The organism is Rudanella paleaurantiibacter, from assembly GCF_009184635.1.
GTDB lineage: Bacteria > Bacteroidota > Bacteroidia > Cytophagales > Spirosomataceae > Rudanella > Rudanella paleaurantiibacter.
Map to the genome: position 1 here is coordinate 576,714 of NZ_WELI01000005.1, position 57,671 is coordinate 634,384.

At 53.9% G+C, this 57,671-nt stretch carries 50 protein-coding genes (1 of these 50 only partly in view); 22 read left to right on the forward strand and 28 right to left on the reverse strand.

Going from position 1 to position 57,671, the window contains the following annotated elements:
• The first annotated feature begins 88 nt into the window (after positions 1 to 88).
• A complete protein-coding gene (locus F5984_RS14535) occupies positions 89 to 1,207 on the forward strand; it encodes a fasciclin domain-containing protein (RefSeq protein WP_152124956.1) in 1,119 nt (372 codons plus the stop codon).
• A gap of 61 nt (positions 1,208 to 1,268) precedes the next feature.
• Here F5984_RS14535 and scpA read toward each other — a convergent pair whose 3' ends face one another.
• Complete coding sequence (scpA, locus tag F5984_RS14540; protein WP_152124957.1) at positions 1,269 to 3,443, reverse strand: methylmalonyl-CoA mutase; 2,175 nt, start codon at positions 3,441 to 3,443, stop codon at positions 1,269 to 1,271.
• A 34-nt stretch (positions 3,444 to 3,477) separates the two neighbouring features.
• Entirely contained in the window at positions 3,478 to 4,629 is a 1,152-nt protein-coding gene (locus F5984_RS14545; protein ID WP_152124958.1) for a serine hydrolase domain-containing protein, read from the reverse strand.
• A 207-nt stretch (positions 4,630 to 4,836) separates the two neighbouring features.
• On the opposite strand from F5984_RS14545, the gene F5984_RS14550 reads away from it, so the two are divergent.
• Entirely contained in the window at positions 4,837 to 7,353 is a 2,517-nt protein-coding gene (locus F5984_RS14550; protein WP_152124959.1) for a TonB-dependent receptor, read from the forward strand.
• 128 nt (positions 7,354 to 7,481) lie between these two features.
• Here F5984_RS14550 and F5984_RS14555 read toward each other — a convergent pair whose 3' ends face one another.
• Positions 7,482 to 8,819: a methylmalonyl-CoA mutase family protein gene (locus tag F5984_RS14555; protein ID WP_152124960.1), complete on the reverse strand. Its 1,338-nt coding sequence runs from the start codon at positions 8,817 to 8,819 to the stop codon at positions 7,482 to 7,484.
• 271 nt (positions 8,820 to 9,090) lie between these two features.
• Here F5984_RS14555 and dnaA point away from each other — a divergent pair, with 271 nt between their 5' ends.
• Together dnaA and F5984_RS14565 are read left to right on the forward strand one after the other, a co-directional pair.
• Complete coding sequence (gene dnaA / locus F5984_RS14560; RefSeq protein ID WP_152125106.1) at positions 9,091 to 10,500, forward strand: chromosomal replication initiator protein DnaA; 1,410 nt, start codon at positions 9,091 to 9,093, stop codon at positions 10,498 to 10,500.
• Positions 10,501 to 10,586: 86 nt separating this feature from the next.
• Positions 10,587 to 11,576: a GNAT family N-acetyltransferase gene (locus F5984_RS14565; RefSeq protein WP_246169012.1), complete on the forward strand. Its 990-nt coding sequence runs from the start codon at positions 10,587 to 10,589 to the stop codon at positions 11,574 to 11,576.
• A 200-nt stretch (positions 11,577 to 11,776) separates the two neighbouring features.
• Here F5984_RS14565 and F5984_RS14570 read toward each other — a convergent pair whose 3' ends face one another.
• From F5984_RS14570 to F5984_RS14615, 10 genes are all read right to left on the reverse strand, one after another.
• On the reverse strand, positions 11,777 to 12,580 hold the full coding sequence (locus F5984_RS14570; RefSeq protein ID WP_152124961.1) for a DUF3108 domain-containing protein: 804 nt from the start codon (positions 12,578 to 12,580) through the stop codon (positions 11,777 to 11,779).
• 79 nt (positions 12,581 to 12,659) lie between these two features.
• Positions 12,660 to 13,688, reverse strand: a complete 1,029-nt coding sequence (locus F5984_RS14575) for an aminopeptidase (RefSeq protein WP_152124962.1) — start codon at positions 13,686 to 13,688, stop codon at positions 12,660 to 12,662.
• 106 nt (positions 13,689 to 13,794) lie between these two features.
• Positions 13,795 to 14,085, reverse strand: coding sequence for a rhodanese-like domain-containing protein (locus F5984_RS14580; RefSeq protein WP_152124963.1), 291 nt, complete (start codon positions 14,083 to 14,085; stop codon positions 13,795 to 13,797).
• Between the two features lie 63 nt (positions 14,086 to 14,148).
• Positions 14,149 to 15,942, reverse strand: coding sequence for a T9SS type A sorting domain-containing protein (locus F5984_RS14585; RefSeq protein ID WP_246169013.1), 1,794 nt, complete (start codon positions 15,940 to 15,942; stop codon positions 14,149 to 14,151).
• Between the two features lie 92 nt (positions 15,943 to 16,034).
• A complete protein-coding gene (locus tag F5984_RS14590) occupies positions 16,035 to 16,817 on the reverse strand; it encodes a PASTA domain-containing protein (RefSeq protein WP_152124964.1) in 783 nt (260 codons plus the stop codon).
• 118 nt (positions 16,818 to 16,935) lie between these two features.
• On the reverse strand, positions 16,936 to 17,529 hold the full coding sequence (locus F5984_RS14595; protein WP_152124965.1) for a riboflavin synthase: 594 nt from the start codon (positions 17,527 to 17,529) through the stop codon (positions 16,936 to 16,938).
• Between the two features lie 20 nt (positions 17,530 to 17,549).
• Complete coding sequence (locus F5984_RS14600; protein ID WP_152124966.1) at positions 17,550 to 18,347, reverse strand: class I SAM-dependent DNA methyltransferase; 798 nt, start codon at positions 18,345 to 18,347, stop codon at positions 17,550 to 17,552.
• An 8-nt stretch (positions 18,348 to 18,355) separates the two neighbouring features.
• Positions 18,356 to 19,285 (reverse strand): glycosyltransferase family 2 protein, encoded by a 930-nt coding sequence (locus F5984_RS14605; RefSeq protein WP_152124967.1) that lies wholly within the window; start codon positions 19,283 to 19,285, stop codon positions 18,356 to 18,358.
• Positions 19,286 to 19,288: 3 nt separating this feature from the next.
• Positions 19,289 to 20,386, reverse strand: a complete 1,098-nt coding sequence (locus F5984_RS14610) for a DegT/DnrJ/EryC1/StrS family aminotransferase (protein ID WP_152124968.1) — start codon at positions 20,384 to 20,386, stop codon at positions 19,289 to 19,291.
• Positions 20,383 to 20,775 carry a sugar 3,4-ketoisomerase gene (locus F5984_RS14615; RefSeq protein WP_152124969.1) on the reverse strand — a complete coding sequence of 131 codons (393 nt, stop codon included), beginning with the start codon at positions 20,773 to 20,775 and terminating at the stop codon, positions 20,383 to 20,385. Before F5984_RS14615 ends, F5984_RS14610 begins: the two co-directional genes overlap by 4 nt.
• A 96-nt stretch (positions 20,776 to 20,871) precedes the next feature.
• Here F5984_RS14615 and F5984_RS14620 point away from each other — a divergent pair, with 96 nt between their 5' ends.
• The gene (locus tag F5984_RS14620) at positions 20,872 to 21,513 is read left to right on the forward strand and encodes a DUF1684 domain-containing protein (protein ID WP_246169015.1); all 642 of its coding nucleotides are present in this window, start codon (positions 20,872 to 20,874) and stop codon (positions 21,511 to 21,513) included.
• Positions 21,514 to 21,595: 82 nt separating this feature from the next.
• On the opposite strand, the gene F5984_RS14625 is transcribed toward F5984_RS14620, so the two are convergent.
• Positions 21,596 to 24,208 carry an Ig-like domain-containing protein gene (locus tag F5984_RS14625; RefSeq protein WP_152124970.1) on the reverse strand — a complete coding sequence of 871 codons (2,613 nt, stop codon included), beginning with the start codon at positions 24,206 to 24,208 and terminating at the stop codon, positions 21,596 to 21,598.
• Positions 24,209 to 24,374: 166 nt separating this feature from the next.
• Here F5984_RS14625 and pheT point away from each other — a divergent pair, with 166 nt between their 5' ends.
• The 6 genes from pheT (at position 24,375) to F5984_RS14655 (ending at position 32,226) form a co-directional block, all read left to right on the forward strand.
• Complete coding sequence (pheT, locus tag F5984_RS14630) at positions 24,375 to 26,864, forward strand: phenylalanine--tRNA ligase subunit beta (RefSeq protein WP_152124971.1); 2,490 nt, start codon at positions 24,375 to 24,377, stop codon at positions 26,862 to 26,864.
• A 60-nt stretch (positions 26,865 to 26,924) separates the two neighbouring features.
• On the forward strand, positions 26,925 to 27,263 hold the full coding sequence (locus tag F5984_RS14635) for a hypothetical protein (RefSeq protein WP_152124972.1): 339 nt from the start codon (positions 26,925 to 26,927) through the stop codon (positions 27,261 to 27,263).
• 72 nt (positions 27,264 to 27,335) lie between these two features.
• Positions 27,336 to 27,626, forward strand: a complete 291-nt coding sequence (locus tag F5984_RS14640) for a cell division protein ZapA (RefSeq protein ID WP_019990767.1) — start codon at positions 27,336 to 27,338, stop codon at positions 27,624 to 27,626.
• 231 nt (positions 27,627 to 27,857) lie between these two features.
• Positions 27,858 to 29,468 carry a ribonuclease Y gene (rny, locus tag F5984_RS14645; protein WP_152124973.1) on the forward strand — a complete coding sequence of 537 codons (1,611 nt, stop codon included), beginning with the start codon at positions 27,858 to 27,860 and terminating at the stop codon, positions 29,466 to 29,468.
• Positions 29,469 to 29,548: 80 nt separating this feature from the next.
• Positions 29,549 to 30,202 (forward strand): DUF4230 domain-containing protein, encoded by a 654-nt coding sequence (locus F5984_RS14650; protein ID WP_152124974.1) that lies wholly within the window; start codon positions 29,549 to 29,551, stop codon positions 30,200 to 30,202.
• Between the two features lie 23 nt (positions 30,203 to 30,225).
• A complete protein-coding gene (locus tag F5984_RS14655; protein WP_152124975.1) occupies positions 30,226 to 32,226 on the forward strand; it encodes a M1 family aminopeptidase in 2,001 nt (666 codons plus the stop codon).
• A 44-nt stretch (positions 32,227 to 32,270) separates the two neighbouring features.
• Here F5984_RS14655 and F5984_RS14660 read toward each other — a convergent pair whose 3' ends face one another.
• The 8 genes from F5984_RS14660 to F5984_RS14695 form a co-directional block, all read right to left on the reverse strand.
• Positions 32,271 to 32,684, reverse strand: a complete 414-nt coding sequence (locus F5984_RS14660) for a DUF2267 domain-containing protein (protein WP_152124976.1) — start codon at positions 32,682 to 32,684, stop codon at positions 32,271 to 32,273.
• Positions 32,685 to 32,807: 123 nt separating this feature from the next.
• The gene (locus F5984_RS14665) at positions 32,808 to 35,723 is read right to left on the reverse strand and encodes a hypothetical protein (RefSeq protein WP_152124977.1); all 2,916 of its coding nucleotides are present in this window, start codon (positions 35,721 to 35,723) and stop codon (positions 32,808 to 32,810) included.
• 25 nt (positions 35,724 to 35,748) lie between these two features.
• Complete coding sequence (locus F5984_RS14670; RefSeq protein WP_152124978.1) at positions 35,749 to 36,891, reverse strand: ABC transporter substrate-binding protein; 1,143 nt, start codon at positions 36,889 to 36,891, stop codon at positions 35,749 to 35,751.
• A 9-nt stretch (positions 36,892 to 36,900) separates the two neighbouring features.
• Positions 36,901 to 37,392 (reverse strand): phage tail protein, encoded by a 492-nt coding sequence (locus F5984_RS14675; RefSeq protein ID WP_246169016.1) that lies wholly within the window; start codon positions 37,390 to 37,392, stop codon positions 36,901 to 36,903.
• Between the two features lie 45 nt (positions 37,393 to 37,437).
• Entirely contained in the window at positions 37,438 to 37,989 is a 552-nt protein-coding gene (locus F5984_RS14680; protein ID WP_152124980.1) for a phage tail protein, read from the reverse strand.
• A gap of 10 nt (positions 37,990 to 37,999) precedes the next feature.
• Positions 38,000 to 38,548, reverse strand: a complete 549-nt coding sequence (locus tag F5984_RS14685) for a phage tail protein (RefSeq protein WP_152124981.1) — start codon at positions 38,546 to 38,548, stop codon at positions 38,000 to 38,002.
• An 87-nt stretch (positions 38,549 to 38,635) separates the two neighbouring features.
• Complete coding sequence (locus F5984_RS14690) at positions 38,636 to 39,187, reverse strand: hypothetical protein (protein WP_152124982.1); 552 nt, start codon at positions 39,185 to 39,187, stop codon at positions 38,636 to 38,638.
• A gap of 200 nt (positions 39,188 to 39,387) precedes the next feature.
• Positions 39,388 to 40,311: an ROK family protein gene (locus tag F5984_RS14695; protein WP_152124983.1), complete on the reverse strand. Its 924-nt coding sequence runs from the start codon at positions 40,309 to 40,311 to the stop codon at positions 39,388 to 39,390.
• Positions 40,312 to 40,403: 92 nt separating this feature from the next.
• Between F5984_RS14695 and F5984_RS14700 the strand changes: the two genes are divergently transcribed.
• From F5984_RS14700 to F5984_RS14715, 4 genes are all read left to right on the forward strand, one after another.
• Positions 40,404 to 40,865: a redoxin domain-containing protein gene (locus F5984_RS14700; protein WP_152124984.1), complete on the forward strand. Its 462-nt coding sequence runs from the start codon at positions 40,404 to 40,406 to the stop codon at positions 40,863 to 40,865.
• A gap of 73 nt (positions 40,866 to 40,938) precedes the next feature.
• Positions 40,939 to 41,706, forward strand: coding sequence for a class I SAM-dependent methyltransferase (locus F5984_RS14705; protein ID WP_152124985.1), 768 nt, complete (start codon positions 40,939 to 40,941; stop codon positions 41,704 to 41,706).
• Between the two features lie 239 nt (positions 41,707 to 41,945).
• The gene (locus F5984_RS14710) at positions 41,946 to 42,539 is read left to right on the forward strand and encodes a TetR/AcrR family transcriptional regulator (protein ID WP_019990753.1); all 594 of its coding nucleotides are present in this window, start codon (positions 41,946 to 41,948) and stop codon (positions 42,537 to 42,539) included.
• Positions 42,540 to 43,175, forward strand: a complete 636-nt coding sequence (locus F5984_RS14715) for a DsbA family protein (protein ID WP_152124986.1) — start codon at positions 42,540 to 42,542, stop codon at positions 43,173 to 43,175.
• Between the two features lie 22 nt (positions 43,176 to 43,197).
• Here F5984_RS14715 and epsC read toward each other — a convergent pair whose 3' ends face one another.
• Positions 43,198 to 44,022: a serine O-acetyltransferase EpsC gene (gene epsC, locus F5984_RS14720; RefSeq protein ID WP_152124987.1), complete on the reverse strand. Its 825-nt coding sequence runs from the start codon at positions 44,020 to 44,022 to the stop codon at positions 43,198 to 43,200.
• A 207-nt stretch (positions 44,023 to 44,229) separates the two neighbouring features.
• On the opposite strand from epsC, the gene F5984_RS14725 reads away from it, so the two are divergent.
• The 4 genes from F5984_RS14725 to F5984_RS14740 all read left to right on the forward strand — a co-directional run bounded on the left by F5984_RS14725 (position 44,230) and on the right by F5984_RS14740 (position 47,719).
• Positions 44,230 to 45,474: a PQQ-dependent sugar dehydrogenase gene (locus F5984_RS14725; RefSeq protein ID WP_152124988.1), complete on the forward strand. Its 1,245-nt coding sequence runs from the start codon at positions 44,230 to 44,232 to the stop codon at positions 45,472 to 45,474.
• Positions 45,475 to 45,764: 290 nt separating this feature from the next.
• Positions 45,765 to 46,175 carry a response regulator gene (locus tag F5984_RS14730; RefSeq protein WP_152124989.1) on the forward strand — a complete coding sequence of 137 codons (411 nt, stop codon included), beginning with the start codon at positions 45,765 to 45,767 and terminating at the stop codon, positions 46,173 to 46,175.
• 42 nt (positions 46,176 to 46,217) lie between these two features.
• Positions 46,218 to 46,694 (forward strand): methylated-DNA--[protein]-cysteine S-methyltransferase, encoded by a 477-nt coding sequence (locus F5984_RS14735; RefSeq protein ID WP_152125110.1) that lies wholly within the window; start codon positions 46,218 to 46,220, stop codon positions 46,692 to 46,694.
• 122 nt (positions 46,695 to 46,816) lie between these two features.
• The gene (locus F5984_RS14740) at positions 46,817 to 47,719 is read left to right on the forward strand and encodes an alpha/beta fold hydrolase (protein WP_246169017.1); all 903 of its coding nucleotides are present in this window, start codon (positions 46,817 to 46,819) and stop codon (positions 47,717 to 47,719) included.
• Positions 47,720 to 47,726: 7 nt separating this feature from the next.
• Here F5984_RS14740 and F5984_RS14745 read toward each other — a convergent pair whose 3' ends face one another.
• The 4 genes from F5984_RS14745 to F5984_RS14760 form a co-directional block, all read right to left on the reverse strand.
• Positions 47,727 to 49,688, reverse strand: coding sequence for a sialate O-acetylesterase (locus tag F5984_RS14745; RefSeq protein ID WP_152124990.1), 1,962 nt, complete (start codon positions 49,686 to 49,688; stop codon positions 47,727 to 47,729).
• A gap of 40 nt (positions 49,689 to 49,728) precedes the next feature.
• Positions 49,729 to 51,141 carry a hypothetical protein gene (locus F5984_RS14750; RefSeq protein WP_246169018.1) on the reverse strand — a complete coding sequence of 471 codons (1,413 nt, stop codon included), beginning with the start codon at positions 51,139 to 51,141 and terminating at the stop codon, positions 49,729 to 49,731.
• Between the two features lie 93 nt (positions 51,142 to 51,234).
• Entirely contained in the window at positions 51,235 to 53,259 is a 2,025-nt protein-coding gene (gene glgB, locus F5984_RS14755; RefSeq protein ID WP_152124991.1) for a 1,4-alpha-glucan branching protein GlgB, read from the reverse strand.
• A gap of 208 nt (positions 53,260 to 53,467) precedes the next feature.
• Entirely contained in the window at positions 53,468 to 54,967 is a 1,500-nt protein-coding gene (locus tag F5984_RS14760; RefSeq protein ID WP_152124992.1) for a Gfo/Idh/MocA family protein, read from the reverse strand.
• Positions 54,968 to 55,093: 126 nt separating this feature from the next.
• Between F5984_RS14760 and F5984_RS14765 the strand changes: the two genes are divergently transcribed.
• The 3 genes from F5984_RS14765 (at position 55,094) to F5984_RS26755 (ending at position 57,226) form a co-directional block, all read left to right on the forward strand.
• On the forward strand, positions 55,094 to 56,206 hold the full coding sequence (locus F5984_RS14765) for a glycoside hydrolase family 88/105 protein (protein WP_152124993.1): 1,113 nt from the start codon (positions 55,094 to 55,096) through the stop codon (positions 56,204 to 56,206).
• A gap of 88 nt (positions 56,207 to 56,294) precedes the next feature.
• Positions 56,295 to 56,921 carry a TIM barrel protein gene (locus F5984_RS14770; RefSeq protein WP_246169019.1) on the forward strand — a complete coding sequence of 209 codons (627 nt, stop codon included), beginning with the start codon at positions 56,295 to 56,297 and terminating at the stop codon, positions 56,919 to 56,921.
• A gap of 68 nt (positions 56,922 to 56,989) precedes the next feature.
• Positions 56,990 to 57,226 (forward strand): hypothetical protein, encoded by a 237-nt coding sequence (locus F5984_RS26755; RefSeq protein ID WP_246169020.1) that lies wholly within the window; start codon positions 56,990 to 56,992, stop codon positions 57,224 to 57,226.
• Positions 57,227 to 57,231: 5 nt separating this feature from the next.
• Here F5984_RS26755 and F5984_RS14775 read toward each other — a convergent pair whose 3' ends face one another.
• A protein-coding gene (locus tag F5984_RS14775) for a M24 family metallopeptidase (RefSeq protein WP_152124994.1) crosses the window boundary here: on the reverse strand, positions 57,232 to 57,671 show its end. It continues 907 nt past the right edge of the window; 440 of the gene's 1,347 nt are visible here — the last part of the coding sequence; its start codon lies beyond the right edge, outside the window — the gene reads right to left on this strand; the stop codon is at positions 57,232 to 57,234.

The window sequence follows — 57,671 nt, forward strand, 5'->3', positions numbered from 1 at the left end:
CTATTTTTCTGAAGCGTTGGAGCAGTAACAGTTTGTCCGGCAACATCCGGCTTACTGGAGTAAACTATATAACAAAACCTCTCAACGTATGAATGTCAAACTTTCTGGTCGCCTGGTTCGCCAAGCCTTAGCGGCCGCTCTACTCAGCACAGCTCCTTTCTTATACAGCTGTAGCAATCAGGTCGTAGACCCCGCCCCAACAACGGGCACCACGGGTCCGGGTTCCGGTACCGTAACAACCCCTGGAACAGGTACAACTACCACACCAGGCACGGGTACAACCACTACGCCGGGTACAGGCACAAGCACCACGCCGGGTACAGGCACAAGCACTACGCCGGGTACCGTATTCCCAACAGCTACGTACGTAAGCCAACAGGCTAATCTGAACTTTCTGGAGGCCGCTATCGCACGCGCCGGCTTGACCGATGAGGTTAACAAAGGTGGGCTTACGTTGTTTGCGCCATCGGACGAAGCATTCCGGGCAGCAGGATACGCCAGTGAGGCAGCCGTAAGTGCAGCGCCTGTAGCGGATCTGCAACGGATTCTCCGGTACCACATTGTCGGCTCTGTTATTGACCTTCCCGCGTTCCCAACGGCCGTTAATACGTCGTATCAGACGGCATTGGCCAACGCCCGGCTCACGGTTTACAAGGCAAGCGCTTCGGACATCAGTGTTAACTCCGCTAAGATTACCCAGGGCAACAACCCCACGGTGAGCAGCGTTGTGCACATCATTAATCGTGTATTGATGCCGCCAACGGCCAACGCTACCGATGTAGCTAAAGCAAACGCTAATTTGACATTCCTGGCAGTAGCCGCCGAGCGCGCAGGAACCTCGATTCAGACAATTCTGTCGGGCGATTCGCAGAACGGTGTAACCATCTTCGCCCCGACCAACGATGCATTTAAAGCTGCTGGTTTTGCCGATGAGGCTGCTATCCGGGCCGCTGACCCGAAACGTTTGGCCGACATTCTGTCGTACCACGTTCTGAACTATCGCGCTTTTGCGCAGACCTTCCAGAACGGTGCTGACGTGGCTACCGCCAACGGAGCTACGGTTCGTTTCAACGTCAACAATGGTAAGGTTACTATTTTGGGTAAAGGCAATGGCAACAATGTTGCCAATATCGTAACGCCCGATCAGGTAGCTTCAAACGGAGTTATCCACGTGATCGACCGGCTGTTGTTGCCTACTAATCCGTAAGCAAATTCTCAATTAGGTAGGTAGTGGAAAAAGGCCCTGTTCACTTGAGCAGGGCCTTTTTTTAATGAGCTTCGGTCATTAATTCTTCCAGAATTTTCTGAGCCGCCACCGATATGATCGTGCCCGGCCCGAATACTCCTTTCACGCCCGCATCGTACAGATACTGGTAATCAGCCGGTGGAATAACCCCTCCGGCAATCACCAGAATATCCGAACGGCCAATGGCCCGTAGTTCGTCGATCAGCTGAGGAACCAATGTTTTGTGCCCAGCCGCCAGGCTCGATACGCCCACGATATGTACATCATTCTCAGCGGCTTGCCGGGCCACTTCAGCAGGTGTCTGGAACAAAGGCCCCATATCGACGTCAAACCCTAAATCGGCAAAACTCGTAGCAATCACCTTGGCCCCCCGATCGTGCCCATCCTGCCCCATTTTGGCAATCAGGATACGGGGCCGCCGACCATCGAGTTCGGCAAACTGATTGGCCATTTGCCGGGCAGCCGCAAAATTTTCATCATCCGACACTTCGGCAGAGTACACGCCCGATACGGCCCGAATTGTGGCTTTATGCCGACCAAATGCTTTCTCCATGGCATCCGAAATTTCGCCCAATGTAGCCCGGTGCCGGGCAGCCTCCACGGCCAATGCGAGTAGGTTTGAGCTCATTGACCCTCCCTCTAGCGGGGAGGGGCCGGGGGTGGGGTTCTTCGCAGCCTCATACAACCGGTCCAATGCTTCGTTTACCTTCAGTTCATCCCGCGTGGCTTTAACCTGCTTAAGTCGGGCAATCTGACTCTCCCGAACCGCCTGATTGTCTACTTCGAGCAACTCAATCTCGGTTTCCGATTGGGTTTGATACCGGTTTACCCCCACAATCACGTCTTTGCCCCCGTCTATGCGCGCCTGCTTACGAGCGGCAGCTTCCTCGATCCGAAGTTTAGGCAGGCCCGTTTCGATAGCTTTAGTCATGCCCCCCAGCTGTTCAACCTCCTCAATAAGCGCCCAGGCTTTTTGGACAAGCTCGTGCGTGAGCGTTTCAACGTAGTACGAACCACCCCAGGGGTCAACAGCGCGGGTTATGTCGGTCTCGTGTTGCAGGTAAAGTTGGGTATTGCGGGCAATGCGGGCCGAAAAGTCGGTGGGCAGCGCAATAGCTTCATCGAGCGAGTTGGTATGCAAACTCTGGGTTCCGCCAAAGGCTGCGGCCAACGCTTCGATGGTTGTCCGGGCCACGTTGTTGAACGGGTCCTGCTCGGTCAGGCTATACCCCGACGTTTGGCAGTGAGTCCGCAATGCCAGCGACTTTTTATTCTTCGGGTCGAACGATTGCACAATCCGGGCCCACAGCAACCGGGCCGCCCGCATCTTGGCAATTTCCATGAAATGATTCATGCCGATTCCCCAGAAAAACGACAGCCGGGGCGCAAAATCGTCGATACCCATACCCGCAGCCAGCCCGGTCCGAATGTACTCAAGGCCATCGGCGAGCGTGTAAGCCAGCTCAATATGCGCTGGGGCCCCAGCCTCGTGCATGTGGTAGCCGCTGATACTGATTGAGTTGAACCGGGGCATATGGCGGCTCGTAAAGGCGAAAATATCGCCCACAATCCGCATCGATGGCTCAGGCGGGTAGATGTAGGTGTTACGTACCATGAACTCTTTCAGAATGTCGTTCTGAATCGTACCCGACAGTTTTTCGGAAGATACGCCCTGTTCCTCAGCGGCCACGATATAAAACGCCATGACCGGAATGACGGCCCCGTTCATGGTCATCGACACCGACATCTGATCGAGCGGAATCTGATCGAACAGAATCTTCATGTCCTCCACGGTATCAATGGCTACGCCCGCTTTACCAACGTCGCCCACCACGCGCTGATGATCGGAGTCGTAACCCCGGTGCGTAGCCAGGTCAAACGCAACCGACAGCCCTTTTTGCCCGGCTGCGAGGTTGCGCCGATAAAACGCGTTGGAGGCTTCGGCCGTGGAGAAACCCGCGTACTGCCGAACAGTCCAGGGCTGACGTACGTACATACTACTGTATGGCCCACGCAGAAAAGGAGGAATACCGGCCACATAATCCAGATGATCGGTCGGGGCGAGGTCGGCCGCTGTAAACCGGGGTTTGAGCTTGATTCCTTCAGCCGTGGTTACCGGTGCCGTCTGCGAAGCTGCTAACTGTGTTGCTTCGGGGGTTGAAACCGGTAGTTGTATTGATGAAAAATGGGGACGCATGGTACAAAAAATACGTTTCGTACATTGAAAACTTCTACTTCGTAACGGCTGCCAGTACCCGCTTGATCAGCTCGTTGGGCGAGCCATTGTGCCAACGCCAGACCACGACCAAATCATGCTCCGGATCGACCCAGATGGTGTTCTGACCGGCGCCCAGTGCGGCAAAGCTCGAAGCGGGGGCATCGGGCCAGGCCTTTTGTTCCGTATTGAGCCACCAAAGATACCCGTAATCGGGACCAACGGGGCCGCGCGTGGTGGCCTGTTTCACCCAATCGGCAGACACAATCTGTCGGTCGTTCCAGCGCCCCTGCCGGAGCATCAGATAGCCAAAACGAGCTTCATCGCGGGTATTGATCCAAAGGCCACCACCCCACCGGGTACCACCACTCACCGACGGCATCGACCGCCCCTCAACCGTGGCTACGGCGTTCGGGTACGGAATATACTGCCAGGTATCGGATGCCCCAATAGGATTCATGATTTCATCCCGAAAAACCTCAGGAATAGGTTTCTTCCAGATTCGTAAGAGCGAGAGTGCAAATCGGTTGATGCGCACATCGTTGTATTCGTAGAAGGTGCCGGGCTTTTGCAGGCTGCGGGGTTTACGCTCGCCTTTCCCAAACGCTTCTTTCCCGACAAAATCGGCATTTTTACCCCACAAATCGCCTTCCCACTCGCTTGTCTGCCGCACGTGATGCTCCCACGTAACCTGACTATTCTGAGCCGACTCGTAACCGCCATCCTGAATGCGTTGCCGCACAGGTTCGTCGATACGGCCAATTAGCTTACGGTCGAGCGTGATACCCAATACCGTGGAGAGCACACTTTTAGCTACGCTATACGTAGGGTCGGCCCGGCGGGTATCTCCCCATTCAGCCACAATGTAGCCGCGCCGGAGCACAATACCGTTAGTAGCCGCCCGGCTGGTGGGCATAGGACCAAGCAACTTCCCGAAAATCTCCTCCTGCGTTGAAAAGTCGGGGGCCATCTGCGTGGTTTCCTGTGTCTTGGCCCAGGCAACAGCCTCGGCTAACTTGGCGGCATCCATACCAACCTGTTCAGGTTTACGGGTTGCCCAGGCATCGCCTTTGGCTGGGAAATAAGTCGCATCAGATGCTGACGGTCGCTGACAGGCCGTGCTGAAGGCGAGCAGAATGAAGAGACAGGGCCCGTAAAGGAATTTCATAGAGTGACGGGAGTTGATGAATTACGGTTACGGCAACGAATATCGGGAATCGGCCCGAAGCTCGCCCTACCCCTTCGCTATTTTTACAATCAACCTGCTTTAACGAATCAACTTACAGACTATCCTTATTCAGATTATTTCTAAACAACTCTTGCATGAACGCGTTTCACCCTATACTTTTGCACTGTTTAAAATGAGTCTAAAGAAATGCAACTCCGTCAGACAGCACTCCTATATATCTCTTTTTTATCATTAGCTTCATACACCACGTCATCCGCACTGGCCCACTCAGCAGCTATCCCGGCCATTTTTGCCGATGACAATGAAGGGCCAGTTCTAACGGGCGGTCTTCAGGGCCAGATTCGTGACCAAAACGGCGAACCGGCAGCGGGTCTGACCATCCAGCTGAAAGGTACTGTGCGGGCCCTGAGCACTGACGCCAATGGCAATTTTGACTTTCGCAGCCTGCCAACCGGCACGTACACCTTGGTTGCTTCGGGCGTGGGGATTCAGCCGTTAGAGCAGAAAGTGGAAGTTCGCCGGGCTGAAACAACGACGCTGACTCTCACCGTTCAGGAAAGCATACTGCAACTGGCCGAGGTTCAGATTCGGGCGGCAAAAGGCCTGCGCGAGCGCGAAACCCTTCCCGAAATTAGCACAACGGCGATCTACGCCGGTAAGAAATCAGAAGTAGTCAATCTGGCCGCTCTGGATGCCAACCTGGTGACCAACAACAGTCGGCAGGTGTTCAGCAAAACACCGGGCGTGATGGTCTGGGAAAGCGACGGCTCAGGTATGCAGGTAGGCGTATCGGTACGTGGACTTAGCCCCAACCGCTCGTGGGAGTTCAACGTGCGCCAGAACGGGATCGACATTAGTTCTGATCCGTTTGGCTACCCCGAAGCGTACTACAACCCACCGATGCAAGCCGTGGAGCGCATCGAACTGGTGCGGGGTGGAGCATCGTTGCAGTACGGACCACAGTTTGGCGGCTTACTCAACTACGTGCTGAAGCCAGCCGCGCAGGATAAACCTTTCAGTTTCGAAACCCAGCAGACCGTTGGCAGCTACGGCTTATTCTCGACCTACAATCGGGTGAGTGGCACCTCGGGGCGTTTGCAATACAACGCCTACGTAGATTACCGCCGGGCCGACGGATGGCGTCAGAATAGCCGCTACGGCATATTCAACGGGTTCGCGTCTATTTCGTACGCCGTGACGAATAAACTCCGGCTGGGCTTTGAAGTGTCACAACTATACAACGAGAGCCAGCAACCGGGCGGCCTCACCGACGCTCAGTTTGCGCAGGACGCCCGCCAAAGCAGCCGCGCCCGCAACTGGTTTAGCACCCCCTGGACCGTGCCAACACTCAAAGCCGAATACGCCATCAGCGACAATACCCGGCTCACAGCTACCCTGCACGGGTTGGTGGGCCAGCGCAACAGCATCGGCTTTACGTCGGCCATTACCACACCCGATGCCCCTGATGCAACAGGTCAAATGGCCAACCGCCAAATCGACCGTGACCACTACAAAAACTGGGGTGGCGAGGTACGGCTCGTAAGCCGGTATAACTGGCTCGGGCAGCAACATGCACTCGCAACCGGCGTGAAGTACTTCAACGGGCACACCCACCGCACGCAGCAGGGTCGTGGTGACCGGGGGAGTGATTTCAACCTCGACCTGCAAACCGAACTGTTTCCGCGCGACCTGAGCCTGCGTGTGACCAACGTGGCGGCCTTTGCCGAATCGATGTTCCGCCTGAACAAGCGTTGGACGGTTACACCCGGCCTGCGGCTCGAATCGCTCCAGAACGACATCAGCGGCCGGTTAAGCTTTGCCGCCAACGGCTCCGAAAATCGCGTGTCACAGCAGAGCAGCCGCCAGTTTTTGCTGGCCGGTATTGGTACTGAATTTAAGCTGGCTCAGGATATCAGCCTGTATGCCAACGCTTCACAGGCCTACCGCCCGGTCCTGTTCTCTGACCTGACGCCAGCCGCCGTAACCGATTTTGTGGTTGACCCGAACCTGCGCGATGCCCGCGGCTACTCGGTCGATGCCGGGGTGCGGGGTAAGTTTCGGAACTACCTCAACTTCGATGTGAGCTATTACTTTGTGAATTACAACGACCGGATTGGTACCCTATCGCTCGTGAACGAAGCCGGGCGTACCTACCAGTTCCGTACCAACATTGGCCGGAGCGTAAGCCGGGGCGTAGAAGCCTACGTGGAGTTTGATCCGATTGTAGCCCTGGCAGGCCGGTCGGCAGTGGGTTACCTGAGCCTGTTTACTTCGCTTGGCTTTACGGACGCCCGGTACCGCAACCTGCGCACCACGAGTGTGAGCAACGGGCAGGTGAACGAAACCAACCTCCGCGACCGCTTCGTTGAAAATGCCCCCGAGTTTATCGGCCGTTTTGGTGCTAACTACTCGTACCGGGGCTTTACGCTGACGGCGCTGATGAACCGCGTAGGCAAAGCGTATAGCGACGCCAACAACACGGTTAATGCATCGGCAAACGCCCAAACCGGTCTGATTCCGGCGTATAGGGTGTTTGACCTGTCGGCCTCCCTCAACCTGAAAAAGCGTTACACGGTTCGGGCGGGGGTTAACAACCTTACCGACGAGCGTTACTTTACCCGCCGGGCGGGTGGTTATCCCGGTCCGGGTCTGTTACCAGCCGATGGCCGCACGGCGTATCTGTCAGTCGGGCTGAAACTATAACAGTCCGAAAGCGTCAGACGGACTATCGTCAATCAGTACTTTCTCTTTCCTCGTTTAACTCATCGATTACCCAAAACGCCGAAAGGGGAGCATGTGCTCCCCTTTCGGCGTTTTGGTATCAAGATTACTTACTCAAACGATTCGGCCAATCGGCGCACCGGCAAGCCTTCTCCCGAAGGTTGAGCAACAACCGGTTTATCAGCCTGCACACCCTCATCGAACCGGAATTTGTTGACACCTACCAGCACCTTTCCTTGTACCACGGCCTGGACACGGGCGGCATACCCCGCGTCGATTTCGGTTTTGACCCAGTCGGTCGCTTTGGCGAGCCCTCCTTTAGCTTCCACGTCCAGAAACAATTGCCAGGCAGCTTCCGTCAGTTGGTGCGTGAGGGTTTCAATATAATAACTACCGGCTGCAGGGTCGGCTACCCGGTTGAAATAGCTTTCTTCGGTCAGCAGCAACGACACATTTCGGGCAATCCGCTGCCCAAACGCATCGGAAGAGCTGGTCAGGGCATTGAAAGGCCGAACGGTGAGCAAATCGCAACCGCCCACGGTGGCCGACATAGCTTCGGTAGTAGCCCGGAGCAGGTTCGTGTACGGCGTTGCCGTTGATTCATAAAATGCGGAGGTTTGCGCATGGATGAATGCCGGAACCGAGATACCGTATCCTGCCCCAAAACGCGCCCACAATACGCGCAAGGCCCGTAGTTTGGCAATTTCCAGAAAATAGCTGGTACCGACCGCTACCGACAATATGGTTTTTGGGCCGAGTTGCTCGGGGGTTAGCCCCTGTTCGGTGAGCGGGTCGTAGGTATCAGTCAGACGGGCCAGCAAAAACGCAAGCTCCTGAACAGCGGTTGCCCCGGCATTGTGAAAATCGTGGCCAGAAACGCACACCGTTCTGAATTGGGGCGAATCGGCCGAGAGCCGGGTGGCCTGGGCCGTAGTCTCGTCCGGTTTGCTCAGAAGCCCCCCTTTGAGCTGATATGGCGCTACGGTGCGCAGGGCGTTGAGTAGATCAGCGGCTGAGTCAGTGGTATCAAAAAACAGGGGTGTTTCACTTAGTTTAATGCCGTTCAGCAACCGGCTCAGTTGGCTCGTGTCGGCTATGGCCGCCCCCTCAGCCCGGCCCGATGCCAAAATAAGCGCATCGGCTCCACTACTCACTTGCTCGGTAATGGCCTTGTTATCGACTTTCGTATCGCCGGTCAGGTGGTACACGGGCGTATTGAGCCAGCCCGGCTCGGCCTTTTGCACGGCCTGCACGGTTTGCCAGGGCACATCGGTCAGTTGGTCGCGGGTATAGAACGGTTCAACGACAAACCCCTCGGCCGATGCCGACGTTTCGACACGCCACCGAAGCGTTTCGTAAGCATTCGGATCTTTGAGGTCTTTGCCAACCTGCGCGATCCAGTCGGCTTGTGAACTACCCGGAAAAAGCGCGTTGCTTGGTGGGTTCATACCAGACTTAGTTTGTTTGTTTGTAAAAGTAGCAGATCGAATTTGGGCCACCAAAACTGACCGGCAACTCGAAAGTCTGTCCTGTTTTTGTACTATTTCAAGGTCTTTCAAAATTAGATTGACAAGCGACCCGGAAACACTGTATTTTCGTCAATAGAAAGCCATCACGGGCATCGGGCCAAGGGGTTTTTTACTACTTTTGTCTCCCTTTTTAGGAAACACCCACTGATTAAGTCAAAGTTTACCCGTGAACGTAGCCATACAGACAGGAATGCAGCGCGAAGTGACGATGGTATGGAACCGATGCCTACAGGTAATCCGCGAGATTGTACCTGAGCAAAGTTTTAATACCTGGTTTGAGCCGATTATTCCACTTCGTTTGCAAGGCAATGTTCTGACCATTCAGGTACCCAGCCAGTTTTTCTACGAATGGCTGGAGGAAAACTTCGTGCACGCCCTGCGCCGGGCCCTCGATGCCAGCATTGGCCGCGATGGGCAATTGGAGTACAGCATTATTGTGGATCAGGGCAACGAACGTAACCGCCCCCTTGCGGTGCAAATGCCCACCACCAAGTCGCCCCAAAACGCCAAACCCGACAACGTTAACCCCGACATTCTGCGGAGCCCGTTTCAGCTGAAAAATCTGGACTCGATGGATCTGGATTCGTATCTGAACCCGACCTACGCGTTTGATAATTACGTAGAGGGCGACTGTAACCGACTGGCCCGTTCGGCGGGATTTGCGGTGGCTCAGCGGCCGGGCGTTACGGCGTTCAACCCGCTGATGATTTACGGCGGAGTGGGTCTCGGCAAAACGCACCTTGTGCAGGCCATTGGTAACTACATCAAGAATAATTATGGGGATAAATTTGTCCTGTACGTCACCTCGGAAAAGTTTACCAATCAGTTTCTGAACGCGATCAAAACGGACACCCTGCGCGATTTTACGCAGTTCTACATGCAGGTAGATGTGCTGGTGATCGATGACGTGCAGTTTCTCCAGAAGAAAGAAAAAACGCAGGAGATCTTCTTCCACATCTTCAATCACCTGCACCAGTCGGGGAAGCAGATCATTCTGACCTCCGATCGGGCTCCCCGGAATCTCGACGGCCTCGAAGACCGTCTGTTGTCGCGCTTTAAATGGGGCCTCACGGCTGATCTGCAAACGCCCGATCTGGAAACCCGGATTGCCATTATGCAGAAAAAGCTACAGGCTGAGGGCGTTTATATCGACGATAATGTGATCGAGTACCTGGCCCACAGCATTAACACCAACGTGCGCGAGCTGGAGGGGGTGATTGTGTCGCTGATGGCGCAGGCTTCGCTCACACGCCGGGAAATTGACCTCGATCTGGCCAAACAGACCCTCCGTAACATTGTGGTCGACTCCGACAAGGAGGTGACCATCGACACGGTGCAGGAAATGGTTGCCGAATTTTTCAACGTGACCGTCGCCGACCTTAAAGCCAAGAGCCGCAAGCGTGAACTGGTGTACCCCCGGCAGGTGGCCATGTACATTGCTAAAGAAAAAACCGACCTCTCGCTCAAGTCAATTGGGTATCATTTTGGCGGCCGCGACCACAGCACCGTGATTCACGCGATTCAGACCATCAACGATCTGATGACCGAAAAGCCCGAAACCCGCGACGCGGTGACCAAGCTGAGGAGCTATTTCAAGTAAGGGGGACTTACTGTCTTTGCGTTGCCCGCGGCCATTCCGGTGAGAAAATACCATGCCCGCGCTTACTTACGCGAAAAGGTAAACCGTTGAAGCGCACCCCACGTATTGTTCGCACCCAAAGAGCCGACGTTACGGATACGTACTGGAACCACTGTGTGGATGGCTCGGCATCCGGTTCCTTTTACGGGTACAGCTGGTATCTCGACGCTGTCACGAGCTTGCCAGGCTGGAAATGGGAAGGCCTCATTTTGCGCACTGAATCAGGTGCATACGCGGCCGTTATGCCCGTTCCGTTGCGCCGGAAATACGGCTTCTGGGTAGTTCACCAACCCCTTTTTTGCCAGTTCCTGAGCATTTACGGGCCACAGATAACAACGCCTATTGCCGATCAGTTTGCGCGGGTATTATTGACCGAATACCGCTACGGTTCTATCCTGCATCTGCAACTACCCGTGGCCACACCGGGCTTTACGGAGGGTCCGTTTCTGGTTCAGGAGTACCATACACACCTGCTACCCCTGCAACACCCCTACCCTCATTTGTACCAGCAATACGCTCCTGATACCCGCCGACACCTGCGCCGGGCAAAAGCTGCCAACTGGACCGTAGAGACGTCAACTGACCTGACACCTTTGCTAAATTTATTCAAAGCACACCATGCGGGTACCATTCCGGGCGGTGTGGCAGAGTGGGCGTACGATGGGCTCAACAATGTGGTACAGGCACTTCAGAAACATGGTATGGTTACGCTTCGGTATGCCAGCCGCGACGGTAAGCCCGAAGCAGGCGTTTTGTTTGCACATACCGGCAACCGGGTGGTGTACCTGTTTAATGCCGCTTCGGCAGTGGGCCGAAAACACCACGCCCGAACCATCCTGATCGATCAATGGATACAGGAGACATCCGGGCGAAGAGTATATGTATTCGATTTTGAAAGCTCCGAAAAGAGGTCAATAGCGCGTTTTTATAAGAAATTCGGCACGGTACCCTCGGGTTATTTGGTCCTGCGCTGGAATCAGATGCCGAAGCTTTTCCGGGGCATCTTAGCGCTAAAAAACTGGCTCTTGCGGCTTTAACGAGCCAGTTAGGGCGTTAATTAACGTGAGTTAGGCTCAAGCTGAATGTAAATACTTGCCTGGTAAGTGATTGCTTACGCGTAGGGCTTCGACAGGCTCAGCCTGACGGTAAACTTGAGAGTATTGGCTCAGGCCGGGCCGCGTTCGGCTGAGCCTGTCGAAGCCCTACGCGCCAGCCATTTTTCATAATTCACGTTAAATCAGTGAAACTTGGGCGGTTGCTTCAGACCATCGAACCGCTTGATGTCCATATCGAGCGAACCAATCGCCAACTCGACCTCTACCTTCATGGGTACTTTATTGGCGTCGTCTGACACCCAGATTTTGATTGACTCTTCGTCCTTAAAAAAGCCATTGGCGGGCATTACCGGATTCAGCCGAATGACGTTGATCTTACCAAACTTGGTCTTAATAGTCTCTTTACCCCGGTACCGGACCTTGAAGTTGTACACGGTTTCATCATAAAAGGCCGGCACTTCGACAATTTGCCCAACGGGCATCCGGTTAAAGTCGATGGTGCGCAGAAAATAGTAACTACTCACAACATCGTGTACATTATCGGGCACTTTGAATATATCTCGCTCGGTACGTTCCTCGGCCTTCACGGTATTGGAAAAGTGGTTGAACGTAACGTTCTCTTCTTTCCGATACCGGTTTTCCTGAATATTACTGTAAAAACGCTGCGGCAAAATAGCGGCCGTATCGATGTATGAGCGCCAGGTATCGCGTACCCGAGTCACCAGATCGAACGCACCAATCGTACGGCCTTTCACGTCGACCTTGTAACAAGCCCGATCATTCACCTTGTAAAGGCCCGGCGCCACGTCTACCACGGCTTCGGCCGCATTGACAAAGCCATAATGAACTCGGTATTCGATATGTTCGCCCGGCCCAAAGCTGTTATTGACCACACGCCGGTAGGTGTTCAGGTTGCCATCGTACGCGTTCACGAACCCAAACGCAACCACAGCGGCCAAACTTATCCCTGCCAATACCTTCTTCATAATCTTCCGTTTTCTGTCTGTCAGTTTGCAGTTTGTTCAGCAATAACACGGAAAACCACAAACTGTAAACGATAACTTTTTAAAGTGACGGGTACGTTTGCTTCAGATACGACAGATAACGCCCGAAATTACTCCCAAACTGTTGCTCAAACTCCTGCCGGAACCGATTTTGCTGTTTTCGATACGTAAGGTATCCAACAAAATACGCATTGTTCGGTAGGTTTAGTTTGCTCCATCTCCGCTTTCTTCTAAGCGGTTGCTTGCTGAGGGTGTCAACCGACTGGACAATCTCCCCAATCATTGCCCACTTCCGTTCTTCTTTGACCTCTATCGGCGTAGCAGGTTTAAACGACCGGTATAAACTATCCAATTTTCTGGCTCCCCGCAGTACGTGTTCATCATACCGGTCAGAGAATGCCTTCGACTCCAGGTACTCGGTGTACTCTCGGCTGTTGCGGCCGTATCGATGCGCTAAAAACCGTAACGCACCGTACTCGCCCACAAAATCGGCCAAATTTTCATTGTACTCCAAACTATTCTTTACAAACAGCGTGCCGTGTGTAAGCTCATGAATAATCAACTCGGCCAGGCTACCGGGATCGCGCTCGGTCATGCTCGACAAGATCGGATCTTTTAAAAATCCTAATGTCGACCAGGCCGAAACCTCTCCCACTCGCGTATCATAACCGCTCCGTTTCAACTGGGTAACCGCCGAGTCGGCGCGCGCTCGTTCAAAAAATCCTTTGTACGAAAACGTACCCAAAATCGGGAAAGACCATTCTTTTGCCTTTAAGTCATACGGTGGTGCGGCCGTAATAACCCACAGAATCGGCTTGCCTCCCTGATCGTAATAGGTTGAATAGCTTTCCGACGGATTCAGACCAACCGAATCGAATGCAAAACGCTTGATTTCTTGTATAAGTTCTATTTTCCGCTTCACCGAATCGGGTACAGTGGGGTTAGCCAATACCGTTTCGACAGGCTCTGTATTGGCAATAATACGGAGCTGCCCCCGGGCCTGCATCCAGCCGTAGCTTACCAGTTCGTGCTGCCAGATACCTAAACCCAGCAGAACCGCGAGGGCAATGATTCCTATTTTTTTGACCATTTACGTGGAAATAGATACCCAAAAGTAAACGAAAACGCGGATGATTTCAGGCTCTATGCAAGTCCTGGCATCATCCGCGTACGTGTGTTTTTTTCTGAAGGAAACTCTATTTACGGTACTCCAAAATGCCCCCAACCAGGTTGCGAACATTCGTGAAACCGTTTTCTTCGAGCAGCTGCTGTGCCCGTGCACTCCGGGCACCCGAACGGCAATGTACAATCACTTCTTCGTCCTGCAATCCATCGAGTTCGTCCATCCGAAAAGGCAATTCACCCAGCGGAATCAGGGTTGCCCCGATGTTATCCTGCTCGTATTCGTTAGGCTCCCGAACGTCGAACAGGTTCAGTTTCTCGCCTTTTTCGAGCCGCCCTTTCAACTCCTGAACGGTAATATCCATAGTGGTACTGGTTTAAGTTGGGCTATTTAGATTTAGATAGTCGGCTAAACTCTGCGGAAAGTATTACTGGGTAACTACCACCCGCTGCACGTTAGTTCGTTGCCCGTCCGACAGTCGGAACAGGTACAGACCCGTGGGCAAGTTACGCAACTCGGCCGATTTCTGCCCTCCTGCTGGCACAATATCCTGCACGAACCGCCCACTCAGGTCGTACACTTGAATTCGGTTGAGCCGGGCATCGTCCCATTGAATAAGGCCCGTTGTTGGATTCGGATAAACTTGCAGAGCCGGCCGATTTTCATCGCCGGGAGTTCCGGTCACAACAGGGGTTAGCTCACCCCCCATAACCGCCCGTAGCATTAACGCACCCTGAATACCCCGCCCCGACGGGCCAGACAGGTTTCCTTCCCATTGCGCACCGGGGGCATTGCGGTAAAAAATCTGGTTACCAAACGGGCTATTTTTATCAATTCCCATACGCACCAGGGCGTTACTCTCGCTGCTGATTTGCTGCCAGCCCACGTAAATTGTGTCTCTAACCGGCACGCCCCGATCGAAGTTAAAGGCCACGAATCCGTTGCGGCTGGGGGCGTTCTGAATGGCAAATCCCTGCGTTTTCAGCTCGCGGCCCGGCCGGCCATTACTGTTTTCGTAGACGGTGACAATAAACCGCTGATTGGTCTGATCAATACCAAACGGCACCATTGATGCCAATACACCGGTCATCACATCAGGCTTGTTGAGCACAAACCGAACGGCCACCCGTTCGAGTCGGCCAATCTGCACAGCGTACTCGGCCGTACCATCGTCGTAGGCGTAGTAATTGTCCAAAACCGTAACTGACGAGATCGTATCATTCCGCCGGAGGTTGACCGTCGGGATAGAGGGGTTCTGATCGTCGGTGGTCAGAAAATCGAACTTATGCCGAAGTACCACCCGTTTGGCACTTTCTGCACCCGTTACAGGTGTCAGCCGAACGGACTTCCGTTGCGACGCCAATGATGGGACCAAATCAGGTGACGTCTGCTGAAACGTCTGTACTACCCGGCCCGTAACCAGATCAGTATTGGTAAACCGGAACGAGGTAAAGTTGAACAGGTTGAACTGATTGGTAATGTCGGTGCTAAGCGAATCGGCGGTTTCGGCGGCCGGATTCACCAGATACTGAGTCAACGGCATGGCCGTATATCGTTTCAGAAACGAGGGACCAATAGCCTGCCGGGTTGTGATATCTTTAATGAACCGGTCGGTGTTGGAACGCCCTTTGTTCAGAAACAGGTAGTCGATACTCCAGCTATCATACGGCCCCGACTGCCGCCCGAACGAGCGGAACCGGAACTGAAATGCCCCGTGCAGAAACCGGGCATCCCGAATGGGGACAAATGCCTGCGGAAAGTTTAAGTTTGGCTGCCCTCCTACCCGAAACCAGACCGTTTCCCAAACCCGGTTCGCGTTGAGGAACTCCAGCTTGAGCGAATCGCCGGGAACGGTGGTTCCGCCCCCCAGATCGGGCAAATCGCCCAGACCCTGAACCTGCCAGAAAAAACTCAGATACACCGAGTCGCGAGGGGCCAGGCCGGCGAGGTTGATGGGTTGTGATGTGAGCGTATCCGTGTACCCCTGCGCCAGCACGTTGCTCAGCTCATAGGGTTGTCCATTGGCCCGGAGCCCATCAAACGTAGCCACGTTGACCGATGGCTGGTTAATCGGCATGGTGTTATTGATGTACACCCCACTGCCCGGCACCCACAGGCGCGGGTCGGGCTGGCCACCTACCGGAATGGTCGAAAAATCATCAAAAAACGGAATGGCTAATGCCCCCCCCGACTGCGCTCGACCGCTCAGGGCAAGCAGCATCAGGCCTAAACAAACAAAGAAACCTCGCCCACCCCGCAAAGGGCCGGCAAGGTTTCGGAATATCGATAATACGATAGATGTCAACTGCATACCTACGGTGTGTCCTCTTGTTCGACCGGCCCCACGACCCAAAGGTCAACCGTTTCACCAACCCGAATTCGTTCTCCCCGGTTGGCTTCGGGTCGCTGCCGCACAATGGTGCCAACTTCTTTTTCGGGATCGTCAACGGAAATAATCGTGCCAATTTGCAGGTCAGACCCGCGAATCAGGGCCTTTGCCTCATCGAGGGGCATACCAACAACGTCGGGAACGCTAAAAATTGTATTACCCAACCCATCCCCAATATGCAGGTCAATTTTTGACCCTTTGGCGATGGGAGTGCCGGGGGCCACTTCGCGCCCGTTGAAAAACTGTTTGAGTACCGAATTTTTGGCTACATCGGGCACGTAGGTTTTCTGACCAACCTCAAGCCCCACCGACCGCAGCGACAGCTCGGCACTACGGAACGTCAGATCCGTCAGCTTGGGCATCGGAATTGTTGGGGCCGTTTGTTTAATGAGGGTGATGTAGATTTTGCGGCCCTCCTTCACTTTGGCCCCGGCTTTAGGATATTGACCATACACCGTGAGCGGCTCAGCACCGGCCACAAACGTACAGTCGCTCACCTCATACCGCAACTCACGGTCATCGAGATACGACTCCAGTTCGTCGAGGCTCATCCGCGACAGATCGGGCACTGTAATGGCCTGCCCATGATTGGTAGAATAAGGCAGGTACACAAAGAAAAAGCCTAAAAACAGGACGATGAACAGGGCAGCGATAATGCCAATATGAATCAGCAGGTCGGATTTATTACTGGTGCTGATTTTAGTCATTCGGTAGGGTGATTACGGGTTTGTAGTGATGGAAGGGTTAGCTTCTGACGTCCGACGCCGGGCAGGCAATCGTACCCCTTTAACTCCAAAGTACACAAATTTAGTGTTACACCCCGGCTCACCGATACCCGGCCAACATTTTTTTAATGTACTTCCCAACGATATCGAACTCCAGATTAACCCGGTCGCCAGCCCGCAGATCGCGGAAGGTGGTATGTTCGAAGGTGTAGGGGATGATGGTGACGCGGAAGGAATTCGCTTCGGAGTTAAACACCGTCAGGCTCACCCCATTGATGCAGATAGACCCTTTTTCGACGGTTACGTTTCCGTTATCGTCGGCATCGTATTCAAAATCGAACAGCCAGCTCCCATCCATATCCTGTACGTTGGTACACCGCCCCACCTGATCCACATGCCCCTGCACAATGTGGCCGTCGAAACGGCCGTTGGCGGGCATGCACCGCTCCAGATTGACCCGATGACCAACCTGCAAACCGCCCAGATTGGTTTTTTTGAGGGTTTCGTCGACGGCCGTCACGGTGTAGGCGTCTCCGCTTACGCTCGTTACCGTCAGGCAAACGCCATTGTGACTGACACTCTGATCAACTTTCAACTCGTGGGTGAGCGACGACTCAATAGTGAAGGTGAGGTTGGTTCCCTCAGCCTGAATAGCGGCAACGCGGCCGGTAGTTTCTACAATTCCCGTAAACATAAGTGAGTGTACAGTGTTTTTTATGCCTTCTGCCTCGATTCGTTCTCCTCTTTTTTTAACACCATGAACAGCGAACTACCAAACGGGGTTCGGGGCAGCACCGTCTCTTCGGTCCGCACCAGTGCGTAAAACAAGGTATTCAACCAGTTAGGGGGCAAATAAACATCGGAATGCGGCTGCTCGGCCGATTGCCAGCCCCGGCGCAACTGCCAATTTTGCCACTGCCGAACGGCCAGAATCAGGGGCGACAGCAACAGGCTCCAATAGGTCGTATACCGGGTATGCAGCCGGGAGCCGGGCAACAGCCGTTCGATATCAGCCTGCACAAACCGGCGGGTGCTACCCACCGCGAGGTCGTGCGACCCCCGAAATACATCGAACGCGTTGTTGTTAGTCACCAGCAAACCACCGGGTTTCACCCGCCGGGCCAGCTCACTAATGAGTTTACCCAGTTGTTCGTCGTTGAAATAGCAAAACACATCATCGCAGACCACCACATCGAAGGCTTCGGTCGAGGTTTCGGGTTGCCAGCCATCCAGGTAAAGCAGGTTTAACTGCTCTACGCGCAGACCGCGCTCGTGACAAAACGCCACCGCATCGGCCGACCCATCGAGACCCTGGGTCTGGGTGTAGCCCCGCTCGCGCAGATAGCTGAGTAAACCTCCCGTACCGCAACCGGCATCGAGAATTCGGAGGTCGTTCCGGGTTCCGTAGCGTTTCTGAATGGCGGCCAGCACGCGTCCGTGCAGGATTCGATACCACCAGAGCTGCTGCTCCACCCGAAACATTTTTTCGTATTCAGCTTTCTTATCAAACATGGTTGTGTTCAACTAAGTCCGTTTGCTCCCTCTTTTTCCTTCACCACAAACGGTTTAAGCCCACTTTGGGCTAAAAACAACTTCCCCAGATACTCGCTCATCACGGCCAGAAATACCATTTGTAGCCCCGTAAGCAACAGTACCACCCAGGCGACCACTACCCAGCCCGATACCAAAAACCACTGTAGGCTGCTTCCGAGCAACAACACCAGCCCTAACAACAGGCTCAGGCCAAATAACCCCAGCCCCAACCCGGCAAACAACCGGAGGGGTACCGTCGAAAAGCCAAACAGTACATTCAGAAACAAGGCCACCAGCTTACTCAGGGTGTAATTGGATGCCCCCGACTGACGCGGATGATGCGGCACCTCCACACTTGTTACGTTGCGCGTGACCCGAAAAATCAACGCATCGATGTACGGAAATGGCCCGGTATAACTCACTATTTCCTGCACAACCGGCCGATTAATCAGCTTAAAACTCGACAGGTACAGCGACTTAGGTTTGTCGAGCAGGTAGGTAGTCAGGTAATTGAGCAAGCTGCTACCCACGTTCCGAAACCAAGCGTGTTTTTTCTGGGCGTACCGGCTGTACACCACGTCGAAATGGCCCGACTGTGCCCTTTCGAGCAGGGTCAAAATGGCCTCGGGCGGATTCTGAAAGTCATCATCAATCAGCACGGCGTAATCGCCTTTGGCATAGGTGAGTCCGCACAATACAGCGTTGAACTCCCCAAAATTCCGCCGAAGCGACAGCCCCTGCACGTTGTTGTACCGATCGGCCAGCCGGTACACAACAGCCTCCGAATTGTCGCGGCTCCCATCGTTTACCAGTACGACCTCAAACGAAATCGCCGACAGACAATCCTGTAATTTTTCGACCAGCGGCTCCAGTGTTTCCTGACTGTTATAAACCGGAATAACTACGGATAATGTCATGGTTTAGGCGAAAGAAGGCATTTGGTTGATAGCCCGAACAACCTGCTCTACTTCTTCGTCAGTGAGCGTTGGGTTGAGCGGCAAACTAACAACTTCACGGTGCAACTGATCGGCAACGGGCAGCGAGAGGTGGGCCAGGTGCGCGTAGGCTTGCTGACGATGGGGCGGAATGGGATAATGAACGTCGGTTTGTATGCCCTCTTCGAGCAGGTACGCCCGCATGGCCTCCCGATTAGGGTGCCGCACCACAAACAAGTGCCAGCAGTCGTCGGCAAGCCGGTCAGCGGGGGGTAAAACCAAATCGGGATGCGTAATTCTGGTTAGATAATACGAGGCTATCTCCCGACGACGGGCATTGTCTGCGTCGAGAAAGTCGAGCTTACCCAGCAAAATAGCGGCCTGCATCTCATCGAGTCGCGAGTTATGGCCCGGCAAATCGTTCACGTATTTGCGTCCTGAGCCATAGTTTCGCCAATACCGCAGTTGCTCTGCCAGTTGGTCGTCGTCTGTTGTGATGGCCCCGGCATCGCCCAGGGCACCGAGATTTTTGGTCGGATAGAAGCTAAACCCAGCTGCGTGACCCAACGTACCAGCCATTTGGCCTTCGTAGCGGGCACCGTGTGCCTGTGCTGCATCTTCGAGCACCTTGAGCCCATAGCGGCTGGCTACCGCCCGGATACCTGCCATGTCGCAACACCGGCCGTACAGATGCACGGGCAAAATGGCGCGGGTTCGGTCGGTAATGGCAGCTTCGAGCCGATTGGGGTCAAGGTTGTACGTGCGTGGATCAGGTTCCACCAGCACGGGTCGGAGCCCGGCCTGTGTAACCGCCAGTAGTGAGGCAATGTAGGCATTGGAAGCCACGAGCACTTCGCTATCAGGCGGAAACGCCCAGGCCTTGAGTGTCAGCGTAAGGGCTTCGAGCCCATTGGCTACCCCAATGCAGTGCTTAGCCCCTGTATAACGGGCAAACGCCTGCTCAAAAGCGGTTCCTTCTGCACCCAGAATGTACCAGCCCGATAAAGCAACCCGTGAAGTAGCAGAAAGTATAGTTTCCCGATAGCGCTCGTTTAAACGTTTCAGATCCAGAAATGAAATCATGCAGGCACAGCAGCAAAACGCGAAGTCGGATACGGCTCGGCGATGTAATCGGCCTGATCGTACGGTTGGTTAGCGACAACAAGCAGTATGGCATCGTCGGAAAAATGATCCATCAGGTGCCAATCCTGAGGTTCCAGCACCAAACACTGATCGGGGCTGTCGAGATAATGAAATTTTTCGACCTGTCCATCATGCGAGTACACACGGCAGCTTCCGGCAAGGCAAACCAGCGCCCCCCAGGTTTTCACGTGCCGGTGTCCGGCCCGTTGTGCGTTGCCTGCACTATAGATGTAGAACACACGTTGGATGGTTCCGGGCAGCACATTCTCGAGGATCGTTAAATTTCCTTTTTCCGAAGAAAAGGTCTTAAGTTGATGGAGTTTTGCCATGTTTACCAATCATAGGGGTTATTATCAAGCTCGTTGGACAAATTTATCCGATATTTACTTAAAATTTAACCCCAGTCCCTCAATTCCAATTTGCGCATGAAATTTCCTACCGTGTTACGACTCAGCGTAATAGCAGTTTTGGCCGCAATCGCTTACTTTTTATTAAAACCAATATTGTTCAACGGTGACAATTCGAGCGCAAGCGGGTCAGTTAACGTAGCAGAATGGAACAAAGAGCTTACAAAAAGCCGGGAAAATAAAGATGAATTTTTTCGGACCGATAAAGAGTCTCCTCTGGAAGACAAAGCCTCTTTTAAGGGATTACTCTACTTTCCGGGCAATATTGAATACCGGGTTGAGGCCAGATTCGAACCTTTTGCCGACAAAACGCAACGCATTGTGATTCCCCTCTCTGATGGTTCGGAGGAAGTGTACGAGCAATCGGGGCACGCTGTGTTCAAGCTCCAGGGCGAGGTATGCCGGCTGCTGATTGTGAAACAGGGCGAAACGTATTCCATTTTATTCAAGGATGCGACCTCGGGCAAAACTACCTACGGCGGTGGCCGGTACATCGACTTGAAGGAAAGTGCGTTTCAGGGCAATGCGGTAACCATTGATTTCAACACCGCCTATCATCCTTACTGCGTCTACAACCACACATATGCCTGCCCGCTCCCACCCGCCGAAAACACCTTGCCGGTAGCGGTTGAAGCCGGCGAAAAACTCCCGGCCCAATAAGAAACACAATACTGAGGTATTGGGGCTTGTCAGGTCTATGCCGGCCCCAATACCTCATCCATTCCCTCCTTTCCTTCAACAGCTACTGCCCGGTTCCTGCCTGCACACAACTTGCGGTGTAAACCGAGGTAGCCGTGGGCACTACGTCGATAAACGATACCCCACGAGCACCCGTACTCCAGACCACCTCCTCGCCCGTTGGGCAGGCCGAGGCCGTTAATCGTACACTTTGGCCGGGGCAAATGGTCATCGTACTGGCGGTTATACGAATTGGAGCCAGCACCTGAAACTGGACAACAGGGCTATACACGTTTGCGCCGTACCGAATCCGAAGCGAATAGTTGGTCGACGCACTGAGCGAGCTGGGTATCGTGAATACAAGTTGTGTTGCATGGCTGCTCACAGCAGACACCGAAACTGGCGTTACGAAGCCTTCACCCGTCGGTACAATCTCGACCGTGTAACTACCCGCCGGGTCGAAAGCACATCCCCCACTCACGGATGCATACGTCAGCGTGACCGATTGCCCGGCCACCACGAGCGTCGCACTCTGCCCCGGTGCTGCAGCAAATGCAGGGTCTTGTAACATCGCGAACGCAATAGCCTGTACGGGTTGGACCGATCGACCATCATGCACAAGCAGTGTCGCCGAAAGCGGCCCAACTGCCCCTGTACTTACCGATGCGCTAAATGGAACAGCACTAAGCCCTGTTCCTGATACAACACCGCCTGTACTGGCGGTCAGCGTGTAGCTATACTGCGGGCTACTTGTGCCAATAGTTGCTGTGAACGTAGCCACTCCATTGGCACAAACGGTTCCATTCCCAATGGCTGGCCCCGTAATGGTCGGAGGGGTGGCTAATACGCTTATCACTACCCCACCAGACACCGAACGAGCCCCACCACTCCCGGTATTTCCCTGGTCATTGACAGTGATAGACACCGAGGCAACACCAATGTAGTTCGCCGTTAGCCTGAAGGTTAAGCCATTGAGTGCGTTATTGATACTGGCCAACGTTCCGGTGAAGATCATGGCAGCATCGGCTGTTCCATCACCAGCCGAAAACGTCAATCCATTGAGGGTTGCCAGTGAGAACGTCCCCTGGCTACTGTTCATGGTCATCTGCATAGCGCCACTGCCCACATCTTCATCATCGACCCGAATCAGTTGACTATTGCTGAATACCAGCAAGCCGTTTTCCTGCACAGTAAGGGTATTGGGCCGGGTTAGTACCGGGGCATCATTCACGGGGGTAACGGTCACAGCAACACTCGCCGAATTTGTGCAGCCATTCCCGTCTGTACCAGTAACACTATACGTCTGTGTAGTAGTCGCCAGAAACTGAGCGGAACCGCCGGCAATCGAGTTGGCAGGCACATTGGGGGAAAAGGTATAGGACAAAGCCCCACCGGCTACCAACGTCAGCGACTGGTCTTCGGCAATGGTTGCGCCCGGCAGGGCTACCAATGTCACATTGAGGCTACTTACTGTAACATTGACCGTACCAGACGCCGTTTCGCCCGGGATGTTTCCAACCGTCAACGAAACGGTACGAACCCCGGTGGCAGCCCCAACATTGATTGACTGCCCGAAGGCCAACGTGTTCGAAACACCAGTCACAGATGTCCCTCCGCTAATGCTCAGGGTAAAGTTGTACGGGGCACTCAGTCCCGATACGTTGGCGGTTACGGTAATGGCCTTGTTTGGGCACACGCCCACGGTAGGCACTTGCAAATTGACCAATGAAACGGGCGGTGCCGAGGTGTAGACCGACCCAACGGACCCCACGGTCACAAATCGACCTCCGCCATAGGCAACGCCATACAGAGTCGGCAATCCCCCCGAACCAATACTCCGGCTTGTCCAACCGCCCGTCAGCGTAGTACTCGTGTACAGCAGCCCATCCGAGCCAACCACTACATAGGTGCCAGCCCCTTCTGTTATGTCCCAAAACTGAGCGCTGGGTACCGTCAGGGGCGTACTGAAATTGATACCATCGGCCGAAGTCTGTACAAATGCATTGAACAGACTAATTACCCGCCCAACCAGTACGAACGACTCATTGAGAATGGCATTCGGAAAAACCAATCCTCCATTCGTTGGGAACTGCTGCCAGTTGACTGCATCGAACGATTCATACCGAAGCAGGGTCGTACCATTATCACCGTAAATAATGTAGCGCCCACCCACGAACCCCACAACATCGAGCGATACGCCAGGGTAAGGGAAAGCCTGACGGGCCCAGATTGGCGAAGACCGATACACAAACCCTTGGTTATCGGTGGCCACAAACTGATTGTTACCAAAGGCAACTTTAAGCAATCGGGCACTGGGTGTCGTGGCAAAAGACACACTGGAGAGCGTAAAACCAGTACCCGATGACGATTCCATGATGACCACCCCCTGACTATTTCGTCCCACGGCGACAAACCGGTTGTTACCATACGCTACCGCCAACAACTCGATAGATTGATCGGCCAGTAGCGAAACCGTCCAGTTAACCCCATCGGTCGACCGGGCCGTAACCCCCGCACCTACCGCGACAAACACCCCATCTCCGTACACAACATCCCGAAAATTATTGGTTGTCCCCGACGACCGGGCGGTCCACGTTTGTTGCGCCCATACCGGCACCAAAAGGGCACACCATACTAACACAGACAATATACCTTTTCGTAAGGTAGAGTTCTCCATAAAAATCAGATTTGTGTAACTCTCGAAGTATAGTAAAATACCCAATACTGGGAGAAATTATCCTGACATACGGTTAGTTTTTCCCATCACAGACCGTTCGGGCAACTGCTTTCTTCCCACTTTCGCCCCTTCTTCCTACTTTTGCATTTTGCCCCCAAAAGAGCGCATGACTATATCGTATAAATGGTTGCAGCAGTTCATCGAACTGACTGAAGACCCCGAGCAGGTTGGCAAAATGCTGACCAGTACGGGTCTGGAAGTAGAAGGAATTGAACGAGTCGAAGCCGTCAAAGGTGGTCTGGAAGGCGTAGTGATTGGTGAAGTGCTCACCTGCGAGCGTCACCCCGACGCCGATAAACTAAGTCTGACTACGGTTGACGCAGGCACTGGCACTCCCCTCAACATTGTGTGCGGAGCGCCCAATGTGGCGGCTGGTCAGCGGGTGGTAGTGGCCCTCGTAGGGGCTACGCTGTACCCAACTAACCCCAATGGTGGCCCGGCCGAGCCTCTCACCATCAAGAAAGCCAAAATCAGAGGAGCAGCATCGGAAGGGATGATCTGTGCCGAGGACGAAATCGGTCTGGGTCATTCGCATGCCGGTATTCTGGTGCTCGACACGGATGTGCCCAACGGTACGCCCGCGGCCGAGTACTTTAAGCTTCAGCCCGATTATCAGATCGAAATTGGCCTGACGCCCAACCGAATCGATGCGGCCTCGCACATGGGTGTGGCCCGTGACCTGCACGCCCTCACCGGACGTTCTATCACGCTCCCATCCGTAGATGCATTCCGGGTCGATTCAACTGATTTCCCCCTCGATGTGCAGGTTGAAGCTACGGAGGCCTGCCCCCGTTACGCTGGTCTGACCATCAGCGGCCTGACTGTCCAGGAATCGCCCGACTGGCTGAAGCAGCGTCTGTTGAGCATCGGCCTGACGCCGATCAACAACGTGGTCGATGTGACCAACTTTGTTTGCCACGATCTGGGTCAACCCCTCCATGCCTTCGATGCCGATCAGATTGAAGGCGGTAAGGTGGTTGTAAAAACGCTGCCCGAAGGGACTCCGTTTGTTACCCTCGATGGCACCGAGCGCCAGCTGAAAGCCACCGATCTGATGATCTGCAACGGCAACCCCAACCCCGCCGAGGCCGGGATGTGCATTGCCGGGGTATTTGGCGGTAAGAAATCAGGCGTGAGCGAGCAGACAACCCGAATTTTTCTCGAATCAGCCCATTTCAGCGCGGCATCGGTTCGGCAGACGGTGCAGCACCACGACCTTCGCACCGATGCTTCGTTCCGGTTTGAGCGAGGTACCGATCCCAACCTACCGGTGTACGCCCTTCAGCGGGCGGCCCTGCTCATACAGGAGGTAGCCGGCGGGCAGATCAGCTCCGACATCGTCGATATTTACCCAACGCCCGTAGCGCCGTTCCGGGTGCCGGTTCGGTACCGTAACATCGACCGGTTGATCGGTATTCAGATTGACCGGGCCGAAATTGCCCGGATTCTGAACGCCCTCGACATTCAACTCGATGAAGTTGTGAGCGAGCCCGCCCCCAACGCCGGGTTTATAGCCGTTGTGCCCCCCTACCGGGTTGATGTGACGCGCGAAGCCGACGTGATTGAAGAAATTTTGCGGATCTATGGCGTCGATAATGTACCGCTCTCGGCTACTCTCCGCGCCGATTCTCTGTCTGAGTTCCCGACTATCGACGTCAATCAGCTTCAGGGACGGATTGGTGAAATACTGGCGGGCAATGGTTTTTACGAGATCATGTCGCTTTCGCTCACCCGCCCGGCCTATCACGATGCTATCCGATCGGCCCTACCCGGCGCCGACGTGACGTTGCTGAACCCACTCAGCGACGAGCTGTCGGTAATGCGGCAGACTCTGCTCTTTTCGGCGCTCGAAGCCATGGTGTATAACCTGAACCGGCGGCAGAAAGACCTTGCGTTTTTTGAGTTCGGGAAGGTGTACCACCAGAAAGAAACCACCGACCCACAAACGGGCGCAGCGGGCCGCAAGTACGTAGAAACCATGCGGCTGAGCCTGGCCATGGTGGGCAACCGACAGGCCGAAAGCTGGCAGCAAAAAACGCAGCCGGTTACGTTTCATGATCTGGCAGCCGCTGTGCAGCGGGTACTGAGCAGCCTGCGTGTGCGGTCGTTCGATAGTCAGCCAACCGATTCCCCCCTGTTCCAGTACGGGCTTACATACAGCGTGAACAAGAAACCCGTTGTGAGCCTGGGCCTGGTGAATCCCAAACTGACAAAGCTTGTCGATCTGAAACAGCCGGTATTTTATGCCGACTTTGACTGGCAGGCCCTGATGAAAGCGTATAGCGGCAAAGCCAAGTACGAAGAGGTGCCCCGTTTCCCCGATGTTCGGCGCGACCTGTCCCTTGTGCTCGACAAAGCCGTTACGTTTGATCAGATCAGCAAACTGGCGCATCAGACCGAGCGGAAACTGCTGCGGTCGGTGGGCGTATTCGACGTGTACGAGGGCGAGAACCTAGGTGCTGGCAAAAAATCGTACTCGGTTAGCTTCACGCTGCAAGATCCTACCCAAACGCTCAACGATGCGGTCATCGACAAAACGATGCAACGGCTTATGGGCGCTTTTGAGCGGGATCTGGGCGCTGTAATCCGGAAGTAAGTTGCCTTAAAGGAGCTGGGCTAGTGCCTGGCTCTCATTACCGATCCACCCCGGAGTCTCATGCATACTGAAGCGCAACTCAAACTTCTTTTCGACCGGTTGGAGCAAAAGATCACGTATCTACAGGATCATGCGAACCAACTGACTGTTCTTGTCGACCAGCTCGAACACGAAAAGAAAAGCCTTCAGAGTACGATTCAGGAACAACGGAACAGGATAAAAGAGTTAGAGAAAAAACCGGTAAGTGATAAACAAACCTTTACAAAATCAGCAAAAATTGGTAAGATTGTGAAGGATAATCTGGCCCCTACAGCCGATCACACCGAACTTAAACGAAAACTCGACGAGTACATTCGGGAAATTGAGCAACTAATTGCCCACTTGAGTACTTTGTCATAAACCAGAAAAGGCCCTGCCCGGTACACGCCCCTGCGCTCAGGAACGACGCCGTAGACAACGCCTGTAAAAGCGATGGAAGACCGTTTATCTATCCGCATCAAAGTTGCCGACAGAGAACTCAGGTTGAAATCGCAACCTGAAGAAGAATACTTTGTCCGTCAGGCTGCCGCCATGATCGCGGAACGAATCGATTTCTACCGGGCGAATGGATGGCATGATAATCAGGAGATTCTGAGCATGATTGCAATCGATTGCATCGTGGCCCGCTTGAAGGGCGATGAACAGGTGCAGCGTATGCAACGCATGGTATTTGACAAAATTACTCAGTTAGACCAGTCTATTTCACTGAATCTAACCCCCTAATGTCTTTAATCTGATCAGCAAGTCGGCTCTGCCCTAAACCCCGTAGCCGATGCCCGTACAAATACAGGCAAAACGCATCTGACAGATTACCTCGTTGTTGGTGAGCCATACACAAACCGACCGGGCGTGCAGTGCGCCCGGATTTTCCGCTGGTCTGGCTCACTTTTTGTTCGGAAGCGGCTGTATCGGACCCGGTTGATGCAATTTTTCAACCTTAACGATATAGATCGTATGGAGACTTCATTGTGGGTGACCCTACTAACCGATATAGTAGCCGTTGCCATTGGTGCGTTTGCCGGCTTTAAAATGGCGAGTCGGGAAAACAATAGAAAAGCGGCCGAAGCACAGTCGCAGGCCGATGTTATTCTGAAGAACGCAGAAATGCAGGCCGAGTCAATTAAGAAAGACCGGATTCTGGAGGCCAAAGAGAAATACCTCAAGCTCAAAACCGAGTTTGAAGAAGAGACAAACCGGAAGCGGCAGATTCTGACGCAAAACGAAGGCAAACTGCGGCAACGTGAGCAGGAAATTAACCAGATGCAGCAGGCTGCTCGCCAGAAAGAAAGCGAACTGAACAACCAACGCAACTCGCTCGAACAGCAACGGAACAGCCTCGATCAGCAACGGAATCACCTCAACCAACAGCTCGAAACCGCCAAGCGGAAGCAGGAAGAGGCCGAAAAAATGTTGAGCGAGCAGGTTGAGCAACTGGAAAAAATTGCCAACCTGACCGCCGAACAAGCCCGCGAGCAACTCATCAGCACGCTCAAGGCCGAGGCCGAGTCGCGCGCGTCGAGCTACATCAAGAATATTGTTGAAGAAGCGAAGCTGACGGCTACCAAAGAGGCCAAGAAAGTGGTGATCGAGACCATTCAGCGCACCGCTACCGAGCACGCTATCGAAAACTGTGTGTCGGTTTTCAACATTGAATCCGACGACATCAAAGGCAAAGTAATCGGGCGCGAAGGGCGTAATATCCGGGCTCTCGAAGCCGCAACGGGCGTCGAAATCATTGTTGACGATACGCCGGAAGCCATCATTATTTCGGGCTTCGACCCGGTTCGGCGCGAGATTGCCCGGTTGTCGCTACACCGGCTCGTGCAGGACGGTCGGATTCACCCGGCGCGTATCGAAGAAATTGTGGCCAAAACCCGCAAGAACATCGAGGACGAGATCATCGAAATCGGTGAGCGGACGGTGATTGACCTCGGTATCCACGGTCTTCACCCCGAACTGATCAAGATGGTGGGTCGGATGCGTTTCCGGTCATCATACGGGCAAAACCTGTTGCAACACTCACGCGAGGTAGCCAAACTTTGCGCTACGATGGCCGCTGAGCTGGGCCTGAATGCCAAATTGGCCAAACGGGCTGGTCTGCTCCACGATATTGGCAAAGTATGGCCCGAAGAAGCCGAACTACCGCACGCTATTCTGGGCATGGAGCTGGCCAAGAAATACAAAGAGAACGCCGAGGTTTGCAACGCGATTGGGGCTCACCACGATGAAATCGAAATGACGAGCATGCTTTCACCGATTATCCAGGTTTGCGACGCCATTTCGGGCTCGCGGCCGGGTGCCCGTCGGGAGATGATGGAATCGTACATCAAGCGCCTGAAAGAACTGGAAGAGCTGGCTCAGAACTTCCCCGGTGTGCAGAAATGCTACGCGATTCAGGCTGGCCGCGAACTGCGGGTGATGGTCGATGCGGAGCGCGTAAGCGACGAGCGGGCCGGTGCTCTTTCGTTTGATATTTCGCAGAAAATTGAGAAAGAGATGCAGTACCCCGGTCAGATCAAAGTGACTGTTATTCGGGAAATGCGCTCGGTAGCCTACGCGAAGTAAGCTAATCCCATTTGAATGGATAATGAATAATGGTCTCCGACCCATATTCATTATCCATTTTTCTATTCTACATTGGTGTCATGGATTTTCTAAATACGCTTCTCCTTCTTTTGGTCGGCAGTGGGGCCGGGTATGCCATTGCCAACTCCATGCGCGCCAAAACCGATGTAGGCGATGCCCGCCGGGAATCGGTTGTGCTGCTCGAACGAATCGAGAAAGTATTCAAGGTGGTCATGGCCGAGGGCTATTTCTCGGAGATTTATAACTATCAGGACCAGAAGAAAATCCTGTATGTGCTCAACGACCCGAAAAAGGCCATGATTATTGCCAAATCGAAAGTATTGGTTGGCTTTGATTTCCAGAAAGTCCGATTCTATCAGCCCGACCCGGAGCAGAAAAAGTTGATGATTGAGTCGTTTCCAGAGCCCGAAGTACTGTCGATTGATACCGACTATAAGTTCTATGACATTCAGTCGGGTTTTCTGAATCAGTTCAATAGCGAAGATTACACCAAGATTCTCGACGACGCCAAACAGGCTATGCAAAGCCGGGCCCTGCAAAGCGACTTGCCTCGTATTGCTACCAATCAGATTCAGTACATGATATACCAGCTGGCGGGCAGTATGGGCTGGGAACTGCAACTTTCGCCCGATGAGCAGTTTAAAATAGAAGCCATCCAAAAGCGGTACGATGACCTCGACGCCAGCCCGAAAACACTCGGGCCGAGCGAATGAAATCATCCGCGCGTTGTCGACCCATGAAGCAACTGTTTACCCTCCTTTTCGTTTTAGGGTCGTACCTGACCGCCCTTGCCCAACTAACCGAAGGCATCGATGCCTGTCAGAGCACTAAAGTCCGCTACTTTGGCAAGTGGTTTGCCGATGCCCAGGCCCGGCAGGCTTCGGTGGCCGATTACCAATCGGGAGCAGCCTACCCCGGCGATCCCACCATCGACATAACCTACTACGGGCTGGCGTTGCGCCTGACCCATACCCCCGCTTACCTCAACGGGGCCGCCACCCTCTCACTCAAAGCCACGACGGCCAATCTGGGTCAGTTTTTTCTGGATCTCAGCCCACAACACCGCGTTGACTCAGTGAAATCGGGTGGGCAAAAACTGGCTTTCACCCGCACCACCGACCGGGTACAGATTTCGCTGCCACAACCGCTATCGGTGGGGCAATCCCTTACGCTTACCGTTTATTATCAGGGCAATCCGGCCAGCCTGAATGGGTTTGGCTCCTTTGCGTTTGCCACCCACGGCCCAACCAATGCACCCGTTATCTGGACATTGAGCGAGCCTTACGGAGCCAAAGACTGGTTTCCGTGCAAAGACACCCCAGCCGACAAAGCCGATTCGTCGGCCGTTTCGATTACGGCGGCTCGTCAATTTGTGTCAGTCTCAAACGGCCGACTGGTGAGCACGACCGAAAATCCCGACAGTACCCGGACGTACCACTGGCGAAACAGCTACCCCATTGCTCAGTACCTGATTTCGCTGGCAATGACCAACTACGAACGGTACGACACACCGTTTGCGACCAACGGGCAAACCATGCCGGTGACCCACTACATTTACCCGGAAACGTTGCCGTCGATCCGACCTAATCTGGACGTAACCCCTCGTATGCTGGCGCTTTTCAGCGACCTGTTTGGCCCCTACCCTTTTTTGCGCGAAAAGTACGGACACGCGCAATTTGGCTGGGGGGGCGGTATGGAACACCAAACGATTTCGTCGATGGGAGGCTGGACATCCAGTCTGATTGCGCACGAACTGGCTCACCAATGGTTTGGCGATAAAATCACCTGCCGCGACTGGCAGAATATCTGGCTCAACGAGGGATTTGCTTCGTATGCCGAGGCCTTGTACGCCCAATCGGCAACGGGCCAGGCCGCTTACACGGCTACCATGAACACATTTATGAGCCGTGCCCGCAACGCAACCGGCACCCTCTACGTGCAGAACATCGACAACGTAAATACCATTTTCGATAGCAACCGCAGTTATGCCAAAGGGGCTACGGTACTGCATATGTTACGCGGAGTACTGGGCGATGCCGCTTTTTTCAAAGCTATCCGGGCCTATGCCGCCGATCCAACAGTGGCGTATGGCACGGCTGTAACGGAAGATCTACAACGTATTGTCGAGACCTCTTCGGGCAGGAAATTAGATTACTTTTTCAGGCAGTGGGTATATGGAGAGGGGCATCCGGCCTATACCGTTGCCTGGTCGAACAGCCCACAGGCCAACAGTTCAGGGGTTCGGGTGCGTATTCAGCAGGCACCGCGCTCATCGAGCCCCGGCTCGTTTACTATGCCCGTTCAGTTGCGGGTTCAATCGTCGGCCGGCGACACCCTGTTAACCGTATTTAACGATCAGGCCGACCAGTATTTTACGTTGCCCGCCAAGGGAACCCCTACCGGCGTGGTTCTCGACCCCGACAATTGGATTCTGAAAACCGTTACTTCTACTACACTGGTAACGGGCAATGAGCCCTCTGCCGAAAGCACGCTGGTGGTATTTCCCAACCCTGCTTCCGACCAACTTTCCATCCGGTTTACGGCTCCCCAGGCCGGGCGGGCGAGCATCCACCTATACTCAAGCCTGGGCCAATCGGTTTTACAATTTACCAGTGTACCTGTACGGGCGGGCGAGCAAACCCTGTCGGTTCCCCTGGGGCATACTCCACCCGGCCGTTACGTACTAACGCTCGAAACGCCGACCGGTCGACAATCAACCGCGGTCTGGATTCGGTAAGATGTTGGGCATACGAGTTCGTTCGGATTCACCAGCCCGCCCATTCAGCTCGTTTTCTCCTGAAGTCCAACCACGTCTTCAAATAAAGGCGCGTACGTATCAGGCAGAGTCAGCCTAAGCTTATGAATCTCGCCCGCTGTCACCAGTTGTCCGAGCAACTTCATAAACGTCAGTGTGTAATGCTGTCCCTGCTCGTCGACAACTCCGGCGCGGTCGGCTACCCGCTCGTAAAACTCAGATAAGGAAAAGCGTTGGCCCTGGTCGCGATCTTCCGGTTTGATTTCTTTGATCACATCGGCCAGAGGAGCGGGCAACTGCGACGCTAGCTTATCGGCCGCATTACCCGCCATATGGTCGGTGAGTGTGTGCAGAAAAGCCCGGCTTATATTCATTACCTCATCCTGCGTTTGTACGCCCAGTTGCTCCTTCGCTACGTGCAAAAAATCATTATACTGCATAACGTCGATATAGTTAGTTCTTATAGTACAACCCCACTTTTACCGGTTGGTTTATGCTTTTTACGCAAAACAAAACGCCAGCACCCCACAGGGCACTGGCGTTTGTACAGATACGAGCAGCATTTATCGACCGCCCGGCGCCCCCAATAAACGCCGGTTTTCGGCTGGAGAAGCTAATCCAAGTGGTTTACCGACCGCACCTGGCTTAGCCAGCCCAGATGCCGCCGGTGTAGCAACACGTGCTGCACCTGACGGCATTACACACGAGGCTGAGATAGTAGTGGTGGCGGTCAAGCTCACAATAATAAAGGGGGCCTGCTCACCCGTCGACCAAACGACAACGTTGGGACTTGGACATCCACTGGCTGTAAGCTGAATGGTCTGGCCAACGCAAGCGGTCGTTTGTGAAGCCGTGATCGACAAGCTACTCACCGTAAACGACGAACTAGCCGGGCTGTACACCGAGCCGTTATAAATCACCTTCAGGCGATACCCCGCCGACGATACCAGGGCGGCAGGAATGGTAAACGTTAGGCTACTGGCGGTACTGCTGGAGGGCGTAACGGTGGTTGAGTTGACTCCAAAAACACCGTTTCCGTCCGAAACCTCCACCGTAAAGGCCGTTGGGTTTACGAAACTACACGCAGCCGGTGCGTACGTTACTACAAACGGCAAGCCCGGCCCAGTACTGGTAGAAACCAATGTAGGGGCTGCCGCAAACGCAATGGCGGTTACACTCACACTCACCGATCCTGTAACGGAGCAGCCCGACGCATTATCGGTCACGGTATAACTGTACACTTTGCGACCATTAGCCGTCAGGGTATTCAGTGTACCAGGTATAGTTACAGAAGCCGTATTGTGGGCCGGAGAAGGCACATTTGCCGTCCATTGGGCAGCCCCACTCCCTGTCGTTTCCACCCAATTATACGACAGTCCGTCTACCCCACCCGTGGCAGTTACCCCCACTGTAAAGGGTTGCTCCGCACAAACAAGTGCGGGCGTAACCGACGTAGCCGAGATGGCCGGCGTCAGGGTATTTTGCGTGACCGAAGTCGTTTGCAAAGTCGTACACCCATTGGGCCCTGTTACCGTTACCGAGTAGGTACCGGGACTCGAAATAACCCGGGTATTAACCGTCGACTGGGTTCCCAACACGCCCGAAGGCCCCCGGAAACTATACACCACATCGGCGGTAGTGCTCCCCGCCGTCATCGTTACGGACGGGATAGCACAAGTCAGAACGGTGCTACTCGCCAAGAGGGTAACGGTTTGAGGAGGTACCAAATCAGGAAGTACCGTATTGGCGGCAACGCTCGTACAACCGTTGGTATTTGACGTAATCACCACCGAGTAAATTCCGGGCGTATTCACGATCCGGATATTGCCCGACCCTGCAACCACTCCCCCGGCATTGCGGAACTGATACCCAAAGGAGCCCGTGGTGGAAGTACTGGCCGTGAGGGTAGCCGAGCCGGTACAAGATACCACACCGTCTACCGCCAATAACGGATCTGCCGGCGGGGTCTGGTCGAGCAGAACAGTGGTAGATGCCGTACTGGTACAGGTATTTGGTGCCGTAGCGGTTACCGAATACAGACCAGGCGCGGACGTTGTGAATACCCGGATGTTGTTGGCAACCCCAATGGGGCCCGTGGGGCCGGTGTATGCAAACGTGGTCGATGGCGTAGTTGTACTGGCCGTGAGAGATACGCTCAGAGCCGTACAGGTGATGGGACCACTGGGTGTGAGAGCCAAAGCCTGGGGCGGATCGTTGACGGTGAGCAAGGCCGTCAGCGATGTTACCGACGAGGGTTCGGTGGGCTCCATGGCAATGCACCGGTACCGGGTATTGTGCAGCCCCGACGCACTGAGTACCGTCAGGGTTTGTGAGGTTACCCCGCTATACACGGTCCCGTCGGTCAGGTCGGTCCAGGAAGTTCCATTGGGAGACACTTGCCATTTGTACGTTTGTGCATTCTGCGACGTGATAGCAAACTGGGTCTGCTGATACGAGCATATCGTCCGGCTTTGGGGTTGCGCCGTAATTTTCACCTGCAATACCGTGAACACACAGGCATTGGGCATGGTAAAACCAGTCGGAATCGCCGATTGAGGGCAATCGAGATTGGGGTTGGGCTGATAGATAAAGCCATCACAGCCTCCACCCGTTGGGTACGTCCAACGGAGAGCGGTTGGGTTATTGCCGGTGGCACGGGCATAAACCGACTGCCGCAACTGTTTCGGAAAACCCAATGTAATGTTGCCTGGATTGGCACAATCGTACTTGGCAAGGTTGTACAGGAAGTTAAAGAAATAGACGTTATCGGGTGGATCGGGTACCGACAGCTCAAAGGCCGAATTACCCATTACCAACGTCGATGGCAGCGTTGAGCTGCTCGAATTGGGAGGGGAGCTATCAAAGAGTGTACTGTTCCAGCCGCCTTCGCCCCGAATCAACACCCCCGTCAGAACGGTTGGGTTAGGTGCCCGTGGCGATGCTGCCTGGTAGGCAAAAATCTGATCGGGAGACCCATCCGAAAGATCCATATAATAGGTATCGGTACAGGGAGGCTGTGAATTAGTAGCCAGAAGGGCGGCTGTTTCAACACCGGCTGCTGTACCGAGCGAAGCCGACGGGCTGTACTTACACCGAATGGCGATTTGGGTACCGGCCGCTACGCTCACGGAGGTTGTCCATGAAATTATACCATCATTGGTACCACCCGAACCGGTTCCGTTATTGGCCGGGCTGGCTACCCGGCGGCTCTGAAAACCGCCCCCACTAACCCACCCATAATCGGTGAAATATATAACCGTACCCGCTGCCAGATCCTTCAGTGGTATAAACACAAACTGATCGTTTACACTGCTACCATTACACTTGTCGTCCGACGAGTTGTAGGCAGTAATCATGACATCGCCAACGCCCAGAACGTTGGTTGGGGCCGGAATTGTCTGGGCACGGATGCCCCTAAGCCCCGCCCATATGCAGAGCAGGCCGGTTATCAGAAGAAAGCGGTAGCGGATTGTTGTCATAGTCTGAAGGAAAGGCGTGACGGTCTCATATGCAGAGGTAAATGTTGTTCCAGCCGGTATGCTGCCCCACAGGCGGCTCCGCCAGAAACATAGCCCGATCCTGCTGCCAGTCGGGCTCTTCGGTTAGGTTAGCGAGTTGGGTGTACTCTGCTTCGGTACCGGCCAGAGTAGCCCTGTATTGCGGCCCGAATGAGTAGCGCGTTTCGGGGTCGAACGTTACAGCCCCCCGCGGCCCGGTAAAGGTATATTGGGCAAGTGCCGACGCGTGTTCAGCACCTGGGTAGCCCGTTTGCCGGAGTAACCCGTCGTAAAATGTTAGAATCAAACCGGCCTCATAGCCCAGCAACGATAGCAGATTTGCCTGCCGCCCTCGCTGTTGCATAGCCCCTATAAACGCTGCATTCTCGGGCGTATCCAGTTGCAGTGACCAGGGCGTATGACCTTGGGCCTCCAAACCTGTGTAAGGCACATTGCGCAACATGGTTTCTTCCAGTAGCATGGGCCCCAACCAAAGCGGCAAACGCCCCGGCAGCGTTGGGTAAGCCTGCAAAAACTGACTTGCCATATCGCCTGCATACAAGGCGACCACGGCCTGTCCCTCACCAGATTGCATGCCAGCCACCAGCGCATCAAATGTGACCTCCTGCGGCTTGTGCGAGCTCACGAAGTACTGCACCATATGCCCGCCATTAGGTACAACTCCCTGCGATAAGGCATACCCCTGTAAGTACCCCGCATCATAAAACGAACAAGCCTGTATAACTCCTTTCTGCCCATTCTGAACGGCTTTTCGGGCGGTGAGCCGGGTACTCAGGCAAAACTGCAGCGAGTGAAATAAGACCGCCGGGTGGCGAGGTAAATCCAGAAAAAATTCACCCAGTGTTTCGAGCACAAGCAGCAACCGATTGGCCCCGGCCACCAGCGGAACGATGGTTTCAACGGTTCGCCGGTTCATCAGACTCACGATAATATCGACACCATCCTGAAGCAAAAGCTTCTGAGTTTTATCGCGTAGTTGTTCAGTATCGAGGCCAAGCCCGATGTTCTCAATCACCAGTGTCACCTCAGCCAGCCCATTACTGGCAAACCCGGCCCGTATGCCTTCTACCACATCGAATGCCAACGACGGGTAAAGCGACGAGTGCGGTATCAAAACGCCAAGTTTCATGGGCAGCAATTAGTTTTGGGTTGGGTACACTCCCTGCAAGGCAATTACGAAATTGATGACGGTGTAGGGCTGCATGGTGGTAAAGGGTTGCCCCCCCCCGGCCGATCCGGTATTTGACAGGGTTGACCCAACAGCCAGATTCACATCAGCATTAGGCCCATAGCTGCCCGTAGTGGTTGCCGCCGGAAACGCACCGGTCGGATTGTTGGTTGTTCCTGGCCCGGTATTGCAGGGGGGCCTAAAGGTTAAATCATGCGTATGGGCTGGCAGATTACTGATATTGAGCGTAGCCGTAGTTGCTCCCGTCACCTGACCGAGAATAAAGTTGTCGCCCCAATGCATGGGAAGCCGACCCCGCAAGTCGGGCAACGCAAAGTTTACCCGTCCATCCCCACCGTAGGTAGTTCCCAAAAGAGAAAATAGAGCCTGATTCTGATTGATCGGCAAAATCTGACCATTACACTGTGCCCAACCTTGTGGCGCATAATTAAATGCGACCATACTGATTGAGGCTAAAAAAGGATTATCATTCATAACAGGTTCCGGTTAACCTCTGGGAGGGAAAACGCCTTGCAGAGCGATGCAGAACGTTAACGTCAGCGAGGGTTGCATGATTGAAAAAGGGGCATTGATTCCACCGGCATACCCTACCTGAAGCGTGTAGGGGGCCATGCTACCATTTGACGTGGCCGCATACCGATTATCAGTGCCTGTTTGGGCAGGGGCCCGCCCGGCTGGCGATGCGCTATTGCCTAAATCGGTTGTTGCCAACTGTGTCAACGACACCGCATCGGCAGCTGAATGACCATGGGGCGTGATCTGAGCTGGGATAAGCGTTTCGACTTGAGCCCCACCTTCTTGTCCTATAAAGAACTGAGAAAGCCCGGGGCCTTGCCCCTGATGTATAGGTACCCTGCCCTGCAGGTCGGGTAGCGCAAACGTCGACTTACCATCGCCCCCATAGAAAGTACCCAATAGAGAGAACAGGGCCGTATTCTGAGAAATAGGTAAAATCTGGCCATTACAAAGGGCCCATCCTGTAGGGGCAAAATTACTGGCGGTAATACCAATCTCAGCAACGAACGAAGTGATATCCATAAGGAGAAAGTTAGGATTGCTGGGGATACTGTCCGTAAAGCGAAATTATAAAACTAACCGTCAGGTAGGGTTGCATAATATTGACCGGGAGGTTTCCTCCATCCTGGTTAGGACCGGTCTGAATTGCCGTATTGTTCCCGATGTTTGCCATATTGGCTGTATTGGCCGTAGGGCTTCGGTAGAACGCTTTTCGACCTGAACCAGCGTAGTAATTACCCTGCGGACTCCCCGAGATACCAGCACTACTTGATGCAATAGGCTGATACGTGTACGGATGGGTATGGGGCGGAATATTATTCAGGCTAAGCACAACCTCTGTCCGCCCACCTTGCTCCCCTATTGTATAGGTTACTCCGTTGCGGGTACCCATATGCATAGGAACCCGCCCTCGTAAATCGGGCAAAGCAAAAGTCTCCTGTCCATCCCCCCCGTAGGTAGTACCAATCAGTATAAAGAGTGCGTCGTTCTCTGCAATCGGTATCAGTTGTCCATCGCAGAAGGCCCAGCCTACGGGTGGAAATGAACCGGCAAACAGACGAATTTCACCGATATATGGCATACGAAAAAATAAGTTTGTAGTGGTTAGCGAACGAATGTGTAGGCGTCTGAGGGCGTGGGCTCAGTGTAAAAAAAGGTCAATAAGCCGTTAAACGAGTGAATTCGGTAGCACTGGATATCCCGGTGTTTCGGTATCGGTGCCCAACAATGATTTACCCCGGAAATCGACGCAGCTTAATACCTTGAAATGATCGGTCAGGGTAAGTACTCCTTTATCGCCGAAGATTTGAAGCTGGTGCGAAGTATTGCCCGGTACAGAGCCGTGTAACGCCTGACCTCGCCAATGGACCAACGTACCAGCCAGTTGAAACGAAACGGCCTGCGAACCCATCACTGGTTCGGGCATGGCTGGTAATGACGGCACCGGCTGACCGAGCAACGTGCTTACAGCCTGCAAGCCCTGCTGCAGACGATTCTGTAAATAAGCGGTTGAGTCTTGTTCGGGGCAGAACGGGTAGAGCTCCGTTACCCAGATTTGTTGCGGCTGCCCAATTCCCTGGGCTGTCAGAAGCGACTTAGCGAACAAATGACTGTTTACTGACGCAGGCACGGTAGCCCCTATCGAATCGACGATAGGTAGCATAGAAGCTGCCGACAGCCCTACTGAGAGCTGTTTTACAAATTGCCGACGATTAGGCATAGAATGGTGGTAGGGTTCAGGATAGATCCGCGAAATTGATACGATCTATTTTATTAACCGGTTACAAATCTATCATACACGATATAATATCAAAGTATTGTCAGTCCTTATCTTTTGCTTACCAAAAAGTAAAAATTAACCTAAAGCTCCAGAAATGGCACAAGAGTCAATTCAATTTCTGATAATTGGTCACTTTATCTTTACAACATGGCTGCCCCAAATACCCCGGCGCTATCGCCCAGTTTGGGCCGTAAAATAGGCGTCCGAACTACCCCGTTGTTAAAAATATACTTTTTAATCCGTTCGGTCCCTTCAGTATACAGTTCATCGACGTTACCGACTCCCCCGCCGAGCACAATCGCGTCGGGGTCGAGCACATTGATAATGGTTGAGATAGACCGACCGTAGTATTCCAGCATCCGTTCGAACGTTTGGGTCGCTACGGGGTCAATGCCTTGCCGATGACGCTCAATGATTTCTTTCATCTTGCGTTCCTCCCCGCATTGCTCGTAATAAAACCGCTGCAAAGCCGGTCCAGAAAGCACCTGCTCATTGCAACCGCGCTTACCACAATAGCAATCGTAGCCGTTTTCTTCGAGGATATTGTGCCCCCACTCGCCCCCAATTCCGTGTAAGCCACCCAGTACCATCGGCTTGCTGTCGGCACTTGTCTTGAACACAACTCCTCCGCCGACACCCGTACCCATAATCACCCCAAACACGCACCGAAAGTCGGGCATAACCTCCGGCACAATGCCCATAGTTGCTTCGGCCAGGGCGAAACAGTTGGCATCATTGGCGACGGTAATAGGAACAGCCAGCCGCCGGGCCAAATCCTGCACCATCGGTTTGCCGTTGAGCACCGTGGTATTGCAGTTTTTCATCGTGTTGGTGGTAGGGTCATTCGTACCGGGGGTACCAAAGCCAATGTGTTCGGGCTGATACCCCGTTTCGACACGCAGAATATCGACCAAAAGCTCAATCCGGCTCAGAATATGGTCGTACCCCTTATGGGCTTCGGTATCAATTCGTTTCCGAAGAACAATAGCGTCGGGCGATGGGCTCGAAAGGACCACCCCTTCGATTTTGGTTCCTCCCAGGTCAATACCCCAATAAGTCTGCATAGCGTATCGTATCGATTTAGGCGTTGCGAAATAAGCAATTTTTTAGCCCTCCGGCTATACCTTTGCCAACAAACTAAAAATGCAACCCACTTATGGTAGGCCAAACAGCCCCCTCATTTACGTTATTTAACTCCGATAAAAAAGAGGTATCTCTTCAGGACTACACCGGCAAGAATGTAGTTCTCCTGTTCTTTCCGCTCGCTTTTACCAGCGTTTGCACTGCCGAGCTCTGCGAACTTCGCGACAACATTGCCACGTACCAGAACCTCAATGCCGAGATTCTGGCCGTTTCGGTCGATTCGCCGTTCACCCTGGCCCGGTTCAAAGAGGAGCAGAACCTGCCGTTCCCCCTTCTTTCTGACTTTAACAAAGAGGTTTCGGCTGCGTACGGAAGCCTTTACGACACGTTTGTGTTCGGCATGAAAGGGGTAAGCAAGCGGTCCGCTTTCGTAATTGACAAAAACGGCACTATACAACACGCTGAGGTACTCGAAAACGCGGGCGAAGTGCCCAGCTTCGAGGCCGTACGCGAAACGTTAAACACCTTACAGTAAGCAGTGGCAGTAGGCAGTAGGCAGTGAATGATACTGCCTACTGCCTACTGCTCACTGCCTACTGCCACTGCTTATGTCCTGGTACCAAACTTTTTTTCACGGCTTGCCCCAACAAGCCTGGCAGGCCGCCCAGACCGATGAGCAAAACCAGCTCGATCTGGAGATGATTGTAGAAACCCTGTCGTTTGGCCCCGACGACCGGGTGCTCGACGTGTTTTGTGGCTACGGCCGACACACGCTGCCCCTCGCCCGCATGGGTGCCCAGATGACCGCTGTCGATATTTCGGAGGAATACATAACAGCTCTGAAAGCGGCCGCTAAAACCGAGAAACTCGACGTCCGCGCTATTCAGGCCGACTTCCTGACTACCCCGGCCCTGGCCGATGATACCGAGACCTTCGACGCTGCGTATTGCCTGGGCAACAGTTTTTGCTTTTTCCCTTACCCCGATATGCTCGCGTTCCTGCAGCGCATTGCCCACCTGCTGCGGCCGGGCGGGCGACTACTGGTGCATTCGAGCATGGTGGCCGAAGTGGTGCTTCCTGATTTTCAGGAGCGTAACTGGATGCCCGTTGGCGACGACATGACGGTACTGGTCGAAAACCAATACGAACCACTGGAGGGCAGCATCCATCAGCAACTCACGTATTTAAAGACCCATACCGACGGTTCGGTAGAGTCGGTGCAGCGCACGGCAGTGTATTACGTGTACACCCTCGCCCAGCTTTCGCGGTTGCTGTCTCAGGTTGGCCTAACGGTCGAAGCGGTGTACGGAACCGTTCATTTAGAACCCTTTATGGTAGGCGATGAGGGGGCCTGGATTGTAGCCGAGAAAGCCTGAAATCTGGGTCATACACATCCGTATTTTCACTCATAAAGATGCCCTTTATGACAGCTTTCCGGCCCATACTTTACGCTGGAATCTCTGTTCATTTTTAGGCTATTTTATGGAAAGTGAGGCAGAAAAAAAGCAATTGATTGTACTTTTTTAATAATTATTGCATTGTGTGTGGTTGTAAAAACTTAAACTGGTAACTTTCAGCCAGTTTAACACCGTTAACTGAGCTATACGGATCTTGTATGGAAGTTCTGGAACGCAAGCAGCGCAACCGCGAACAAACCCGTTCGGGCATTGTTTCGACGGCCAAAGACATTGCCCGCCGGGAAGGGTGGCAAGCGGTTTCCATTCGCAAAATAGCGGACGCAATAGAATACAGTGCCCCCATCGTTTACGAATACTTCGACAGTAAGGATGTGCTGCTCGATGAAATTCGGCAGGAAGGGTTTCGGCATTTGCGGAATGAGTATGAACGGATTACCAAACTGTACCGGGACCCCGAAAAACGATTGTATGAGATCTCGATGGTACAGTGGGAGTTTGCCGTAAAGCAACCCGAAATCTATCAGGTCATGTACAACCTCAACGGCGCGTTCTGTGCCTTGCCCGTACACGAAGGGCAGGAGACGCAGGCCGTATCGTCGCTCGTGCAAGACATTATCTTCTCGTTTATTCCCAAATCGAAGGAGAGTATTCGACGCCTATATTTTGAATGGTGGTCGATTTCGCACGGAATGATTACCCTGGCCATGATGCTCAAGGGACAGCAATCGGTCGAACAGTCACAGCAGGTGTATCAGGAAGCGATGCGCCGGTTTGCCCGCAGTCTGAAATAAATGGCAAAGCCTACTCTTCTTTACGTGTACGACGCCCTCTGCGGCTGGTGCTACGGTTTTAGCCCCGTTATTCGGCAACTGCACGACCGTTACGGCGATCAGATCGATTTCACGGTGCTGAGTGGTGGCATGATTACAGGGAACCGGATTGGGCCACTCCGCCAAATGCGTACCTACATTCAGGGGGCCTACAAAACCGTTGAAGAACGTACGGGAATCCGGTTTGGTGATGGATACCTCAATGGACTGCTGCTCGATGATGACTACATCTCGGACTCCACGAAGCCCGGCGCGGCCATGACGCTGTTTAAAGCTATTTTGCCCGAACGCGCTATCCAGTTTGCCGCCGATCTGCAACGAGCTCACCATTTCGACGGCATGGACTTAAACGTGGACGCCAACTATGGCCCATTGGTGGAGCCTTACGGTATCGACCCGGAGGAATTTGTGGCCCATATTGGCGACGAGGCCATTCGTCAGCAGACCGAGCAGGAGTTTGGTTTAGTAGCGAGCTACGGTATCAACGGGTTTCCATCGGTGATTGTAGGCAATGGCGATCAGTTGTACCTCGTAGCACGGGGGTATCTTCCCTATGAAGCCTTAGAAGCCAACGTACTTCGGGCCATAAACAGCTAAAAATGGGGCAAACGGGTTGCCCCTACTCCACTTCTTTCGTCCGTACTTCAATCTGACTCTGGTGGTACACCAGTGAATAGGGCTCTACACTGTTCGTAAGCCACACGTTACCGCCAATAACCGAATCGTGACCCACCACGGTTTTGCCTCCCAATATGGTGGCGTTGGCGTAAATCACCACGTTATCTTCAATGGTCGGGTGCCGTTTTTTCTGGGCCATATTCTTCGCTACATGCGTTGCGCCCAGCGTGACACCCTGATACACCTTCACGTTCTCGCCAATCACGGTGGTTTCACCAATCACGACCCCCGTGCCGTGATCAATAAAAAACGAGCGCCCAATCCGGGCTCCGGGGTGAATATCAATACCCGTTTGCCCGTGAGCATATTCGGTTAGCATCCGCGGGAGCAAGGGTACATTGAGCCGCAACAAGGCGTGCGCAAACCGGTACACGGCAATCGCGTAAAACCCCGGATATACGGCGATCACCTCTTCAAACCCTTTTGAAGCCGGGTCGTTGTCGGCAATGGCGCGGGCATCGTACAGCAAATCATCGTAAATAGATCGGAGCTGTTCAAAAAACAACATCGACAATTCTTCGGGAGCCTGGTGCAGGTGCCCGGAAAGTGGCCGCATCAGACACACCAACTGGTCATTGAGCTGAGCGTACGTGCGGCTTACATCCTGCGTAGCCGACTGGCAATCCTGCGTGACCGGAAACAGGAACCGCATCAACTGATCGATGAACCGACCCGCGTCGGGCCGCGACGGTAGCCGATACCGAAACAAATCCCGTTGCTGACGGAGGTACTCAAGCAGATCGTTGGTTTGGTCAGAAGTTGTCATGCTGTGACAAGAATAGTGGATTCGCTGCCCCGTACTGAGGAACATTCCCAACACCTTATGGGGCGGTAACGCGGTTTATGGGGGCAGCTGTTCCGTTGATTGGTAGGTTTTTGGGGCGATTAGCGGTATTCTGTGACTTTGTTAACAGTAATGGCTTCACTTTTGCCTTGCCACACCGGTAAAAATACGGAGAAGTCCAACAAAGTCATGATTTATAAAGCCATATCCACATTGTTTCTGTCACTGGCAGCTACAGCGGGCGTTTCGTCGCTGATTGCCACGGCCTGCGGTGGATCTGGGTCGTCCGAAGATTCACAACCGACTCAGGCCGCAGTCGTTTCGACGCCAGCCCCTGCGGCCAAAGCCGCGCCTGTTGAGGCCGTTAACGCCTTTCCCAAACTGACCTTCGAGCAACCCGTTGAATTTACGCACGCAAATGACGGCACCAATCGGGTCTTCGTAGTAGAACAGGAAGGCCGAATCCGCCAATTTGATAATAACGCGGGCGTAGCGTCTGCCGACACCTACCTCGACATCAAAAACCGGGTAACCTCAGGTGGCGAAATGGGCCTGCTGGGCCTTGCGTTTCATCCGCAGTTTGCGAAAAACGGCTATTTCTACGTCAACTATACGAAGAATAACCCCCGCGAAACGGTGATCAGTCGGTTTAAGGCGGCATCCGCCAAAGCCCCGTCCGTAGACCCGGCTACCGAAACCGTTTTGCTGAAGTTCAAGCAGCCCTACTCAAATCATAACGGGGGCAAGGTGCTGTTTGGACCCGATGGGTACTTGTACATTGCCACCGGCGATGGTGGCAGCGGGGGCGACCCACAAAACAACGGGCAAAATCGGCAGTCGTATCTGGGCAAGATTCTGCGCATCGACGTGAATGCCGCCGACAAAGGCAACTATGGGATTCCGAAAGACAACCCCTTTGTCGACGATGCGCAGAATGCACTACCCGAAATTTACGCGTACGGGTTGCGTAACCCCTGGCGCATCAGTTTTGATGGGCAGGGGCGGCTCTGGGCAGGCGATGTAGGTCAGAACAAGCTCGAAGAAATCGATATTATCCGAAAGGGCGGCAACTACGGGTGGCGCATCAAGGAAGGCCAATCGACCTACAACCGGGAGGGAAACAGCACCACGGCCGTGATTGGCCCCATCTGGCAATACAGCCACGACAACGGCGATGTATCGGTAACGGGCGGGCAAGTGTACCGGGGTAAGGCCCACGATGCGCTGATCGGCAAATACATTTACGCCGACTATGCCAGTGGGCGAGTATGGGCTCTTACAGCCGATGGAAGCCCTACGGGTGGGAAAGCTACGAATCAGCTGCTGCTCAACCGGGCGGGGACCATTTCGGCTTTTGGCGAAGATGCCCGGAACGAGCTATACCTCTGCGACCATGCCGAAGGGCGTATTCTGAAATTCGCCCCCAGCAAGTGAGCTTGTCTGCTGGCTATTTTTACTCATAGGGTAGTAATGTAACTGATCATACTACATTTTATGGGCAATAAACCAGTTTACACGGAGCCCAATCCGTTGAGTAATGCATTCTCGAACAACCAATTATCGGTTTTTACGCTGTGAGCGGCATGATGTCTGCTCGAAATAGGCGGAGGTTATGAGCTACCGGTGGCATTTGAGAATCAATTTTAGGTAACTTTGTCTTATTCGGATTAGTTAGTAACTACCTGCTTTTATCCCTGATTACTTATTAGTAATCCATTTCTGTGATGTCGAAACCCATTCGTTGTATTTTACTGGTTGATGATGATCCCGATGACAACTTTTTGCACCGGATGATTATTGAAGACTCAGGCTATTGCGATACCGTAAAAGTGGCCGAAACCGGGCATCAGGCCCTGCAGTATCTGGTCGATACTTCGTCGACGAATTATTGTAGCCCTGACGTTATTTTGCTGGATATCAATATGCCCGGCATGAATGGGTTTGAATTTCTGGAAGAGTACGAAAAGCTGGACCCCGTGTACCATGCCAAGGTGGTGCTGATGATGCTCACAACCTCGCTCAACCCCGACGATGAGCACCGGGCGCACCGGCATGGCGTAGTAAACGGCTATAAAAGCAAGCCATTGACCCGGCAAATGCTCGACGACATTGTGAAAACACACTTTTCAGAGTAAGCCTACACTGGGCTTTTTTCCGCTTTGCGTTCACACAATACCATGTTTAGTGCCGGATTTGATTCGCCCCTGGGTTGGGTTACAGTTTGGGGCAACGATCACGGAATTACCCGTATCACCTGCACTGAAGCGCCTACAGATGTTCTTCCTGGCGTGGTTCCGGCCCCCGTTCAGGCTGGCGTTGATCAGTTGCAGGCATATTTTGCCGGTACTCTCATGGCGTTCGATCTGGTGCTGAACCCATCCGGCACCGATTTCCAGCAACGGGTCTGGAAAGCCCTACTTGATGTTCCCTTCGGACAAACTCGCTCGTATCTAAGCCTTAGCCGCACGCTCGGCGACGAGAAAGCCATTCGGGCGGTTGCTGCCGCGAACGGCAAAAATCCCCTCTGGATAGTGGTGCCCTGCCACCGCATTATTGGCTCCGATGGTAGCCTGACCGGATACGCCGGAGGCCTTTGGCGCAAACAATGGTTGCTCAATCACGAGCAGAAAAGCGGCCAACTTTCGTTATTTTAGGGACAACCTATCGGAGTTTGGCCTATTTTAATGCTCGATACCGATAGATAGCGTTTGGCGCTTTCTTTTGCCTCAAACGTTTTCAGGAGTCAGATTTACCGTACCAATAAGCGACACGTTCAATGAAACCAATTGTCTGCTGCCTGCTTCTTCTACTTTGCCTAACGGGTTGCTTCCGACGTTTTAGTATGACCGAGCGTGAGATTCGGCAGCATTACGCGGGCAAAACAGCACGGCCTACATTTTACACGATCGAAGACGACAGTACCAAGCTCTTCGTGGCTACGCTCGGGGCCGATACCCTTCCCCCTTTGCTTCTCATTCATGGGGCACCTGGCAACTGGTACGGGTACCTGCGCACCATGGATGACCCTTATCTGCAACAGCGGTTTCAGATGTTGGTGGTAGAACGGCCGGGGTACGGCAAATCGCGGCAACGTCGCCCCGCCCGGCACCTCCGTACGCGCATGAGCATCGACTTTCAGGCTCGTAGCATCACCAAGGCACTTTCACTCAATCGCTCGGGGCAACCTGCCATTGTACTGGGCCGGTCATTTGGGGCACCCATTGCCGTGCGCGTAGCAACACTGGTGCCCGAAAAAGTAGGGCATCTGTTCCTGATTTCGCCCGCTATCGACCCCGACCGCGAAAAGTTCTGGTGGTTTTCCAAATGGGGCCGACTGCCGTTTATTCAGGCGTTTCTGCCCCGGTCGCTGAACTTAGCGACTTACGAAAAATACGCTCATGCCAACCAACTCCGGGGGCTACTGCCCTACTGGTCGAAGGTACAGGCACCTGTAACCGTGGTCCAGGGAGCGCAGGATTGGCTCATCGATCAGGGGAATCTAGCCTTTGCCAAGCGGATGCTCGCGAACAAAAAAGCGTGGTTTCATTTGCTGCCCAACGCGGGTCACCTAATCACCAACACCCACGCCGACCTCATGTGCGGAATGCTTGTGAGCACCGCCGACAGCCTGTATCAAAGTCGACTACCTCGTACGCTCTCGCAGGTGGGTGGTCAGTAGCATCGGGCTACGGAGCAATTCTGACCTGACCGCCTGCGCCAAATTGTAGCGTACCAGCCACCGTCAACCGCCCAACTGTCACCAATTGCCCTACTTCAACCCGGTGCCCCGCACTGATGCGGACCCGGTCGGCTACGGTAGGCACGCGGCCACAGTTCCAAGTGGCGGCATCGGAGAAGCCGCCCGTTTTCACACTGACCAACTCACCTACCGACGGGCAGGCAATTGTGGCCGACGCTTCGGCGGCAGCCTCGGCCTGTGGGGTTACAGCCCGAAGCCGGTACTGATAGGTAACGTTATAATTGGTGGAGAGATCGGTAAACGATGTGGTGTTGGCAGGCACCTGTGCCAACGTCAGAAAAGTGGGGTCAAAGGGTCGTTTCCGTTCGAGAATATATGCTTGTTCAGCCGGATGATCGGTCCAGGTAAGCTGAACAGCAGTCCCAGAAACTACCGTCGCAACCAATCCTGTAAGCGGAGCTAACGGGGCCGCGATAGGCACCTCCCAGAAACTGAACGCCCGCAGACCCCGACGGTTTCGGATAAACGGCCCCGGAAAAGCCCGTGCAATACCGGCCTGCGGTTGTCCATTTCCGTAGTTGGGCGGTAGATACGCCATTTTCTGCTCACTACGGGAGCCATCGAGCGTCAGGATTAATTGATTTCCAACAGCCCGACCAGCCACCACGCGCCCGGCCTGTTGATCGAGCCAGAGCCAATCGCGAAGCCCGTGGGTAAGCGGATTGCCGTAGTAGTCCAGCACGGTAGTATCGGCCGGCCAAACCATTTGTTGCCCTTCTTCAAACTGAATGGCCAGCTCACTTTGGGCGGCATTGGTGTAGTAGACCTTCTGCACATTGGGTGAGGTAATCTGGTCGGTATCGGTCGATCCGTAAAAATCGCGGGCTACGAGCCGAAACACCTCAGCACCCGTTTGTGCGTACCCGGCGGCACTGAAATGAATACCATCGTACCCAATTGTACCCACTGTTGCGTGGGTTCGGATGGGCGCGTGTATGGCGCCAGCCCGGCGTTGATAATCACGAAAAACGGCCGTTGCTCCGTTGAACCCACCCAGCAAATGAATCTGAAACAGGTAAAATCGGCTAATACCCGGCAAGTCGAGCTGCACATTGCTGTATAGCTCTTCGAATTTGCTCGGCCAGATTGGCGCATTACCACTCGTTTCGTTTTCACCCTGCCGAAAAAAGTATGCTTTTATCCCACCCTGCAAACCTCCTTTAGCCACCCGGTAAAGCAAGCGTCCATGATTGGTGTTCAGATCCATGGGATCGCCCGCATTGCGTACGCTAAGGTATTCAATACCGGCTCCACCGGCCGCCCCGTTGAGTATACAAACCGGAATCCCATACTGCTCTATAATACGCCGGGCCATCTCCATGCCCCATACCCCTGCCGATGTAGACCGGGTCAGTCCACAGGTAGTCCAGAGCGTATCGGCCGGGTTGTAGCTACCCAGATTGAAGTTCTCCCCGTACACACCAAACGTTCGGACATATTCATTTTGGTAGCTGTATTCTTCAGCTGGTACGTAAGCCGATGCGTTGGATTGCCCGGCAATAATGAATACATCACCGGCCACAATATTCTGCCGGTCGGCTACCAGCACCGAATCCGTTGCGTTTGCCGGATATAGATAAACCTTTACCCGATACTGAGCCAGTTCGGCGGGGATGGTAGCCGACAACGAAAACGGGGCCGTACCACCCGTATAAGCAAGTGTTTGTACCTGACGCCCCTGCCATATTGTGTTTCGATAGATGTGTGCAGCTACCCGGCTGTAGCCTGTTTGTATCACCCGCCCGGCTATGGGTACACTCGCTACCGACTGCGCATTGCGGGGATAAAGCTGGTACGATTGAGGGAGTTTAGAAAACGTTACCAACTGAGCATCAGCTGATAGACTCACCAGCAAGCCAAGCAGCAAAAACGGTAAAAGTAGTCGCATGGAATGGGGTTGTAAAAAAGGAATCTGGCAGGATTAAGTCCTATTTTTCAGGCACGTACCAGAACGGGATCGCAATCATCTCCCTCGTCTTTTCGGGCGACCCACTCACCACACGCACCCGGAGCATATTTTTGCCTGTCCGCAGATTGGAAGGTACCAGAACCGTCTGAAAACCCCGTTGCTGAAGTTCACCGGGCTGCGAAAAAAGTAAATCTGGCTGCGCATACAGTGAGTCATTAACGGTTATCTGTAGAAGGCGATTTACCTCCCGGTTCCTCCAGACTGCCAAACGTTCGCGAATTTCCTGCCGCGACAGAATATCCGACAAGACAGGTTCTTTGGCAACGCGCGTAAACAGAGTATCGAGCGCCTTGGGGTAAGCAATAAATAGACGGATGTAGGGTTCGCGAATCACATCGGCCTGAATCGCGGCTACGTCTACGTACCCAGACACATCACGCAGATTGTCGTACACGCTTGTATTTACAAACAGGCTATCGACCCGTGCCGAGTACAAATGTCTCCTGTTAAAGAAAGAAACGCGTGGGTTGGTCCTGGAAATATCATTTAAGTACTCAACAATAAATGCAACCATGAATAGGCTCATCGCCACGACCATAGTGCGTATCACTGATTTTTGTGGCAGATTACTGTAAAACGTGTTACTGATGTATGACGAGGGTTTGTGGAGACCCATCATCAGGTACTGGTTGAATTTCATATATCGGTAATGAAACTTTGTCCCGGTCGGGTGTTCCATTACCTTTTTATTGCTGAGAACCAGGCTCATGCCAACATAAACGACTAAAAGAACAGCCCCTCCGATCTTCACCACCTCCCACGCAGGCGGGGGAAGCAGCGGGCGCAACACAGAATACACCAACAGGGTCATTAAATACATCAGCCCCAGAAAGATGAATAGAAAGACAAACTGAAAGGCCAATGCGAAAACGATATTACACCGCCGGTCGAGCCGGAGAATGTACCCATCGAGCGACCCGAAGTCATCCGCCAGTTTTGCTTTGGCAAATTGCGACATAAACGGTAGCCGATCATACTGGATTCCAGACGGATACACGGCCAATAGACCCACTAAGCCAACCCAATAAGCCCGCATAACAAAGTTGATCAGAAACGCCAGAAAGAGTACGTTGCCCGTGGCTCTGATCATACTGTAAGCCAGAGACGGCAGCAGCCCCTGCATCCCCTCTGTTTGGGTCTTGAAATTGTACTGAAAGGAATCAAACAGAACGTCGAGGAGCTCGGGGAGCTGTAAAATGGCAAACATGGCGACCCCGGATATGGCCAACTCCATGTTCCAGCTTTGTGAGGTGAGATCGCGTAGTTTCTCCTGGTCATGGGCCGACATCACCGATTGAGTACTGGCTAACGGCTGCGGCTTTTCGCCGTCTTGAGGTTGTGCGGAAGTGGTCTGGGTAGCGTTGGGCGTCACGACTATCGGATTTAGAACTCACCAAATTACATAAAAAGACAAAACCCACCTGCTAAGGTAGGTTTTGCCTTTTTATTTTAGTGATTAAGCCGCTCAGGCCTTCGCTTTCAGAACAACAGCCCCCAAAGGTGGTATATTGATTTCGAGCGAATTGTCTTTACCATGCCAGGGCGATGCCTGTGCTGTTACCGGCTCAGCATTGCCTACGCCACTGCCGTAAAAAGCCCGGTCGTCGGAGTTGAACAGTTCCACGTACGTACCTGCTGTGGGCACTCCGATTCGGTAGTTAGTTCGGGGAACGGGTGTCATGTTGAGTACCACCACCAATACCTCGGCCGGGTCGTTGCCTTTGCGGGCGTAGGTCACAATACTGTTTTCCCGATCCGTCGTGTCAATCCATTCGAATCCATCTTCGGTAAAGGTCCGGTCGAACAGGGCCGGTTCCGAACGGTAAAGCTTATTGAGGGCTTTCACACATTCGGCCATGCCTTTATGGGGAGCATGGTCGAGCAAATGCCAATCGAGGCTGGTATCAAATTTCCACTCGGCGGTTTGTCCAAACTCGCCCCCCATAAACAGGAGCTTAGTGCCCGAGTGGGTAAACATGTACGAGAACAGGAGCCGCAGGTTAGCAAACCGCTGCCACTCGTCGCCGGGCATTTTGTTCACCAGCGAATGCTTGCCGTACACAACCTCGTCGTGCGAAAGGGGCAGCATAAAGTTTTCGGTAAACGCGTACACCGTGCTGAACGTAAACTCCGACTGATGGAACTTGCGGTAGCCGGGGTCACGCTCAAAGTACCGGAGCGAGTCGTTCATCCAGCCCATCATCCACTTCATACCGAAGCCCAGACCACCGGCGTACACCGGCCGCGACACGCCCGGAAAGGCTGTCGACTCCTCGGCAATGGTCTGCACATCGGGAAACTGCTCGTACACCGCCAGGTTTAGCTCCTTGAACAACGAGATGGCATCCAGATTCTCGCGTCCACCAAACATATTGGGTTCCCACTCGCCCGCATTCCGCGAATAATCGAGGTACAGCATCGACGCTACGGCATCAACGCGCAGGCCGTCGGCGTGGAACCGGTCGAGCCAGAACAGGGCATTGGACAAGAGAAACGACCGGACCTCGTTGCGGCCGTAGTTGAAAATATACGATTTCCAGTCGGGGTGGTAGCCCTTACGGGGATCAGGGTGTTCGTACAGGTGCGACCCGTCGAACTCGTAGAGACCGTGCGCGTCGCCGGGGAAGTGGCTCGGCACCCAGTCGAGAAACACCCCAATGCCAGCCTGATGCAGTTTTTCGATCAGGGCCATGAAATCCTGCGGAGAGCCAAACCGGGTACTCGGTGCATAGTAACCCGTAATCTGATAGCCCCATGAGGGAGCATACGGGTACTGCATCACAGGCATAAACTCAACGTGCGTGAAGCCCATCTCCTGCACATACGGCACAAGGGCGTCGGCAATTTCGCCATAACTCAGCTCCCGCTCAGGATTTGACGGGTCGCGACGCCACGACGACAGGTGCACCTCATACACCGAAATAGGCGCGTTCAGGGCGTTTTTGGCCTTCCGGCTCTGCATCCATTCGCCATCATTCCACTCGTAGTACGTGTCCCACACGCGTGAGGCCGTGAGGGGTGGTACCTCCCAAAGGTGCGCGTAGGGATCACCTTTTTCGAGTTCCCGACCGCTTTCGTGCACAATAAAGTACTTGTACGTTTGGCCGTTGCCGATATGCGGGATGAATACTTCCCAGATACCCGACGAGTCCCAGCGCACATTCATGGGGTGGCTGCCTTTATCCCAGCCGTTGAAATCGCCCATTACGGCCACATACCGGGCCGAAGGCGCCCACACAGCAAAGTAGGTACCCACCACGCCGTTGTGCTCTACCACGTGCGAGCCAAATTTCTCGTATAGGCGGGTGTGCTTGCCTTCGCGGAAAAGGTGTATGTCAAAATCAGTAAAGCGGGAGTACGGTCCGCTGGGGGCCGCGATTTCGACAGATTCGGGTTGTGGACTGGCGGGAGTCGGTTCGGGGGCCGTTTTCTTTTTAGAAGAAGCCTTTACAGGCCCGGTCGGTTCCGAAGCAGGAGTGCGTTTTGCCATAGGTCAATTGACAGTCAGTCTGATCCCGACATGCAGGGTCGGGATTGAAGTCCGAAAGTTAACAAAAAATGAATGGGGCCATCGCCCGATACTGAAAAGGGACAGCGGGCAAGGTGCCAACTGTCCCTCCTGAATAGGTACTACAGGCCGGGTTCGATTGTTCGTTTTTAGGCTAATACCTGACCTTACGAACCCGCCAGAGACCTGCTTATCGTTTAGCGACCGGTTTTTTAGCGGCTGCCTTAGGGCTGGGCGCGCCGGGCCGGGCCACGTTAGGCCGGGCCACGCCAGGCCGGGCCGCTGGTGCCGATGGATTTTTCTGCGTCATGGTCACCGGGTCCCAATGCACTACTTTCTGCTCAAAATAGCTTTCGTTGCAGGCCAATACAGGGGCTGCAGCCCGGAAACCAAATACGGGGTCCTCGATGGTGCCCTGACTCCCCGCCCGCACGTTTTTGAAGAAATCGGCAAAATGCTGGGCATGAGCGTCGTCGGTTTTGGGCGAATCGAACCGCACCTCTTTGGCGGGTTCTGCCTTGCGGGTCTCAGGCGGATACTGGGCGTCGTACTGGCGTACAAACTCCTGCTGCACCGGTTCCGTAAATGTGAAAAAGCTGTCGTAATTCCCGTAGCCTGGGGCAATAGGCAGCTTTTTCTTGGTCAGAATCAGGTTGTTTTCCGAAAACTCGATCTGCCCTTCGTTGCCAATAATCCGGGTTACGTTCTGAATCTTGCCGGCATTGGCAAAGTTGACCCGAAGTACCATCTGGAAAGCCTCGTGGGCGTCGGTTTTGGGGTAATCCATCACACTCGTCATCACATCGGGCACATCGCGGCCGTCTTTCCAGAACGCCAGGTTGCCTGATGAATAAATGCGCGTCGGCCCGAGCGAATTGGTCACGAAATGGACGCCCGTAATGAGGTGTACAAACAAGTCTCCTGCCACGCCGGTACCATAATCGCGGTAGTTACGCCACCGGAAAAACCGCTTGGCCTCGAACGGCCGTTTGGGAGCATCGCCCAAAAACCGGTCCCAGTCGAGGGTTTGGGCCGAGGCATCGGGCGGCACCGAGTAGTTCCAGGCTCCTATGGCGTTGAACCGGTCGTTGTTGGATTCAATGTAGTTGATGGCCCCAATCTCACCAGCCTGCACCAGTCGTTTGGCTTCCTGAAACGCGGCACTGCTAATCCGCTGACTGCCTACCTGCATGGTCTTACCCGACTTTTTCCAGGCGTCAATCACCGCTTTGCCTTCGTTAATATGGTGCACCATTGGCTTCTCGCAGTACACGTTTTTACCCGCTTTGAGAGCCGCTATCGTGATGTGATCGTGCCAGTGGTCGGGTGTCACAACAAGCACGGCGTCTACGTCCGAACGGGTCAGGATTTCGCGGTAATCGCGTGTTGTGAACAGATCACGGTCTTTGGCAAAGGCCGTTTTGGCGTGTTCGAGCCGACCATCGTACAAATCGGCCACGGCAACCAGCTCTACGTCGGGGTTACGCAGGGCGGCCATGGTGTCGTAGTTGCCCTGAATTCCCATGCCGATGGTGGCAATACGGATTTTGTCGTTGGGGCTAACTTTTTTCAGATTAGGAATATAGGCGGGGGCACCGGAGCGGGCCATCACGCTCGATACCGTGCCCGAAGCTGCCAGCGCCGAGGCTGCGGTCAGTTTCTGCAAAAAGGTACGCCGGGAAGATGTCATCGTTATAAACGCTTTTGTGGCTAAAAGCGCGAAAATGAGTGTACATACCCGTCGGGTTGCGCAGGTCCCGACCGGGTAAATCAGGGAGGTCTTGTTGCTTTGCATCACAACTGTTTTCTCCTTTCTATGAAGTCCCTGTATCTACCAATTGCCGGCCTGCTGGCCGGTCTGATTACGCTCGTTTCGCCGACTGTTTCGGCCCAAACCGCCACGCCCAATGTGTTCGACCGAGCGTACATCCACGATGTCATGATTCGGGCTACCGACTGGCAATTGGCCCACCCCAAACACAAACTCACCGACTGGACCAACGGGGCGTTTTATGCCGGGGTATGGGCGGCTTATGAAACGACCAAATCACCCAAAATTCTGGATTCACTCATGGCCATGGGCGAACGCAACGGCTGGCAACCCGGCCGCCGGTTTGATCATGCCGACGATATTGCCATTTGCCAGACGTACATTAACCTGTACCGGCTCAAAAAAGATAAACGCATGATTCAGGCCACCATCGACACCGTGCAGAAACTACGGCAGGTGCCGGGCCCCGAGGTGCGTAAGCATGGTATCACGTGGTGGTGGTGCGACGCCTTGTTTATGGCCCCGCCCGTGCTGGCCCAGCTGAGCAACGAACTGAAAGACCCGTCGTTGCTCACGTTCAACGACTCGTTGTTTCGGCAGACGTACAAACTCCTGTATAACAATGAAGAGCGGCTGTACGCCCGCGATGCGTCGTACCTGATTGCCGCCGATGGTACGGGTAAGCGCGAAGCCAACGGGCAGAAGATTTTCTGGTCGCGAGGCAACGGGTGGGTAATGGGCGGTCTGGTTAAACTCCTGACCGAACTCCCCCGGAAGCACCCAAGCCGGGCGTTTTACCTCGAACAGTACAAGCAAATGAGCGAGCGCCTGCTGGGTTTACAACAACCCGATGGCCTGTGGCGGTCGAGCCTGCTCGATCCGGCAGCCTACCCCGGTGGCGAGGCTTCGGGCTCGGGCTTCGACTGCTATGCATTGGCGTGGGGGATCAATCAGGGTATTTTACCCAAAAAGCAATACCTGCCCGCCGTTCGGAAAGCCTGGGTGGCACTCAACGCGCTGGTTTCGCCCGAAGGCCGGGTGGGCTGGGTACAACCCATTGGGGCCGACCCACGCCGTAATTTCAGCGCCGATAGCTGGGAGGTGTACGGCACAGGAGCCTTTTTGCTGGCTGGCTCAGAGGTTTTAAAACTGAAGTAGAAGGCTTTTTTGCAAGTATATCTTTCAAAGAGATGTCATCTCTCTAAACGAGATGACATCTCTTTGAAAAACAAACCCCAAAATGCTTATGACTTCGGTATCGCGTCGTCGTTTTTTGCAGGCTTCGGCTATTTTGGCAGGCGGGGCTATATTGCCGCCTGCATTCGCCCATGGCACCACACCAAAGGCACTTCGGTTGGGAGGCCCGATTTTTCTGAAATCTGACGACCCCGACGAGCTCGCCCGCGAACACCGACGGTTGCAGTACAGCGCTGCCTACGTACCCAAAGTCGATCTGAGCGACTCGGCCCGGATCCGAGCCATCGAGAAAGCCTTTGCGGCCCAAAACGTAATCATTGCCGAGGTGGGTGCCTGGGTAAATATGCTCGATGCAGACCCTCAGAAACGTCAAAAAAACCTTGCGTACGTGACCGAGCGGCTCGCGTTGGCAGAGGCCGTGGGGGCGCTCACCTGTGTTGATATCGCGGGCTCGTTTAACCCCACCGACTGGGCAGGCCCCGACGCTCGAAATCTGTCAAACGAGTTTTTTGAGGCTACCGTTGAAAATTGCCGGAAGGTGATCGACGCCGTGAAGCCCAAACGTACCCGATTTGCCCTCGAAATGATGGGCTGGAGCCTGCCCGACAGTGCCGACTCGTACCTGAAATTCATCAAAGCGATCGACCGGCTGCTTTTGGAGCGCACATCGACATAGCCAACATCATCAACACACCGGGCCGGTACTACCAGAATACAGCACTGATTAACGATACCTTTCGGAAGTTGGGCCGCTGGATTGTGTCGGCCCATGCGAAAGATATTGTGGGCAAGGATGGACACTTTGCCGAAACCGCACCGGGCCGAGGAGGTATGGATTACACGGCTTACCTCCGCAACGTAACCGCTCTCCCGCAGGCCGTACCGCTCATGCTTGAGCACCTCAGCACGCCCGAAGCCTATGATGAAGCCCGGCAGTTTATGATCCGCAAAGCCGCCGAGCTTCAGATTCCGCTGGGGTAGCCCCCTTACTTCACGTAGCCCAGCGTGCGCGGAATCGTGTAGATTTCGGTCTGCCGCCCGTCGATGTACCGGAACGATTTACCATCAAATGCGCCATCTTCTTCGAGCATAATCCGAATCGTTTTTCGCCACTCGGGCACGTCGACAGCGGCATTTAGCTCAATCGAGTAGGCGGTGTTGGGAAACAACGGGTAGTCGCCGGAGCCGGGCACGCCTTTCTGCTGATCCCACATCCCAATGGTTGGGCCAGCCGCATGACCATGACTCCCAATCGGGTGGGTGTAAATGGTACCCCGAATGCCTTCTTTCCCGGCCTGCTCCAGGGCTTCGCGCAGAATTTGATTGCCCGATTTGCCCGTTTGAAACCGCTCGGTCAGGATATCCTGTAACCGGTTACCCTGCCGAAAAGCCTCCCGAATAGCCGCAGGCACCTCCGTTTCACCGG

Bases quoted from the DNA above. Each gene is read 5' to 3' on its own strand.
- glgB (WP_152124991.1), bottom strand. From the start codon at position 53,259: ATGGCAAAACGCACTCCTGCTTCGGAACCGACCGGGCCTGTAAAGGCT.
- F5984_RS14730 (WP_152124989.1), top strand. From the start codon at position 45,765: ATGTCGAAACCCATTCGTTGTATTTTACTGGTTGATGATGATCCCGAT.
- F5984_RS14690 (WP_152124982.1), bottom strand. From the start codon at position 39,187: ATGCCTAATCGTCGGCAATTTGTAAAACAGCTCTCAGTAGGGCTGTCG.
- F5984_RS14595 (WP_152124965.1), bottom strand. From the start codon at position 17,529: ATGTTTACGGGAATTGTAGAAACTACCGGCCGCGTTGCCGCTATTCAG.
- scpA (WP_152124957.1), bottom strand. From the start codon at position 3,443: ATGCGTCCCCATTTTTCATCAATACAACTACCGGTTTCAACCCCCGAA.
- F5984_RS14725 (WP_152124988.1), top strand. From the start codon at position 44,230: ATGATTTATAAAGCCATATCCACATTGTTTCTGTCACTGGCAGCTACA.
- F5984_RS14735 (WP_152125110.1), top strand. From the start codon at position 46,218: ATGTTTAGTGCCGGATTTGATTCGCCCCTGGGTTGGGTTACAGTTTGG.
- F5984_RS14765 (WP_152124993.1), top strand. From the start codon at position 55,094: ATGAAGTCCCTGTATCTACCAATTGCCGGCCTGCTGGCCGGTCTGATT.
- F5984_RS14610 (WP_152124968.1), bottom strand. From the start codon at position 20,386: ATGATTTCATTTCTGGATCTGAAACGTTTAAACGAGCGCTATCGGGAA.
- F5984_RS14620 (WP_246169015.1), top strand. From the start codon at position 20,872: ATGAAATTTCCTACCGTGTTACGACTCAGCGTAATAGCAGTTTTGGCC.
- F5984_RS14680 (WP_152124980.1), bottom strand. From the start codon at position 37,989: ATGGATATCACTTCGTTCGTTGCTGAGATTGGTATTACCGCCAGTAAT.
- F5984_RS14625 (WP_152124970.1), bottom strand. From the start codon at position 24,208: ATGGAGAACTCTACCTTACGAAAAGGTATATTGTCTGTGTTAGTATGG.
- F5984_RS14715 (WP_152124986.1), top strand. From the start codon at position 42,540: ATGGCAAAGCCTACTCTTCTTTACGTGTACGACGCCCTCTGCGGCTGG.
- F5984_RS14555 (WP_152124960.1), bottom strand. From the start codon at position 8,819: ATGAACCCACCAAGCAACGCGCTTTTTCCGGGTAGTTCACAAGCCGAC.
- epsC (WP_152124987.1), bottom strand. From the start codon at position 44,022: ATGACAACTTCTGACCAAACCAACGATCTGCTTGAGTACCTCCGTCAG.
- F5984_RS14640 (WP_019990767.1), top strand. From the start codon at position 27,336: ATGGAAGACCGTTTATCTATCCGCATCAAAGTTGCCGACAGAGAACTC.
- F5984_RS14695 (WP_152124983.1), bottom strand. From the start codon at position 40,311: ATGCAGACTTATTGGGGTATTGACCTGGGAGGAACCAAAATCGAAGGG.
- F5984_RS14575 (WP_152124962.1), bottom strand. From the start codon at position 13,688: ATGGTCAAAAAAATAGGAATCATTGCCCTCGCGGTTCTGCTGGGTTTA.
- F5984_RS14580 (WP_152124963.1), bottom strand. From the start codon at position 14,085: ATGGATATTACCGTTCAGGAGTTGAAAGGGCGGCTCGAAAAAGGCGAG.
- F5984_RS14585 (WP_246169013.1), bottom strand. From the start codon at position 15,942: ATGCTGCTTGCCCTGAGCGGTCGAGCGCAGTCGGGGGGGGCATTAGCC.
- F5984_RS14740 (WP_246169017.1), top strand. From the start codon at position 46,817: ATGAAACCAATTGTCTGCTGCCTGCTTCTTCTACTTTGCCTAACGGGT.
- F5984_RS14535 (WP_152124956.1), top strand. From the start codon at position 89: ATGAATGTCAAACTTTCTGGTCGCCTGGTTCGCCAAGCCTTAGCGGCC.
- rny (WP_152124973.1), top strand. From the start codon at position 27,858: ATGGAGACTTCATTGTGGGTGACCCTACTAACCGATATAGTAGCCGTT.
- F5984_RS14745 (WP_152124990.1), bottom strand. From the start codon at position 49,688: ATGCGACTACTTTTACCGTTTTTGCTGCTTGGCTTGCTGGTGAGTCTA.
- F5984_RS14660 (WP_152124976.1), bottom strand. From the start codon at position 32,684: ATGCAGTATAATGATTTTTTGCACGTAGCGAAGGAGCAACTGGGCGTA.
- F5984_RS14760 (WP_152124992.1), bottom strand. From the start codon at position 54,967: ATGACATCTTCCCGGCGTACCTTTTTGCAGAAACTGACCGCAGCCTCG.
- F5984_RS14605 (WP_152124967.1), bottom strand. From the start codon at position 19,285: ATGACATTATCCGTAGTTATTCCGGTTTATAACAGTCAGGAAACACTG.
- F5984_RS14685 (WP_152124981.1), bottom strand. From the start codon at position 38,548: ATGCCATATATCGGTGAAATTCGTCTGTTTGCCGGTTCATTTCCACCC.
- F5984_RS14705 (WP_152124985.1), top strand. From the start codon at position 40,939: ATGTCCTGGTACCAAACTTTTTTTCACGGCTTGCCCCAACAAGCCTGG.
- dnaA (WP_152125106.1), top strand. From the start codon at position 9,091: ATGCAGCGCGAAGTGACGATGGTATGGAACCGATGCCTACAGGTAATC.
- pheT (WP_152124971.1), top strand. From the start codon at position 24,375: ATGACTATATCGTATAAATGGTTGCAGCAGTTCATCGAACTGACTGAA.
- F5984_RS14550 (WP_152124959.1), top strand. From the start codon at position 4,837: ATGCAACTCCGTCAGACAGCACTCCTATATATCTCTTTTTTATCATTA.
- F5984_RS14545 (WP_152124958.1), bottom strand. From the start codon at position 4,629: ATGAAATTCCTTTACGGGCCCTGTCTCTTCATTCTGCTCGCCTTCAGC.
- F5984_RS14710 (WP_019990753.1), top strand. From the start codon at position 41,946: ATGGAAGTTCTGGAACGCAAGCAGCGCAACCGCGAACAAACCCGTTCG.
- F5984_RS14675 (WP_246169016.1), bottom strand. From the start codon at position 37,392: ATGGTCGCATTTAATTATGCGCCACAAGGTTGGGCACAGTGTAATGGT.
- F5984_RS14665 (WP_152124977.1), bottom strand. From the start codon at position 35,723: ATGACAACAATCCGCTACCGCTTTCTTCTGATAACCGGCCTGCTCTGC.
- F5984_RS14770 (WP_246169019.1), top strand. From the start codon at position 56,295: ATGACTTCGGTATCGCGTCGTCGTTTTTTGCAGGCTTCGGCTATTTTG.
- F5984_RS14635 (WP_152124972.1), top strand. From the start codon at position 26,925: ATGCATACTGAAGCGCAACTCAAACTTCTTTTCGACCGGTTGGAGCAA.
- F5984_RS14570 (WP_152124961.1), bottom strand. From the start codon at position 12,580: ATGAAGAAGGTATTGGCAGGGATAAGTTTGGCCGCTGTGGTTGCGTTT.
- F5984_RS14700 (WP_152124984.1), top strand. From the start codon at position 40,404: ATGGTAGGCCAAACAGCCCCCTCATTTACGTTATTTAACTCCGATAAA.
- F5984_RS14650 (WP_152124974.1), top strand. From the start codon at position 29,549: ATGGATTTTCTAAATACGCTTCTCCTTCTTTTGGTCGGCAGTGGGGCC.
- F5984_RS14655 (WP_152124975.1), top strand. From the start codon at position 30,226: ATGAAGCAACTGTTTACCCTCCTTTTCGTTTTAGGGTCGTACCTGACC.
- F5984_RS14600 (WP_152124966.1), bottom strand. From the start codon at position 18,347: ATGTTTGATAAGAAAGCTGAATACGAAAAAATGTTTCGGGTGGAGCAG.
- F5984_RS14670 (WP_152124978.1), bottom strand. From the start codon at position 36,891: ATGAAACTTGGCGTTTTGATACCGCACTCGTCGCTTTACCCGTCGTTG.
- F5984_RS14615 (WP_152124969.1), bottom strand. From the start codon at position 20,775: ATGGCAAAACTCCATCAACTTAAGACCTTTTCTTCGGAAAAAGGAAAT.
- F5984_RS14590 (WP_152124964.1), bottom strand. From the start codon at position 16,817: ATGACTAAAATCAGCACCAGTAATAAATCCGACCTGCTGATTCATATT.